The sequence below is a fragment of the Nitratidesulfovibrio vulgaris str. Hildenborough genome (assembly GCF_000195755.1).
GTDB lineage: Bacteria > Desulfobacterota > Desulfovibrionia > Desulfovibrionales > Desulfovibrionaceae > Nitratidesulfovibrio > Nitratidesulfovibrio vulgaris.
Genome location: NC_002937.3, coordinates 3,088,118 through 3,145,788 on the forward strand (window position 1 = coordinate 3,088,118; position 57,671 = coordinate 3,145,788).

The 57,671-nt window shown below is 65.6% G+C and carries 44 protein-coding genes (2 of these 44 running past the window's edge); 26 read left to right on the top strand and 18 right to left on the bottom strand.

What is annotated here, in order from left to right:
• The 5 genes in view from DVU_RS14010 to leuB are tightly spaced (at most 29 nt apart) and all read left to right on the top strand, a layout consistent with a single transcriptional unit that may run on beyond the window.
• Window positions 1-1,253, top strand: the 3' portion of a protein-coding gene (locus DVU_RS14010) for a 2-isopropylmalate synthase (protein WP_010940240.1). Its footprint begins 277 nt before the window's first position; the window shows 1,253 of its 1,530 coding nt (coding positions 278-1,530); its start codon lies off the left edge, out of view; its stop codon occupies window positions 1,251-1,253.
• 1 nt (window position 1,254) lies between these two features.
• A complete protein-coding gene (locus DVU_RS14015) occupies window positions 1,255-2,514 on the top strand; it encodes a 3-isopropylmalate dehydratase large subunit (RefSeq protein WP_010940241.1) in 1,260 nt (419 codons plus the stop codon).
• Between the two features lie 17 nt (window positions 2,515-2,531).
• Entirely contained in the window at window positions 2,532-3,035 is a 504-nt protein-coding gene (locus DVU_RS14020; RefSeq protein WP_010940242.1) for a 3-isopropylmalate dehydratase small subunit, read from the top strand.
• Between the two features lie 2 nt (window positions 3,036-3,037).
• Window positions 3,038-4,045, top strand: a complete 1,008-nt coding sequence (locus DVU_RS14025; RefSeq protein ID WP_010940243.1) for a damage-control phosphatase ARMT1 family protein — start codon at window positions 3,038-3,040, stop codon at window positions 4,043-4,045.
• 29 nt (window positions 4,046-4,074) lie between these two features.
• Window positions 4,075-5,148, top strand: coding sequence for a 3-isopropylmalate dehydrogenase (gene leuB, locus DVU_RS14030; protein WP_010940244.1), 1,074 nt, complete (start codon window positions 4,075-4,077; stop codon window positions 5,146-5,148).
• 608 nt (window positions 5,149-5,756) lie between these two features.
• Here leuB and pspC read toward each other — a convergent pair.
• The 3 genes from pspC to pspA all read right to left on the bottom strand — a co-directional run bounded on the left by pspC (window position 5,757) and on the right by pspA (window position 7,219).
• Entirely contained in the window at window positions 5,757-6,179 is a 423-nt protein-coding gene (gene pspC / locus DVU_RS14035) for an envelope stress response membrane protein PspC (protein WP_010940245.1), read from the bottom strand.
• A complete protein-coding gene (pspB, locus tag DVU_RS14040; RefSeq protein WP_010940246.1) occupies window positions 6,176-6,475 on the bottom strand; it encodes an envelope stress response membrane protein PspB in 300 nt (99 codons plus the stop codon). The genes pspC and pspB overlap by 4 nt, the downstream gene beginning before the upstream one ends.
• Before the next feature lie 78 nt (window positions 6,476-6,553).
• Complete coding sequence (pspA, locus tag DVU_RS14045; RefSeq protein WP_010940247.1) at window positions 6,554-7,219, bottom strand: phage shock protein PspA; 666 nt, start codon at window positions 7,217-7,219, stop codon at window positions 6,554-6,556.
• Window positions 7,220-7,384: 165 nt separating this feature from the next.
• Between pspA and pspF the strand changes: the two genes are divergently transcribed.
• From pspF to DVU_RS14075, 6 genes are all read left to right on the top strand, one after another.
• On the top strand, window positions 7,385-8,530 hold the full coding sequence (pspF, locus tag DVU_RS14050; protein ID WP_010940248.1) for a phage shock protein operon transcriptional activator: 1,146 nt from the start codon (window positions 7,385-7,387) through the stop codon (window positions 8,528-8,530).
• Between the two features lie 29 nt (window positions 8,531-8,559).
• The gene (locus DVU_RS14055; protein ID WP_010940249.1) at window positions 8,560-10,512 is read left to right on the top strand and encodes a molybdopterin biosynthesis protein; all 1,953 of its coding nucleotides are present in this window, start codon (window positions 8,560-8,562) and stop codon (window positions 10,510-10,512) included.
• 378 nt (window positions 10,513-10,890) lie between these two features.
• A complete protein-coding gene (locus tag DVU_RS14060) occupies window positions 10,891-11,763 on the top strand; it encodes a hypothetical protein (RefSeq protein ID WP_014524594.1) in 873 nt (290 codons plus the stop codon).
• Between the two features lie 20 nt (window positions 11,764-11,783).
• Window positions 11,784-13,400, top strand: coding sequence for a glycosyltransferase (locus DVU_RS14065; RefSeq protein WP_010940251.1), 1,617 nt, complete (start codon window positions 11,784-11,786; stop codon window positions 13,398-13,400).
• Between the two features lie 22 nt (window positions 13,401-13,422).
• Window positions 13,423-16,086 (top strand): glycosyltransferase, encoded by a 2,664-nt coding sequence (locus DVU_RS14070; RefSeq protein WP_010940252.1) that lies wholly within the window; start codon window positions 13,423-13,425, stop codon window positions 16,084-16,086.
• Window positions 16,083-17,111, top strand: coding sequence for a glycosyltransferase family 2 protein (locus tag DVU_RS14075; protein ID WP_010940253.1), 1,029 nt, complete (start codon window positions 16,083-16,085; stop codon window positions 17,109-17,111). The genes DVU_RS14070 and DVU_RS14075 overlap by 4 nt, the downstream gene beginning before the upstream one ends.
• Window positions 17,112-17,381: 270 nt before the next feature.
• On the opposite strand, the gene DVU_RS14080 is transcribed toward DVU_RS14075, so the two are convergent.
• From DVU_RS14080 to DVU_RS14120, 9 genes are all read right to left on the bottom strand, one after another.
• On the bottom strand, window positions 17,382-18,545 hold the full coding sequence (locus DVU_RS14080) for a glycosyltransferase family 4 protein (RefSeq protein WP_010940254.1): 1,164 nt from the start codon (window positions 18,543-18,545) through the stop codon (window positions 17,382-17,384).
• Between the two features lie 154 nt (window positions 18,546-18,699).
• On the bottom strand, window positions 18,700-19,623 hold the full coding sequence (locus tag DVU_RS14085; protein ID WP_010940255.1) for an NAD-dependent epimerase/dehydratase family protein: 924 nt from the start codon (window positions 19,621-19,623) through the stop codon (window positions 18,700-18,702).
• Between the two features lies 1 nt (window position 19,624).
• On the bottom strand, window positions 19,625-20,401 hold the full coding sequence (locus DVU_RS14090) for a class I SAM-dependent methyltransferase (RefSeq protein ID WP_010940256.1): 777 nt from the start codon (window positions 20,399-20,401) through the stop codon (window positions 19,625-19,627).
• A gap of 29 nt (window positions 20,402-20,430) precedes the next feature.
• Window positions 20,431-21,765: a methyltransferase domain-containing protein gene (locus tag DVU_RS14095; RefSeq protein ID WP_010940257.1), complete on the bottom strand. Its 1,335-nt coding sequence runs from the start codon at window positions 21,763-21,765 to the stop codon at window positions 20,431-20,433.
• A 25-nt stretch (window positions 21,766-21,790) separates the two neighbouring features.
• Window positions 21,791-22,618 carry a methionyl-tRNA formyltransferase gene (locus tag DVU_RS14100; protein ID WP_010940258.1) on the bottom strand — a complete coding sequence of 276 codons (828 nt, stop codon included), beginning with the start codon at window positions 22,616-22,618 and terminating at the stop codon, window positions 21,791-21,793.
• Between the two features lie 164 nt (window positions 22,619-22,782).
• The gene (locus tag DVU_RS14105) at window positions 22,783-23,973 is read right to left on the bottom strand and encodes a hypothetical protein (protein WP_010940259.1); all 1,191 of its coding nucleotides are present in this window, start codon (window positions 23,971-23,973) and stop codon (window positions 22,783-22,785) included.
• A complete protein-coding gene (locus tag DVU_RS14110; protein ID WP_010940260.1) occupies window positions 23,970-24,767 on the bottom strand; it encodes a multinuclear nonheme iron-dependent oxidase in 798 nt (265 codons plus the stop codon). The genes DVU_RS14105 and DVU_RS14110 overlap by 4 nt, the downstream gene beginning before the upstream one ends.
• Window positions 24,764-25,897, bottom strand: a complete 1,134-nt coding sequence (locus DVU_RS14115) for a class I SAM-dependent methyltransferase (RefSeq protein ID WP_014524597.1) — start codon at window positions 25,895-25,897, stop codon at window positions 24,764-24,766. The genes DVU_RS14110 and DVU_RS14115 overlap by 4 nt, the downstream gene beginning before the upstream one ends.
• Before the next feature lie 70 nt (window positions 25,898-25,967).
• Window positions 25,968-27,080, bottom strand: coding sequence for a radical SAM protein (locus DVU_RS14120; RefSeq protein WP_010940262.1), 1,113 nt, complete (start codon window positions 27,078-27,080; stop codon window positions 25,968-25,970).
• Between the two features lie 328 nt (window positions 27,081-27,408).
• Between DVU_RS14120 and DVU_RS14125 the strand changes: the two genes are divergently transcribed.
• From DVU_RS14125 to DVU_RS14180, 12 genes are read left to right on the top strand one after another with little or no spacing between them, the layout of a single operon-like run.
• Window positions 27,409-29,133 (top strand): radical SAM protein, encoded by a 1,725-nt coding sequence (locus DVU_RS14125; protein ID WP_011791573.1) that lies wholly within the window; start codon window positions 27,409-27,411, stop codon window positions 29,131-29,133.
• 10 nt (window positions 29,134-29,143) lie between these two features.
• Complete coding sequence (locus DVU_RS14130; RefSeq protein ID WP_010940264.1) at window positions 29,144-30,178, top strand: DegT/DnrJ/EryC1/StrS family aminotransferase; 1,035 nt, start codon at window positions 29,144-29,146, stop codon at window positions 30,176-30,178.
• Window positions 30,179-30,197: 19 nt separating this feature from the next.
• Complete coding sequence (locus DVU_RS14135; RefSeq protein WP_223295113.1) at window positions 30,198-31,550, top strand: cytidylyltransferase domain-containing protein; 1,353 nt, start codon at window positions 30,198-30,200, stop codon at window positions 31,548-31,550.
• Between the two features lie 2 nt (window positions 31,551-31,552).
• On the top strand, window positions 31,553-32,776 hold the full coding sequence (locus DVU_RS14140; RefSeq protein ID WP_010940266.1) for a tetratricopeptide repeat protein: 1,224 nt from the start codon (window positions 31,553-31,555) through the stop codon (window positions 32,774-32,776).
• Entirely contained in the window at window positions 32,773-33,849 is a 1,077-nt protein-coding gene (locus tag DVU_RS14145) for an N-acetylneuraminate synthase family protein (RefSeq protein WP_010940267.1), read from the top strand. The genes DVU_RS14140 and DVU_RS14145 overlap by 4 nt, the downstream gene beginning before the upstream one ends.
• Window positions 33,846-34,829, top strand: coding sequence for a radical SAM/SPASM domain-containing protein (locus DVU_RS14150; protein WP_010940268.1), 984 nt, complete (start codon window positions 33,846-33,848; stop codon window positions 34,827-34,829). The genes DVU_RS14145 and DVU_RS14150 overlap by 4 nt, the downstream gene beginning before the upstream one ends.
• A gap of 9 nt (window positions 34,830-34,838) precedes the next feature.
• Window positions 34,839-36,017 (top strand): DegT/DnrJ/EryC1/StrS family aminotransferase, encoded by a 1,179-nt coding sequence (locus DVU_RS14155; RefSeq protein ID WP_010940269.1) that lies wholly within the window; start codon window positions 34,839-34,841, stop codon window positions 36,015-36,017.
• Between the two features lie 13 nt (window positions 36,018-36,030).
• A complete protein-coding gene (locus DVU_RS14160) occupies window positions 36,031-36,816 on the top strand; it encodes a WbqC family protein (protein ID WP_223295161.1) in 786 nt (261 codons plus the stop codon).
• Between the two features lie 28 nt (window positions 36,817-36,844).
• On the top strand, window positions 36,845-38,716 hold the full coding sequence (locus tag DVU_RS14165; protein ID WP_014524598.1) for a hypothetical protein: 1,872 nt from the start codon (window positions 36,845-36,847) through the stop codon (window positions 38,714-38,716).
• Between the two features lie 52 nt (window positions 38,717-38,768).
• Window positions 38,769-40,475, top strand: a complete 1,707-nt coding sequence (locus tag DVU_RS14170; RefSeq protein ID WP_010940272.1) for a glycosyltransferase — start codon at window positions 38,769-38,771, stop codon at window positions 40,473-40,475.
• Complete coding sequence (gene asnB, locus DVU_RS14175; RefSeq protein WP_010940273.1) at window positions 40,463-42,556, top strand: asparagine synthase (glutamine-hydrolyzing); 2,094 nt, start codon at window positions 40,463-40,465, stop codon at window positions 42,554-42,556. The genes DVU_RS14170 and asnB overlap by 13 nt, the downstream gene beginning before the upstream one ends.
• Window positions 42,538-43,104 (top strand): class I SAM-dependent methyltransferase, encoded by a 567-nt coding sequence (locus DVU_RS14180; protein WP_010940274.1) that lies wholly within the window; start codon window positions 42,538-42,540, stop codon window positions 43,102-43,104. Before asnB ends, DVU_RS14180 begins: the two co-directional genes overlap by 19 nt.
• A 114-nt stretch (window positions 43,105-43,218) precedes the next feature.
• Here DVU_RS14180 and DVU_RS14185 read toward each other — a convergent pair whose 3' ends face one another.
• From DVU_RS14185 to DVU_RS14210, 6 genes are all read right to left on the bottom strand, one after another.
• Window positions 43,219-44,664 (bottom strand): B12-binding domain-containing radical SAM protein, encoded by a 1,446-nt coding sequence (locus tag DVU_RS14185; protein ID WP_010940275.1) that lies wholly within the window; start codon window positions 44,662-44,664, stop codon window positions 43,219-43,221.
• Between the two features lie 31 nt (window positions 44,665-44,695).
• The gene (locus tag DVU_RS14190; protein WP_010940276.1) at window positions 44,696-45,727 is read right to left on the bottom strand and encodes a class I SAM-dependent methyltransferase; all 1,032 of its coding nucleotides are present in this window, start codon (window positions 45,725-45,727) and stop codon (window positions 44,696-44,698) included.
• Window positions 45,724-46,857, bottom strand: coding sequence for a radical SAM/SPASM domain-containing protein (locus DVU_RS14195; RefSeq protein ID WP_010940277.1), 1,134 nt, complete (start codon window positions 46,855-46,857; stop codon window positions 45,724-45,726). The genes DVU_RS14190 and DVU_RS14195 overlap by 4 nt, the downstream gene beginning before the upstream one ends.
• 81 nt (window positions 46,858-46,938) lie before the next feature.
• Complete coding sequence (locus DVU_RS14200; protein ID WP_010940278.1) at window positions 46,939-48,396, bottom strand: B12-binding domain-containing radical SAM protein; 1,458 nt, start codon at window positions 48,394-48,396, stop codon at window positions 46,939-46,941.
• Window positions 48,397-48,431: 35 nt separating this feature from the next.
• Window positions 48,432-48,800: a hypothetical protein gene (locus DVU_RS14205; RefSeq protein WP_010940279.1), complete on the bottom strand. Its 369-nt coding sequence runs from the start codon at window positions 48,798-48,800 to the stop codon at window positions 48,432-48,434.
• A 167-nt stretch (window positions 48,801-48,967) separates the two neighbouring features.
• Window positions 48,968-49,999 (bottom strand): HDOD domain-containing protein, encoded by a 1,032-nt coding sequence (locus DVU_RS14210; RefSeq protein ID WP_014524599.1) that lies wholly within the window; start codon window positions 49,997-49,999, stop codon window positions 48,968-48,970.
• Between the two features lie 400 nt (window positions 50,000-50,399).
• Here DVU_RS14210 and DVU_RS14215 point away from each other — a divergent pair, with 400 nt between their 5' ends.
• From DVU_RS14215 to nifJ, 3 genes are all read left to right on the top strand, one after another.
• Window positions 50,400-53,819, top strand: a complete 3,420-nt coding sequence (locus tag DVU_RS14215; protein WP_010940281.1) for a hybrid sensor histidine kinase/response regulator — start codon at window positions 50,400-50,402, stop codon at window positions 53,817-53,819.
• Entirely contained in the window at window positions 53,816-55,240 is a 1,425-nt protein-coding gene (locus tag DVU_RS14220) for a sigma-54-dependent transcriptional regulator (RefSeq protein ID WP_010940282.1), read from the top strand. Before DVU_RS14215 ends, DVU_RS14220 begins: the two co-directional genes overlap by 4 nt.
• Window positions 55,241-55,649: 409 nt before the next feature.
• A protein-coding gene (nifJ, locus tag DVU_RS14225) for a pyruvate:ferredoxin (flavodoxin) oxidoreductase (RefSeq protein ID WP_010940284.1) crosses the window boundary here: on the top strand, window positions 55,650-57,671 show its 5' portion. 1,626 nt of this gene lie beyond the right edge of the window; only the first 2,022 of its 3,648 coding nucleotides appear in the window; the start codon lies at window positions 55,650-55,652; the stop codon falls past the right edge of the window.

Consider the following 57,671-nt stretch of genomic DNA (forward strand, 5'->3'; position numbering starts at 1 on the left):
CGCCGCGCCTGCACACCTTCCTCGCCACGTCGCCGGTGCACATGCAGTACAAGCTGCGCAAGACCCCCGACGAAGTGGTGCGCATGGTCGACGCCGCCGTGCGCCATGCCGCAGGGCACACCTCCAACGTGGAATTCTCCGCCGAAGACGCCTCGCGTTCGGACAGGGACTTCCTCGTGCGGGTGTTCACCACGGCCATCGAAGCAGGTGCCACCACCATCAACATCCCCGACACCGTGGGCTATGCCCAGCCCGAGGAGTTCGGCGCACTGGTTCGCTATGTCATCGAGAACACGCCCAATGCGCACAAGGCCGTGTTCAGCGTGCATTGCCACAACGACCTCGGCCTCGGGGTTGCCAACACCCTTGCGGCCCTGCGCGCAGGCGCACGGCAGGCAGAGGTGACCATATCCGGCATCGGCGAACGTGCGGGCAACGCGGCCCTCGAAGAACTGGTCATGGCCCTGCGCACCCGGCACGACTACTTCGGCCTCGACACGGGCATCGTCACCGAACAACTCTACCCGACCTGCCGCCTGCTCTCCATGATCATCGGTCAGCCCATTCCGGCCAACAAGGCCATCGTGGGCGCCAACGCCTTCGCGCACGAGTCCGGCATCCATCAGGACGGCATGCTCAAGCACCGCGAGACCTACGAGATCATGACCCCCGAATCCATCGGGCGCACCCGCACCGAACTGGTGCTCGGCAAGCACTCCGGGCGCAACGCGGTGAAGAACAAGCTCGAGGAACTGGGCTACCGCCTTGAAGAGGACCAGCTCAACACCGTGTTCGACGCCGTCAAGCAACTGGCCGACAAGAAGAAGCAGATTCACGACGAGGACGTCGAGGCACTGGTGCTTGAAGAGGTGTACCGCATCCCCGACCGCTACCGGCTGGTGAACCTCAGCGTACAATGTTCGGACACCGGCATGCCGCCCACGGCTGCCGTCGTCATGGAAGTGGACGGCGAGACCATGCGCCACGCCGGTTTCGGGGCAGGCCCCATCGACGCCGTGTTCAACGCCATCGCCCATATCGTGGGCCGTACACCGCAGCTTGAACGCTACTCGGTGACGGCGATTACCGGAGGTACCGACGCACAGGGCGAAGTGACCGTGCGGGTGCGCGAGAACGGCGGCACGGCCGTCGGACGCGGCAGCCACCCGGACATCATCATCGCCAGTGCGCGCGCCTACCTCAACGCACTCAACAGACTGGTCAAGAAGGAAGAAGAGAAGGAGGGCATCTAGGATGGCTCACACGCTTGCACAGAAGATACTGCAAAGGCACACCGACGAAGCCATCACCGATGCCGGGCAGATCGTACGCTGCCGCGTCTCGATGGTGCTGGCCAACGACATCACGGCCCCGCTGGCCATCAAATCCTTCCGGGCCATGGGTGCGAAGCGCGTCTTCGACAAGGACCGCGTGGCACTGGTCATGGACCACTTCACCCCGCAGAAGGACATCGAGGCGGCACAGCAGGTGAAGCTCACCCGCGAATTCGCCCGCGAGATGGGCGTGACCCACTACTACGAAGGCGGCGACTGCGGCGTGGAACACGCGCTCTTGCCTGAACTCGGTCTCGTGGGGCCGGGCGACGTGGTGGTGGGGGCCGACAGCCACACCTGCACCTACGGCGGCCTCGGGGCGTTCGCCACGGGTCTCGGTTCCACCGACGTGGCAGGTGCCATGGCCCTCGGCGAGACGTGGTTCAAGGTGCCGCCCACCATCCGTGCCACCTTCACGGGCACGCTGCCCGCCTATGTGGGAGCCAAGGACCTCATCCTCACGCTCATCGGTGCCATCGGCGTCGACGGTGCGCTGTACCGCGCACTGGAGTTCGACGGTGCGGCCATCGAAGCCCTCGACGTGGAAGGTCGCATGACCATGGCGAACATGGCCATCGAAGCTGGCGGCAAGGCCGGACTCTTCGCCGCCGACGCCAAGACGCTCACGTACTGCACCACCGCCGGACGCACGGGTGATACGGCGTTCAGCGCCGACGCCGGGGCGGTGTACGAGCGCGAACTCTCCTTCGACGTGACGGGCATGACCCCGGTGGTCGCCTGCCCGCACCTGCCCGACAACGTGAAGCCCGTCTCCGAGGTGAAGGACGTGACCGTGCAGCAGGTGGTCATCGGGTCGTGCACCAACGGGCGCATCGGCGACCTGCGCGAAGCGGCTGCCGTCCTGCGCGGGCGCAAGGTGTCGCGTGACGTGCGCTGCATCGTCCTGCCCGCCACCCCCGGCATCTGGCGTCAGGCACTGCGCGAGGGACTCATCGAGACCTTCATGGAAGCGGGCTGCATCGTCGGCCCCGCCACCTGCGGCCCCTGCCTTGGCGGACACATGGGCATCCTCGCCGACGGCGAGCGCGCCATCGCCACCACCAACCGCAACTTCAAGGGGCGCATGGGCAGTCTCGAGTCGGAGGTCTACCTCTCCGGGCCTGCCACGGCTGCCGCCTCCGCCGTCACCGGCGTCATCACCGACCCCTCAACCCTCTAGCCGACGAAGGAACGACCATGCGTTACGCAGGAACGGCCCACAAGGTGGGCGACCATATCGATACCGACGCCATCATCCCGGCGCGCTTCCTCGTCACCACCGATGCGCAGAAGCTCGGCGAGAACTGCATGGAGGGGCTCGAACACGGCTGGGTGGCGCGCGTGAAATCCGGCGACATCATGGTGGGCGGCCGCAACTTCGGGTGCGGTTCGTCGCGCGAACACGCCCCCATCGCCATCCTCGGTGCGGGAATGCCCGTAGTGGTGGCGCACAGCTTCGCACGCATCTTCTACCGCAACGGCTTCAACATGGGCCTGCTGCTGCTTGAGGTGGGCGACGATGTCGACAAGATAGCGGACGGTGACGACATCGAGGTCGATGCCGCATCGGGCGTCATCACCAATCGCACCACGGGTGCCACCATCACCTGCGCACCCGTGCCGCAATCCATGCGCGAATTGCTGGATACGGGCGGGCTCGTGCCTTACGTCCGCGCACGCCTCGAAAGGGAGAACGGCTAGCGATGCGTACCAGCCTCGAATGCCTTCCCTGCATGATGCGGCAGGCGCTGCGCGTGTTGCACCTTGCCGTGCCCGACACCATGCCCGCCGATGCGGAGGCACCGGACACGTCCGGGCAGCCCGCCGCGCCCCTGCGGGCCGAGGGGCCGTGTACCCCCTGCACTGAAGCGGAACGCACCGGAACAGGCGCTGCGGCAGCATCCCCCTGTACAACAAGCACGGCACGCGCCGCACACGCGCGGCGCGAGGCCATCGCCAAGCGCTTCATGGAACGGGTGTCGCGTCTCGACTTCGCCGAATCGCCCCCCGGAGTGCTGCGCCATCTCTACGGCATGGTGCGCGAGGAGACCGGCGTGGCCGACCCCTACGCCGTCGAGAAAGCTGCGGCCAATGCACGGGCACTGGAACTTCTTCCAGGGCTGCGTGAACGGGTGCGTAAGGCGGAAGACCCGCTTCTCACGGCACTGCATCTCTCGGTCATCGGCAACTACCTCGATGCCGGAACGGGTATCGAGTTCGACTGGGAAGGTGCGCTTGAACGCGAACAGTCCCGGGACCTTGCAGCGGGCGGCACATACGCCCGCTTCAGCCAGAAAGTGCGGCAGGGTGCCGGTGTCGTCGTTGTCGGCGACAACTGCGGCGAAATCGCGCTCGACACGCTGCTGGTCTCTGAACTTCTGCGGAAGGGCTGCAACGTGACCTACGCCGTACGCGACGTGCCCGTACTCAACGACGCCACGCTTGAGGATGCCGACGCGGTGGGCATGACAGCCCTGTGCCGCGTGGTCTCTTCAGGGTGCGACGCCCCCGGCACTGTCGCCGACCGCTGTTCGCCAGCCTTTCTCACGCTGCTGGCAAGGGCCGACGTGATTCTCGCCAAGGGACAGGGCAATTACGAGGGCATGAACACCACACACCCCGACGCCTTCTACGCGTTCAAGGCCAAATGCCCGGTCATCGCCCGCGAACTCTCTGTTCCGCAGGGCACGACCATGTTCCGCAACGCATGATGCGCCGCACGGCGCGTGGAGATACGACGATGCACATGAACATATGCCTTCTGCCAGGTGACGGCATCGGCCCGGAAATCGTGGCGCAGGGCACCAAGGTGCTGGACGCCGTGGCACGCCGCTTCGGTCACACGGTGAGCACCTCCTCCGCCCTCATCGGCGGCGCTGCCATCGACGCCACCGGGTCGCCGCTGCCCGACGCCACCGTGGAAGCGTGCCGCACCAGTGACGCCGTACTGCTGGGCGCCGTGGGCGGCCCGAAATGGGACGACCTGCCCAGCGAGAAACGCCCGGAGAAGGGACTGCTCGGCATACGCAAGGCCCTTGGACTGTTCGCGAACCTCCGTCCCGCCGCCCTTTTCCCCGAACTGGCAGGGGCGTGCCTGCTGCGTGCAGACATCGCCGCTGCGGGGCTCGACCTCGTGGTGGTGCGCGAACTCACGGGCGACGTCTATTTCGGGCAGCCTGCCGGAATCGAGACGCGCGACGGCCTGCGTACCGGCTTCAACACCATGATCTATGACGAGGATGAGGTGCGCCGCATCGCCCGCGTTGCGTTCGACACCGCACGGGCACGCAAGCGGCGGGTCTGCTCCGTGGACAAGGCCAACGTGCTCGCCACGTCGCGCCTGTGGCGCGAGGTCGTCGAAGAGGTGGCCCGCGACTACCCCGATGTGGAACTCTCGCACATGTACGTCGACAACGCCGCCATGCAGCTTGTGCGCTGGCCCGCACAGTTCGACGTCATCGTCACCGGCAACCTCTTCGGCGACATCCTCTCCGACGAGGCGGCCGTCATCACGGGTTCCATCGGCATGTTGCCCTCGGCCTCCATGGGGTCTGGCGGCCCTGCCCTGTTCGAGCCCATCCACGGTTCGGCACCCGACATCGCCGGACAGGACAAGGCCAACCCCATCGCCACCATCCTGTCGGTGGGCATGATGCTGCGCCTCGGCTTCGGGCTGGCCGCAGAAGCAGACGCCATCGACGCGGCGGTACGCCGTGTTCTCGCGGAAGGCTACCGCACCGGCGACATCATGGAGAACGGTCGCACCCTCGTGGGTACCGTGAGCATGGGCAACCTCATCGCCGAACGCATCTGACACACCACTTCGTCGATATGACATCATGCGTTGCCGACCACGGCGCGCGCGCTGCAAGGGCACACCCACCCGACCGGCACAATGAACGCAACCATGCGTGCATGCAAAAGGCGACGGCACCACCGTCGCCTTTGTTGTCGCCAGAGGCGACGACCCGGCGAAGGAAGCAGGCAGGGTTCACCCCTGCCGTCAGCGACCTGATGCCGTGCCTCCGCCAAGTCCATGCTCGCGGCAATGAATCGCCCTACGCTGGCGGATGAACCCCGTGAACACGACAGGGGATTGGAATCATGTAGAACGACGGCACCACCGTCGCCTTTGTTGTCGCCAGAGGCGACGACCCGGCGAAGGAAGCAGGCAGGGTTCACCCCTGCCGTCAGCGACCTGATGCCGTGCCTTCGCCAAGCCCATGCCCCGGCATGAATCGCCCTACGCCAACGGATGGCCGCCGTGAATACGACAGGGGATTGGAATCCATGCCGGACGACGGCATCACCGTCGCCTTTGTTGTCGCCAAAGGCGACGACCCGGCCTCAAACAAAAAAGGGGCGCAGACCAACGGCCCGCACCCCCTGCACGGAGACGCCTCTCCTGCAAAAAACTCCGGGCTACGTGCCCGTCCTGAAGCGCCGTTCCCAGTCGAAGTCGCGGCGCGTCACCACGTCCTCCATCCGGCGCAACCTGTTGTCGAGCCTCTCGCAACGTTCCTTGAGCCTCGCAAGGGCCGACGTGCGCGAACGGACGCAGTCATCATAGAACCTGCGATCGCTGTCCGTCTCGAAAGGCAGTACCGGGCGCGGCTTGAGTATCAGCCCCATCAGAACATAGATGCCGAGAACAGGCCAGAATCCGGAAAAGAGGGCGGCGAAGACCACCAGCACCCGCACCCAGAATACCGACAGGCAGAAATGGTCGGCAAGCCCCTGACACACGCCCATGAACTTTCCGTCGCGGGCGCGGTACAGTCGCGAAGCACCATAGGAACCGAAACCGTCGCGGCATTGACCGCGTCGTCCGTGATAGCGGCTCATGGTCTGCCTCCTCCGCGCCAGCCGTTGTCATCGCGGCGCGCATCGTCTGCGAGAAGGGTCTCCAGCGCCTCGACCCGGCGTTCAAGCCTGTCCATGGTGCTGTGCAACTCCTGCAACAGGCGCACATCGTCGGTGGCGGCACTTTCACTGCCACGCGAACGGAACATACGGGCAATGAGCACCAGCAGAAGAACCGCCACGAGCGCGGGCAACACCACAAACCAGAGCATCATGAACGATCCCATGCCGTGCACCACCGGTTCAAGACCATCGACCATCAACTGTCCGTGAAACATCCTGCGGCCTCCGTCGCGCACCCGCGCGGGCGCACGCTCTCACTACCATAGTCTGCGCGACGTGGCGTCGCAAGGCCGTCAGCCATCCCGCCCCATCCTCTGACGCAGGGCTGCGAGGTCGCGTTCGATGGCGTCGCGTGTCTCAAGGTCGGCGAACACCCCGCCAGCCCCGCCCGAACGCGGAACACGCACGGCGTCGGCCTCGGCTTCCATGTGCTCGACCCGGCGTTCCATGGTCTCGAAACGCTCCATGACGTCGAACGACGCGGCGCGGCGTGATTCTTCGCGTGCCTGACGCCGCGCACGGGCATGGACATGCCTCTGGGCGAGCAGGCGCTGCTTCTCGCGTGCCGTGACAAGCTTCTGTTCCAGCACGTCCATGTCCTCTTGCGTGCGGGCGACCAGCGCCTCGCACTCTTCCGTCTCGCGGGTGAGGGCTTCGACATGTTCCGTGGCACGACGGCGTTCGAGCAATGCCTCGCGCGCAAGGTCTTCGCGTCCGGAATCGAGCGCGAGTTCGGCACGCCTGTCCCACAGAGACACCTGACGTTCAGCCTCTTCACCCTCACGGCCCAGCCTGCGGCACTCCGCCATGGTGCGGGCGCATGCGGCCTTGAGTTCCACCAGTGTCTCCTCCATCTCGCGAATCATGAGACGGATGAGCTTCTCCGGGTCTTCGGCCCGGTCGAGCATGGCGTTGATATTGGAAGAGACGATGTCCTTGAATCGGGAAAAGATGCCCATGTCGGCCTCCTGCGGTTTACCCCGGCACAGCACGAAGCGTGCCGGGGAGCCGCAGCGAGACAACATGTGGAAATCCTTCACACCCTTGTGGCAGAGCCACACCATACGCTTTGGTTATGTCACCATTTACTGGTAAAATCCACCAAAACATGGTCTAAAGCCCACATGCGCAGCGATGCCCTCATCCCCACTCATCCCGGACTTGCCGAAGCACTCGGCCAGTCCGAGGCCTTTCTCGCCTTTCAGGAGGAGCTTTCGCGCGTGGCCAAGGTGGACAGGCCAGTGCTGCTTGTGGGCGAGCGCGGCACAGGCAAGGAACTGGCCGCCGCACGCCTGCACTTTCTCTCACGCCGCTGGCAGGGGCCTTTCGTCATTCTCGATGGCGCATCCCTCTCGCCTTCACTCGCCGAGGCCGAACTCTTCGGGCATGAGGCAGGCGCCTTCACGGGGGCAGCCATGCGCCGCCCCGGGCGGTTCGAGAGGGCCGACGGGGGCACGCTCTTCCTCGACGAGGCGGGCAACCTGCCTCTCAGCGTACAGGACAAGTTGCTACGGGTGGTGGAGTACGGGCAATACGAGCGGGTGGGGGGGACACAACGGCTGGAGGCTGACGTGCGCATCGTCGCCGCCACCAACGCCGACCTGCCGGGGCTTGTCCGGCAGGGCCGCTTCAGGGCCGACCTGCTCGACCGCCTCGCCTTCTGCGTGCTGCACCTGCCGCCGCTACGCGCACGCGGCGATGACGTGCTGCTGCTGGCCGAACATTTCGCGACACGCTTCGCCATGGAGGCGGGACTCCCTGAACCGGAGTTCTCGACCCAGGCCCGACGCGCCCTTCTGACCTATGCGTGGCCCGGCAACATCCGGGAACTTCGCAACACCATCGAACGCTGTGTCCTCAAGGCCGAAGGCGGCATCATCACGGCACTGGACACCACACCTTTCGCCTCGCCGTGGCAGCACGGGCCGGCAGTCCACGCAGATGCCACGGCGGTCTCCACGCCAGCCGGAGGTGGGGCCACCCCGGGCCCCGCCTCTGCGCCGGATATCGACCCGGCGGACACAGCCATGCAGCATGGTGATTCCGGCACCGCGACGACAACGCCCACCGCCTCATCTCCCAACCCACAGGCATGGACACAGGGAACCACGCTGCCCGACGCCGTGCGACACCTCGAGGAGGATGCCCTTCGCGGGGCCCTCGCCCGCACCCGGCACAACCGCCGCGCCGCCGCGGAATTGCTCGGACTGACCTACGATCAGTTTCGCGGGTTGTACCGCCGCCACAGGGACGCTATAGAGAAGACCTGAACCATCACGCAGCCCTCACGGAGAACGCCATGTCAGAGCCTCGCCGCAATATCTACCTGCGAACCCTGCCCATAGAGGATGCCGTCACCCGCGCCCGCACAGCCCTTGACCGCGATGCGCTCATGCACACCGAGACCGTGCCCGCGCACGAAGCGGCGGGTCGGGTGCTGGCGGCCCCTGTGTACGCCCGCTTCTCGTCGCCCACATTCCACAGCGCGGCCATGGACGGCATCGCCGTCTCCGCGGCGAAGACCTACACCGCGCGCGAAGGTTCGCCCCTCACACTTGCGCTCGACGCGGACTACCGCCCCGTGAACACGGGACATCCCATGCCCGAGGGCTGCGACGCCGTCATCATGATCGAACAGGTCGTGCCCGTGGATGACACGCATGTGCAGATAGAGAGCCCCGCCTTCCCGTGGCAGCATGTGCGCCGCCTTGGCGAAGACATCGTGGCGACGGAACTGCTCTTTCCCCGCAACCATCCCCTGAACGCCTACGACGTGGGCACGCTCCTCTCCGGGGGCATATGGGAGGTCGAGGTATGGGAGAAGGTACGGGTACGCATCATCCCCACAGGGGACGAGGTGCTCGACTTCACCCTGCGCCCCGAACCCGGTGCGGGGCAGGTGGTGGAGTCGAACTCGCAGGTGCTCGCCACCATGGCACGCGGGCTCGGATGCAGCGTCGAACGCATCGCCCCCGTGCGCGACGACCCCGAGGCACTGCACGCGGCACTGCGCGACAGCCTCGACGCGGGCACGCATCTCACCATCTTCTGTGCGGGTTCTTCGGCTGGCAGCAAGGACTTCACCCGTGCGACGATCGAGCGCGAGGGCGAGGTGCTCGTGCACGGCATCGCCGCCATGCCCGGCAAACCCTCACTGCTGGGCGTATGCCGGGGCAGGCTGGTGGCGGGTGCCCCCGGCTATCCCGTCAGTTCGGTGGTCTGCTTCGAGGAACTGCTCACTCCGCTTCTGACATGGCTCTCCCGCCGCCAGTCTCAAGCCCGCCCCGTGGTGGAGGTGGAACTGACGCGCAAGGTGCCTTCGCGTCTCGGCATCGACGAATTCCTGCGCCTTTCGGTAGGCCGCGTTGGCGACAAACTGGTAGGGACGCCGCTGGCACGCGGAGCCGGCAACATCACCACCCTTTCACGGGCACAGGCCGTGGCGCGCATTCCCGCCGCCGCCGAAGGAGCAGAGGGGCATGAACGCCTCACCGCCGAACTCACCGTGCCCCCGGCACTCCTCGACCGCATCGTCGTCTGCGTGGGCAGCCACGACAACACCCTCGACCTGCTTGCCGATGAGCTGATGGGACGCGACGATCCCTTCCGCCTCGCCTCCACCCATGTGGGCAGCATGGGGGGCATCAACGCCCTGCGTAACGGTTCGTGCCACTTCGCCGGGGCGCACCTCTTCGACCCCGAGACGGGCGACTACAACTTTCCCTTCATCGCCCGCTTCCTGGAGGGCGTACCCGTCACCGTGGTCAACCTCGCCATCCGCCATCAGGGGCTCATCGTGGCACCCGGCAACCCGATGGGCATACAGGGAGTACAAGACCTCGCCCGAAAAGGGGTGCGCTTCATCAACAGGCAACGCGGTGCTGGCACCCGCATCCTTCTCGACTGGCATGTGCGCGAAGCGGGCATCTCCCCCGCCGAGGTCGCAGGCTACGACAAAGAGGAGTACACCCACATGGCCGTTGCCGCCAACGTGCTCACGGGCGCGGCGGATTGCGGCCTCGGCATCCACGCTGCGGCAAAGGCCCTCGGGCTGGACTTCGTGCCGCTTGCCCGTGAACGCTACGACCTGCTCATTCCAAACGCCTTCCTCGAAGAACCGCGCGTGCGTGCGGTGCTCGACCTGCTGCACACCCCCGCCTTCGCCGAACGCATCGGCAACCTCGGTGGTTACGAGACCACGCTGATGGGCCGGGTGATGCACCCCGGCGACGGGCTGGGTGACATGGGCTAGCAGAAAATCGACAACACCCCTTCGGACACGGGCAGCCAGCACGGTTGCCCGTGTCCTTCTTCTGTCAGGCGGCAGGATCGCCCTGCGAGAAGCATGCGCTACCGCCACATCTCCGGCATCCATGACGGCCTCGCGCCCACGTCAGAAGGCTGACACGCCTTGCATGTACAGCCCCCTCCTGCCCCGGCCACACAAAGGCAGGCTTCTTCGGCGCGCCTGAAACCCCTGCCTCCTGTGCACGCATGGCTGCCAGAGACATGCGGCACACATCGTGCATCCAGCACCCTGCACACTCGCTATCCGGCAACGCACGCGACGGGGACCCGATGCGTTCCGACGACAGCACCTCGCCAGCCGCGAGGCATCCGGGGATTTGGCATGAAGGACATGATTCTCATCATCCTCACCTCACACAGGAAGGACTGCTTCTCCATCTGCCTGTACAATCTCGAAAAGTATACCGACCTAGACCGCTTCAGCAGGGTGTATGTGCTCGCCAACGCGGTCGACACCGAACACAAGGTCATCATCAGCTCATTCGAGAGACGGCATCGCAATGTGGAGAGCATCCATTTCGGCCCGCGCGGACTCGAACACACCGTCCGTACCGAAGGCCTCGTCCTTGCCCTGCACCGTCACTCCCTTGTCGTGAAACTGGATGAAGACGTATTCGTGACCCCGGGGTGGCTGGAAGGCATGCTACGCGCCTACAAGAACAACGCAGCAGATAACGTCGCCCTCGTGTCCGCGCTGGTGCCCAACAACCAGATAGGCAAGATATGCCTTGCAGAGGCCCTGCAGCGCCACTTTCCGCAAGGCTTTTCCACCACTGTACGTCGCGACCCCGTCCACCAGAACCCGGACTACGCCACATGGATATGGCACAGGGTCCTGCGCGGCGACCTGCGTGACACACGGTGCCCCATCATCCGTAGTGGCATCCCGCAACGCTTCGACGGTGCGCTCAACATCAACTGCATCCTCTTCGACAGCCGCATCACCGAACGCGTACTTCCCTTCACCTCGGGCGATGAACAGGCCATCAACGACGCCCTCGTCCAGAATGGACTCTTCGGCCTGATGACCACCGAAGCCGTGGCACACCACTACAGCTTCGGGCCACAACAGGCCCAGATGGACAGCATGATAGGGACGCAGCGCGTCGCCCTCGCCTTTGGCATGGACACCCGCCGCACATCGCCCTACCGTCATCCCCCGGTCGCCACGACCCACCCCGTGGGCGCAGCCTGAATCCCCCGACAGGAAACACCATGCACTACAGTTATCTCGAACCGGGCCTTCATGCCGAACTTGCAGCCATCACGCCCGACGAGGCAGTGGCACACCTGCGCAACCATCTGGGCAACCTGCTTCTAGACCCGGCTGTCACCGCGGCTTACATCAACCGGCTTGGAGTGCTCACCCCCGAAGAGACCACCCCTTCCACGCGGGCATGGCTCACCTATCTGCTTGTGCGCTACTGCGACCTGCTGCCGCTCGACCTCGCTGCACAACGTATTCTGGCACAGGTGACGGGCAATGCCGCGCCGCACCTGCGCGACCTTGAACGCTGCGCCATCCCCGACCCCATCGAACGCAAACTCGAACGCCTCGGCGCAGGTGAAGATTCCGAACGCAACCGTGCCATGCTGCTGGCGCTGCTGCATGAATACCCCTATTCGCCCGCCATCATGGAACGGCTCATGACCGTGGAACTCGCGCTGGACATCCCGGTGGGGGGCGAGTGGCTACCGTCGGTCAGACCTCCGGCGGGGCTGCTGCGCCCCCTGCACGAGCGGCTCTTCATCCATGCCATGATGCAGGGAGACACCGAACGCGCCCTGCAACACGCCGCAGCCTGCGTTCCCGACAACCCGTCACCGCATCTGCTCAACCATCTCGCCGAACTGCATGCCCGCCTCGGTGATACGCAACAGGCCCTGAACCTGTACGGGGCCTCACTCGAAGCCGACCCCCTCCAGCACCCGGTAAGGCTGCGCATGGAAGCCCTCGCCAAGCCTCCGCGCGCGCATGCCGACGCCCTGCACCACCGCATCGCCATCTGCCTGTACAGCTTCAACAAGGCTGAACTGCTCGAACGCACCCTCTCCTCGCTGGCGGCATCGCAAACGGGCGAGGCGCACATCCTCGTCCTGCTGAACGGCTGCACCGACGATTCCGCAACGCGCGTGGCTGCGGTGAACGAACGGCTGTTCAACGGGCGACTTGAAGTCATCGACATGCCCATCAACATCGGCGCACCTGCGGCCCGCAACTGGCTGCTTGCCAAGCAGACCGTACGTGAAGCCGATTTCGTGGCATTCCTCGACGACGACGTGGACGTGCCCGCCGCGTGGCTGCCCCGTCTGGTGGGCAATCTCGAAGAACATCCCGGCGCAGGGGTGGCGGGGACGCGCGTGCGCAACCCCGGTGACGTCCCCCGTCTGCAGTACCTCTACCGGAACATCTCGGTAGCGCGCCCCGGCCTCATCCGCCTCAGCCTCGACACGCCCACCCTGCACCACGATACCGGCTTCTACGACTTCACCCGCAGCACCACCAGCGTCATGGGCTGCTGCCACGTGTTCACGCGCCGCGCCCTCGACGAGGTGCCCGCCTTCGACCTGCGTTTCTCGCCGTCGCAGATGGACGACATCGCCCACGACATCGACCTTGCCCTTGCCGGGTTCGATGTGCTCTACACAGGCGACGTGGTCTGCGTACATCACCAGATGTCCGGCCTCGGCAGGGCCAATGCCACGGACTGGAAGCGTTTCGGCAACGTCGCTGGCAATGACGTGAAGTTCTACTACCGCTTCGCCGACCGGCTTGACGCACTGGGTCGTCTCAACAATCTGGGGTTCATGCCCGACATGCCCCCTGCCTAGGACACAGAAGGTGACGCACGGCATGGTTCATGACAGCAACGGGGCCTCGCCCTCCATGGCGAAGGCCCTCCTCCATGAGGCCCGCGCACGCCTCGCCGAAGGCGACACACGGGCTGCGCTTTCCGTGGCGGAACGCATCCTCTCCCTCGATGCCGCCCATGAAGAGGCCGGAGGCTTCGTGGATGCGCTCCACGCCATGCCGCGTCCCGCACTCTCGGTGGTCATCCCCACCTGCAACAGGGTGGATGTGCTGCGCCTGTGCCTCGCGCATCTCGAAGCGCAGACCCTCGCAGCCGGCGACTTCGAGGTCGTGGTGGTGGACGATGCCTCCAGCGACGACACCCCCACCTTTCTTGAAGGCTACACCGCCCCCTTCGCCTTCAGGCATCTGCGGCAGCCACGCAGAGGAGGGCCTGCGAGGGCACGCAACAGGGGTATCGCCGCCGCGCGAGGCGACATCGTGGTCTTTCTCAACGACGATGCGCTCCTCTGCCCGCAAGGACTCGAGATACATCTCACCACGCACCGCGCCGTGCCCGACGCCACCTTCTCGGTACTGGGACGATTCGACCCGCCCACCGACTTCTCCGCATCGCCCTGGGGCCATGTCATCGCCCACTCCGACCTCATCTTCAATTACGCGGGGATGCGACACGGCGGCGTCTACGACTTCCTGCACTACTACACCTGCAACGTGAGCACGCCACGTGTGGCCCTCATCGCCGCCGGGGGGTTCGACGCCTCGTTCACAGGCCCGCTGTGGGGTGCGGAGGACATCGACATCGGCCTGCGGCTGGAACGCATCGACGTGCCCGTGGTCTACCGCGAGGACTGCACGGCCATCCATCAGCACGACCTTTCGCTGGATGACATGTCGCGCATGTTCCGTGTGCGCGGGGGCGGCGCGGTGCGCATCTTCGCCCGCAACCACGACCAGCCCTGCCACTACCGCGAGATAGCCGCCGAAGACGTGGCCTACTGGCGCAACCTCCCCCGTCGCATCACCCACAGGGTCGACGCCCTGCGAGACAGGCTGCGCGCCATCGACGCCCTGCCCCTGCCTCCCGGTGACGACGTGCCGCACCGCTTCACGGGCGAACAGTTTCCGCGCCTCGTCGACCTGTACTTCGGCCTGTGGCGTATGCGCAGCAACGCGCTGCTGGGACTCATCGACCCGTTGTGCCAGGGCCTCGACCATGTGCTCGAACGATGCCGCGAGAGTGCCCAGACCCTGCAATCCGTCGCGCGCCCGTTGTACTTCGCCGCGCTGTTCCTGCGCTGGTACTATGATACTGTAGGCATCTGTGCCTCGGAGCATATCCACCGCGTACCTGACGACGACCGTTGCGCCGCAGCCGCCACCATGCCCCTTCCGGCCTTCGCCAGACCCGCGCATGACGTGGATACCGCGACACCCCATGCATCACCCGGCGCGGCACCCCATACGCCGACCGTCTCCGCACAGGGCCGCATCCTTCTGGCATGCGACTTCTTCTGGCCTTCGGTGGGCGGCACTGAACTGTTCGTGGAAGAACTGGGGCGTCAACTCATCACGCAGGGCTACACGGTGGACGTGGCCTGCCGCAGGCTTGCCGAACGTCCCGCCCTCCGCCACGACGGCATGACCATCCACGAATTCGACTGCTACAACCGCTTCCACGACGGCGACATGGGCCGCGGGCTTGCCGCCTATCGCGCCCATGTGCTGCGCGGCGGTTACCGTGCCGTCCTGTGCCTCGCCCACCCCGACACATGGGTCTGCCATGCCCTGCGCGACCTGCCCGCAGACCGCCGCCCCCGCATCGTGATGATGCCCAGCATCAACGCCGCCAACCTCGCCCTCTGGGATGAGCGCGGCGTCATGGACGAGGTGCGCTCCGTGCTGCGTGGTGCCGACCTGCACATCACCGTCTCGGAACGCGGCTGCGATGCCGCCACCCTTGCCGCGCCGCATGCGGGCATCGACGTACCGCACCTCTTCATCCCCCACGCCGTGGACGACCACGCCGCACCGGGCGACAGCCGTTTCCGCTTCGGCCTTGCCGAGGACAGGCCCCTTGTCGTCTGCGTGGGCAACTTCTGGCCCGTCAAGAACCAGCTTGAGATGCTTCGGGTGATGACCGGCGCAGAGGGACGCTGGCAACTCGTCCTTGCAGGTGCTGCCCTGCCGTGGCCCGGCGAACGCGCCTTCTTCATGGACTGCTGGCGCACCGCCGCACGCGACCCGCGTGTACGCATCATCGGGCCACTGCCCCCGGACGAGGCTTCGGCCCTCATCCGCGACGCCGACGCCCTGCTCGTTCCCTCGGTGGGAGAGAGTGCCGGGCCGCTTGTGGTGCTGCAGGCCATGGCCCACGGCACACCGTGGGTCGCCACGCCCGGATGCAACGCCGTGCACGACGAGGCGGGCGGCATCATCGCCCCTGTCGAGGCGTTCCCGGACGCCGTGCGCAGCATCATCGCCGCGCCGGAGAAGGCCCGTGCCCTCGCCGCCGCGGGCCGTGAGCACTGGCGCACCTCTTTCACATGGGCAAAGACCCTGCCCCTCTTCGTGGACGCCATCGAGGGCCGCACCGCCGCCTCCGGGCTGCACATGCCCGCAAGCCTGCGCGCCCTGAACGACGAACTCGCCCGAAACCTGTGCGGACGACACGCCCCGCACGCCACACCGGACGGCATCGCATGACCCCGCACGCCACCCCTGCGCCAAGAGTCTCAGCCATCGTCTCGCTGTACAATGCCGAACGATTCGTGCGCGGCTGCCTCGACGACCTGCTGGGGCAGACACTTGCGGATTCGCTTGAAATCATCGTCATCGACGCCTGTTCACCGCAGGGCGAAGGTGCCATCGTGCAGGACTACATGCGCGACCACCCGAACATCGTGTACGTTCGCACCGATGAACGCGAAGGCGTCTACGCCAGCTGGAATCGCGGGGTGCGCCTTGCCCGCGCCCCGTACGTGACCAACGCCAACGCCGACGACAGGCACCGCGAGGATGCGCTTGAACGCCTTGCCGCAGCCCTCGACGAGGCCCCCGAAGCGGGCTTCGCCTATGGCGACTGCCGCGTGGGACAGACAGAGAACGAACGCTACGCCGACAACGCCGGGCAGCGTGTCATGCGCTTTCCCGACTTCTTCGCGCCCGCCACGCTTCTCTACTGCCAGTTGGGACCGCAACCGCTATGGCGCAGAAGTGTGCACGACGTCGTCGGCTTCTTCGATGAAAGCTACCGCGCCTGTGCCGACTGGGATTTCGACATCCGCCTCGCTGCCGCCTTCCGGGGCATCCACGTGCCCGACGCGCTGGGGCTGTACCTCGAACATGAGGCCGCCATCACCTTTCGCGACGACACCATGACGCGTGAGAACGACAGGGTGCAACGCCAGTGGCAGCACCCCGAAGCCGTGGAAGAACGCTACCGCGCTGCGGGCGTGCCCTGCCATACGGCAGAGGAGCGTGCCCTCGTCCACTTCGACATGGCGCTGCGGGCCCTGCGCTTCTATCCGCCGTGGTGCTACGGTGCCCCGGCGCACAATCCCGGCTTCGCAAGGCGTTGCCTGCGCCACGCCCTGCGCCTTGCGCCCGCCCTCGCCCCTGCCAAGGAACTTCTCGCCCTGCCGGACGCCGTCCTCACCGCGCTTGACGACCTGCCTTCACCGCTGGGGCTGCCCTCGCAGGCGACCCTTGCCGGGGTCGCGGCGCCATGACACGACTTGCCGCCCCATCCCGCATCGCCCGCGCCTTGCAATGAAAAAGTCCCCGCAAGGGGACTTCGATGATGCACGGTGCGACCCCCGCACCATTCGCGTGTCGTTCTTCGGACGGTACCCACATGTGGACGGAAGGTGCTGGCATCAGCCCTTCGCCATGATGCGCCTCGTCCGCCTCAATCGCCTCTACCTCTCGCCTAGCTCAAACTGGCGCGACTGGTTCAAGCTCGCTCGCCTAGCTCAATCGGCTCAACTGGCGCAACTAGCTCAACCAACGCAATCGGGGCGCGCCTCCTGCGCGGCACGGGCGAGATGCACCAGCCCCATGCCGAAGCGCAGCAGACGTTCGGCGTTGTCGGCACGCGCCTCTGTCTCGCGTTCCGTACCCGCCGTGGGGGTGAAGTCGCCCTGCGCCTCTTGCAGTGCACGGGCAAGGTCTGCGGGGTCGCCCGCACGGAAGGTGTGGCCGTGCGGCGGGTCCTGTTCCAGATGCACGTCGATGTCTGACAGCACGATGGTCTTGCCAAGGGCGCGCGCGTCCTCGACCACGGTACTCCACCCCTCGAACAGCGAAGGCTGCACCACCGCATCGGCACCCCGCAAGAGCTGAATCTGGTCGCGCCGGTCGATGAGGCCGAGAATGCGCACCTGTTCCGCGATGCCCAGACGGTCGAGGGCACGCAGCAGCATGGGAAAGTGCTTCGGGTCGCGGTAGTCGTCGGTACCGCCGGTGCATACCAGCTGCGGCACGCCCCCTTCCGCACGCAAACGCGCCAGTGCCCTGAACAACGTCAGGTGGTCCTTGTGCGCCCAGAATTGGTTGCAGCACATGAGGTAGCCGGGGGCGATACCATGACGAGCCTGCACCGCCGCCACATCGCCCGCGTACCAGTCTTCCTCGCCCACGGTGCAGAACGGCAGCACGAAGGTACGTTCTCGCGGTACACCGTAGAACGCCATGACGTCACGCCGCGCCGCCTCGCTGCTGAGCACCACCACGTCGGCACTGCGGCCTATGGCGGAGAACAGGGCGTCGCGTTCGGCAAGTTCACGTTCGGGGAAGAAGCGCGGCAGATGGCGATGCTGGAAATCGGGAATCCAGAAAAGACGCGGAAGCCCGGAAGGGACGTCAGCGAAGCCGTGGGGCAGCGGATAGGCGATGTCCAGCCCCGCGAAGACCGTCTCCGGGTCATGGACATGGTAGACTCCGGCGGCGTCGCGGGTGCCGTGCATGACGCGAACCTCGTCCGCCAGCGGCACGATGCTCTCGTACAGGGGCAGGGCCGCAGCCTGTGCCGCCTCGAAGAGCAGTACGATGCGCGGCCGCAGGCGCGGCGGCAGCGATGCCGCCCCCAGTACGAGGTGGCGCAGGTAGTTGATGCCGCCCGTCCACCCCTCCACGCCCCACTGGATGCAGATGCCTATGCGCATGGACGACCTCCCGCCACAGCAGGCATGGATACGGATTCGAAGACGGTCTGACGGCCCCCACACACCCGTGGCGCGCAATCCGCACTCATGCGGTCGCCGTGACGCCCTTCGGCAGCACGACTCTCCGGTCTCATGCTGTCACCCTTACTGCGCATCATGCCCTCTCTCCGCCGGTGACGGCAAAAAACCACGTTGCGTACTCGCGCACGCCCTCCTCCAGCGACACCGCCGGGGCAAGGCCCATCTGCCGCGCACGGGAGATGTCGGCCCGCCAGTGGTGCGGGTCACCGCCGCGTACCCGCCCTGTGAACACCGGAACGACCCCGGAAAGCCCGAAAGCCTCCGGCAGCAGCGCCAGCAGGTCTGCGATGCGAGTCGCCTCGCCGCTGGCGACGTTGCACACCACGCAACCGCCATCGGGCCAGCCTTCGACGAGACGGGTCACGAACGCCGCCACATCACGCACGTGGATGAAGTCACGCGTCTCGTCGCCCGTGCCATCGAAGACGAACGCCCCCTCCAGCAACTTGTGCGCGGCGTCCCAGAGAAGCTGCTTCCGCAGCCCGGCCCCGTAACATGAAAAGATGCGCAAGACCGCGCTGCGGATACCGTAGGTGCCGTGAAACTCCTGCGCGATGTCCTCGCACATGCCCTTGTGCCAGCCATAGGGGGAGATGGGGGCGCGCGGGGCGTCTTCACCCACGGGCAGACTCTGCGGATTGCCGTAGACCGCCGCACTGGACAGCAGCACGACCTTCGACGCAAGACCCGCCTTGCGGATGGCGTCGAAAAGCTGGAACACCACGGGCGGGCCGGACTGGAAGTCCACGCCGGGGCTATGCATCGAAAGGCCCACCGAGGCCACACCGGCGCAGTGCACCACCACGTCGGGGCGCAGGGTGGCCACAAGTTCTTCAAGGTCGGGGTGCGGCAACGTCATGCGCACGTGCCGCACGGCGTCACGCGGCGACGGGTAGACCGACGAGGCGAGTCCCACCACGTCGTGCCGGGGTGCCAGCGCCTCCACCACATGGCTGCCGATGAAGCCTGTCGCACCGGTGACAAGCACCGTCGCCATGTCAGCGCATCCTCACGGCGAAGGCCACGCCATAGCCCACTTCGGTGAACGCGTAGCCACTCATGTTGGGCTGCGCCTGCACCACGCGCCGCCAGATGTCGTACAGGTAGCCGAGTTCAGGGTGGGCGATGTCGTCGAAGACCAGTGCCCCGCCCACACGCAGACGCGGCAGCACGGTCACGAGGTCGCGCATGGCCCCCTCGGGGCTGTGGTCGCCGTCCACGGTGATGAGGTCGAAGGTGGCAGCAGGATTCTGTGCAAAGTAGGCAGGCACGGTCTGCGCCGAATCGCCGCTGACGAAGGCGAGACCGCCCGTGTGCCCGAGACGCGCCATCTCGCGGGCCACGTGGTCGGGGCCGGGGTTCGCCATGCCCGCATAGTCCTGCATCCACAGGTCGAAGCCCACCGCAGAGGCGGCGGGGCTGGCATCGAGCACCATGGCGAGGCTGCGCCCGCGCCGCACGCCGATTTCAAGATAGTTCTCCACCCGCAGGAAGCGCGAAAGGGTGTGCAGCACCGTGCAGATGTCGGCATACCGCCAGTGCGCGCCATACCGGGCCATGCCCTGCCGCATGAAGCGGCGCAGGTAGACGGCATAGTCGTCATCCTCAAGGCGTTCGAGCACATCCAGCACAGCGGCGTAGGTGTTCACGTCGTACAGGGCCGCTGCCACGGAAGAGGCCCCGGCGATGGCGGGGGCATACCACTGCGTGCCCTCTTCGTGCATGAGGGTATTGGAGCGCACCCTGTCGGTGCACCAGTCGGCGATGGGCATCATGGTCACGTCTCCTTCGACATCCTGTCGCATCACGCACCGAGGTCGGGCGTGAGGGTATCGGTGATAGCGCGGGGCAGCCGCCCGGTGCACAGCACCATGACGCGCTTGGCGTGCCCGGCGGGCATGGGGTAGTCGATGACCTCGACCCTGCTGAAATAGCGGGCGAGTTCATCCGTGAACGTCTCAAGCCTGTAGTCCGCCGGCAGCGGGTCGGGGTTGGGCACGGTGCCCCCCATGCCGTTGGGCATGAACTCGGTGAGCAGTGCCCCTTCGCTGTGTTCAGCCAGTGCCCTCGCCGCGATGGGCAGACGGTAGCGATGCGTGAAATAGAGGTGATGCGTGAGTGCCAGCGCCATCACAAGTTCACCACGTTTGCCGGGGGCATCGCCCACACCCTCCACCCGCACCTTCACCCGCACGCCTCCCCCCCGTCGGGCCAGCGCGGCATGGTAACGCGAGGCGGCCTGGTCGTCGGGTTCCACAGCCAGCACCTCCGCCCCGGCGGATGCCGCGAGGTTGGAGAAGAAACCGGCGTTGGCCCCGAGGTCGACCACGGTACGGGGCCCGACGAGGCGCACAAGGCGGTTCACCATCTCGAGGCGCGACGACTGCGCGAAGGCGCGCAGCGGGTCTTCGTGGGCCTGCGGCGGCTGTGCCGCGAGGTCGTCGTCGGTATGGTATTCGCCCCACACGCCGTCGGGCCATGCGAAGCGCACCCCCTGCACGTAGTCGGCAAGCTGGCGCAGCATGTCACGCCGCGTGCCCCCCAGCGTGAGTGAGACGCCCGTCATGCGCTCAAGGACGGTGCGGGGAAAGCCCACCGACACGCCCTGCCGCATCACCGTCTCCCACTCCGGGCCCTGTACCCGCAGCAGCAGCGGATAGAGCATGGATGTGACGAACTCCTCAAGCCCCGCCACGTCACGCGCGCCCACGGGGACGAAGGAACCGATGTCGCACCACACGGGCCTGTCGGCCCCCTGCACCACGAAGTTGCCCGTATGCCCGTCGATGCAGCCCAGCCCGTATTCTGCAAGCACCTCGTTGAGGCGCAGGTAGGCGAGGCAGGCATCGCGCAACTGCAACGTGGGCCAGCACCGTGCCGGGACGTCGTAGGCTTCTGAATGCTGGCGCAGCACGAGGGCGAAGCCCTCGATACGGACTTCGGCCTCCTGCACAGGGGCGAGAAGCCCTTCCCCGGCGAGGCGGTCGTACAGCCCCGTGGCCATGAGCGCACGCACGGCCTCCTCTGCGCCCGGCAGAATGGCCTTGTACCACACGCCGTCGTGCGAACACGCCCTGCACAGAGGGTCGAGAAAACGGATTCCCGACCACTGCACGTCGTCCCTTGAAAGTCGTATCACGCCGTCCTCCGCACTGTAGGGCCGTTCACCGCACATCCTCCAGCCTGCACCGCACCTCGCCATCGGCGAAGGTGAGCGTCTCGCACCGGGCATCTGCGACACTGTCCATCTCCACTATCGCGGCCCTGCGTCCGCCGTCCACCCACAACGGAAACCTGTAGGGGGCCAGTGCCCGGTACAGGCGGCGCGCCGTCTCCACGGGATGCGTGCGCCCCACCTCCACCTCGGCCCCTTCCAGTGCGGGTGCGAGGGTCGCCTCGCCCTGCTGGTCGAAAGGTTCAAGACGTCCGGAGACGAATCCGTGCACCACGTCGGGCAGCGCCGGGGCCGCAATGCGTCCGGCCTCGCGAAGCACATCCCCCGCGTTCCATGCGGGGTCGATGCCGATGCGGTGCTGCCACAGCAACGGCCCTTCGTCGAATGCCTGCGTGAGCAGATGCAGACTCACCCCCGTCTCCGCCACACCGTCGAGGATGGCACGGCGCACCGGGTCGGCCCCCCTGTACTGCGGCAGCAACGAGGGGTGGACGTTGATGCCTGCCTGTGCCACGCCCCCGTAGAGGTCTTCCGGCAACAGCAGGGAGTACCCGGCGCTGACCACCACGTCGGGCCGCGCCGCACCGATGACCGCCAGCGCGTCGTCACCCTTGAGGCTGCGAGGCTTGAAGACGGCGATGCCGGATACCTGCGCCTCGCACCACTCCGTCACCGGTGTGGCGAAGGTGCGTTCGCCCCCGCTGCCGAGGTCGTCGTGCCGGGTGACGACCAGCACCACGTCGGTGCGTGGACTCGCGTGCAGTGCGGCAAGATAGTCGACACTCCATGCGTAGCTGCCGAAGAAGGCCACACGCACGGGGCCACCTGCAAGATCGCGAAATCCTTGACGATGTCTTGTGGCTTGGTGCCCGGACTGCCGCTGCGCAAGACGTCGTTGCCCAAGAACTCGTTGACCAGAAGGTCGGTGCCCGACGGGTCGATGGCTGACCAAGTCAGGGTGCGGATGCGACGAAGGCTTGCTCATGCAGCCCCCTTTGCGGCTGCAACGCCGCGCGGCGTCGTGGCCCCGCCACAAAGCACCTGTGCCAGCCGCGCCGCACAACCGGGGCGTATGCCCAGCGGATTGCGCGAGACGGGCAGCAGCCGCCGCACATCGTCCAGCCCCGCCTGCAGGGTCGTCATGTCACCGATGCACGCGACACCCCACGAGGCTGCGTCGAAAGGCGAGGCTTCTTTGCCCGCACCGCCGTAGGCGGCCCCGATATCGAGGCTTGCCACGGGCCTGCCAAGATACACGGCCTCCACCAGCACGGTACTCTGCATCCCCAGCACCACGTCTGCGGCAAGCAGAAGTTCGTCCTTGGTGCCGCCCCACATGGCGCGATGCAGGACGCCATCCGCCCTTGCCTCCATGCGTGAGGCGTACTTGCCGGGAGTCTCGCGCGGGTGGGGCTGCACGAAAAGCGCGGCAGGACGCGACCGGCGCGAAAGCGCGGCAGCGACGGCATCAAAGATGGAGAGTTCGTCGTAGCCGAGGCGTCCGCTATCGAGAAAATCGAGGTGGGCGTCATGGTAGACGGCGCGGTGGTCGCTGAAGGGCTGCGAGAAATAGGCCACGAGCAACGCATCGTCAGGCAACCCGGCGGCACGGCGCACTCGTTCAGCCGCAACGCGCGAGGCAGCGGCGTCAACCGCGAGCAATCGCTCGAATTCGGGATGCCCGCAGTCCGTCACAGGCATGGGGCATCCGGCCCGCACGAGGTCTTCCGCCACCTTCACACCGGGGGCCAGCACCGTACCGGGGCCGGGGTGCATCTGCACCACACGTTCGGGGATGCAGGTGGCGAAGTCGATGTAGTAATGCACAGGCAACCCCGCGCCACGTGCGACGGTAGCAAGGCGTTCGTCGATGCACAGGCCGAGGTCGGTTCCGACGAGTACGGTGTCCACCCCTTCCAGAAGACGCCCGAGGGTCGCATCGCGATGTGAGGCATCCACGTCGGGCAGGTCGACAAGCCAGCCCTCCGGCAGATGTCCCTCCGACGAGAGGCCATTCGGCCCGGCCTCCGCCCCCAACGCACGCGACAGCCACCCCCGCAAGGCCGGAGGGCAGCCAAGACGCCACTCGACGTCGGAGAACGCCCCGTCAAGGAGCATCCGCGCAAGGCACACGAGGGTGCCCGGCGCACCCGACGCCGCGAAGAGCCTCATGCAGCCACCTCCACCAGCAGAGTGTGCAGGTCGCGCACCGTGGACAGAAGGTCGGCGGGCGAGGCGTAGTACTCGATCACCACATGCCGCACGGGGGCGCGGGCGAGGATGTGCCGCAGGGCCAGCGCCTCATCCGCGCCGGGTCTCTCGTGGGTGTCTTCCCACACGCCAAGCTCAAGCCCCGGCCTGCTGTAGTGCACCTCGGTGACGCGATGCAGGGGCAGGGCGTCGAGGTACGCCGCGAAATCATAGCCGAGATGCGCCGCGCTGATGCGGGCGTGGCCGATGTCGAGCAGCAACTGGGCATCCAGCGCGTCGAGGAAGCGGTGGATGAAGGCCGGGTCGCACACGTGGTCGTACACGCCCGTGGGATAGTAGTTGAGAATCTCGAACTTGAGTGTGCCGTCGAAGTGCTCACGGATACGCGCGACGCCCTCCTGCGCCACCTCGATGAGCGCATCCTGCCCGAGGACCTCGCTGGCAGGGTACGAGCGCACGAAGCGGCCTGCGGTGGGACGATTCTCGTAACGGCGGCAGGCGGGGCCGAGGTCGCACGCGAACGAGCGTATGCCCCGCGCCGCCATGAAGTCGAACACCCGCTGGCGTTCCAGCCATACCCACAGGTCGTCGCTGATGATGCCGTGGGGCGACTCCATCAGCACGTCGACGCCATCGGGCACGGGGCACGGCGGTGTGCCGCCCTTGAACTCCACCCCGCCGAGATACGGGTCGATGTCATGACGCGCCCCGGCGTAGCAGTCCGTCACGGGCACGCACAGCCGCACGCCGCTCATGGCCGTTTACGGAGCACGGCCACATAGTCGCGACCGAACCCGCCCCCTATGAGGCTCGCATAGAACCGCGAGAGCGTACCCATGTCGTCGGCGAAGCTGTCTTCGAAGGCGCAGCGCATGAGGTGCGCCTGCCGCCCGAGCTCAGGCTGCTTGCGGTAGTCCATGCCCATGAGCAGGAACATCTCGATGGGGAACTGCGCCTCCTCGTGTACCACGTCGAAGCCCTGCGCATCGACGAAGCGCCTTGCCTGCGGCACGTCCCAGTAGTTGAGGTGGTCGGGCGGGGCCACGAACCATGCGTCGGAACCGGAACGCTCCAGATACTTCATCTGGATGGCGTTGAAGTCGTTGGGAATCTGGAAGAAGAGCCACCCCCCCGGTTTCAGCCGCGCACGGATGCGCTCCATGAAGGGCACGGGGTCGGGCACATGTTCGAAGATGTTGCCCGCGATGACCACGTCGTATTGCCTGCCTTCGGGCAGCATGGCGGGCGTGAACGGTGCGTTGATGAGTTCCAGCCCCGACTTGGCCGCCTCGCGGCACTCCGATTCGGAAGGTTCGAAGCCGGTGACATGGGCCCCCTTGCCGCGCAGCACAGAGAGGAAGCTGCCGTTGCCCGACGCCACGTCAAGCACGTCCAGCCCGTCCAGCGTCTCGCGCCCGATGGCGCGGCACAGCACGAAGGCGTGGTATTCGAAATTGAAGTTGCGCAATGAGGGCGAACTCTCGAAGGCGCGGTAGTGTTCCGCCAGCTTCTCGCGCGTAGGCCGCGGGAAGATGATGCGGTAGTCGTTGGCCGTATCGAAGAAGAGCAGATAGCCCTTGCCCTTCCAGCAGGGTGCGCCCTCGAGACGGTGCCGCAGGGCACCCTTCTGCGTTGCGGACACCGTGGTGCCGAGTCCGGCGTCGTCACCCACGGGGCGCGCCTCGCCGACGCACAGCGCCGCGCCCTCTCGCCAGCCCGTCTCGGGCAGCAGGTACAGGCCCGGTGCCGCCTCCACCGCACCGAACATGTCGGGATTGTGCACACACCCCGCAAGGGCGAAGCGTCCATGCACGCCGTCGGCGGTCATCTCGCCCAGGGTCGCGGGGTCGCACAGCAGAAGTCTGATGTCGTCGTTGGTGCTCATGTCGCGTATCTCCACCGCGCAGCCCCGCAGCCCCCGCGCTGTGCGCAAGGGTACGGCACGGGCCGTGCGCCTACAGGTTCCAGTCTTCGCAATGACGGCAAAGCTCTATCTGCGAATAGTCGCCGCGCTCGTGGCTGTCGATAATCTGACGATACCGCGCGCCCCGCGCCATCTCCGCAAGCGTCGTCTCATTGAGGTTGCCCAGGCTGAGTTCACCGTTGAAGTCGGTGTCGCACACGGTGACCTCGCCGTTGGAGAGGATGTAGAGGTCGCCACGCTCAAGCCGTTTGCAGGCGCGCGGGCCTATGGATTCGCGCGGCTTGATGGCGCTCGTCACCTTGGCGTCGATGCGGTTGCTGAAGGTCTCGAGACGGTTGACGGAAAGCAGGTCGACCCTGTCGGCCCATGTGTCGAGAAAGGCGTCTATCTCGTGCAGGGCTTCGTCCATCTCGATCATCTGCGCCCGCAGGTAGGGTCGCTGTACGCCGAGGTCGCGCTTGAGGTCCGCCAGTCGTTCGAGGTTGCCGCGCACCGTGGCGTAGTCGCCGTTGGGGACGATGCGGGCATAGGTGGCGGGCGTCATGGCGAGCAGCGAATAGTTGAAATAGTCCACCTTCGAGGTGAGCACACGGCGCATGATGTCTGGGGTGAGTTCCTGCCCCTTCGAGCTTATCCACTTGCGGCCCAGCGTGGGGTAGTCTTCGAGCATGTCGAGTATCTCGAAGATACGCGGATGCAACAGCGGTTCGCCGATGTGGAAGAGCTGCAACTGGTAGTTGTAGTGCTGTGCTATCTCATCCAGTGCGCGTCGCACGAGGTCGAGGTCCATGTGCTTGGGCTTGCGGGTGAAATGCCCGCCGTGCCGGGGGCACATGACGCAGTCGTTGTTGCAGCAGTTGGTGAGTTCGAGTTGCAACCGCTGGGGGAAGTCGGTGCGTGCGCGTTCCACCTGCCGACGGATGCAGGGCACCACGGGCAGGCCCAGCCCCTTCGCCAGCGAGACCGACGCCGCGCCTTCCTGCATCACGAGGTCGAAGTCGATGATCACAGGCGCGATGCGCCGTGCCACGGCGAACGTGCCCTTGCAGCCTTCGGGCAATGCCGCGCGAAAACGCGCTGCGGCCTCTGCATCGGCGGGGCATCCGGCCGCGCCACCCAGTCGATTGAGCGAGATGTATTCCATAGCGTATGCAACTCCACTGCACGTTCCGTTACTGCCGGCATCCTGCCCGCATCACCACGGTTCCACAAGGCCCGCCCGCCTGCGCCGGAGAGTCGACACCCCCGCCCTTGCGGCGGCACGGTGCCGAACGCCCCGCAGACGAAGCGGTTCAACGCTTCGACGGGGCCGTAGCCAGCGTGTGCGGGCAAACTCCTTGAGCAGAAGCACTATCCGTGCCAACATGCCCACCCGTCGCGTATGGGGACGACCCCGCTGGCCCGCTTATTGCTTGAGGCAGGGCGGCAGTCATACTTCATCAGTCGAACCCCGCAAACCCGCGAGTCGTGCCATGAACGCATCACGCAGTCTTCCACCCGTCATCATACAGGCGACCAACATCGCGCCGTTGCGCGGCAAACACCTGTTGCCACTGGTGGAAGGCCGCACGGTCATCGAGGTGCTCATCGGCAGGCTGCGCGGCATCTGGCACGACGACATCTGCGTGGCGACCTCCGACCTGCCCGATGACGACGCCCTGTGCGCGCATGTGGCCGCACTGGGGGCGCAGGTGGTGCGCGGGCCGCACCGCGACCTCGTGAAGCGGCTCATCCTCGCGGCAGAGGCCATGCACTGCGACCATTTCGTGCGCGTCATGGGTGCCGCCCCCTTCGTGTGCATCCCCCGTCTTGCCGACCTCGCAGCGGAACACGCCGAACGCGGCGTGGAGTTCAGCTACAACGAACACCGCATGGGCGTCCCGCGAGGCCTCGGCGGGCAGGTGGTTTCTGTCGACATGCTGAAGCGACTCGACGCCGCCGACATCTCCGCCGAAGTGCGTCAGGAATTCGCCTATTCCGTTCTCCAGAACGCGGAACATTTTGCCGTGCACCGGCAGGACAGCGACCTGCCCCGCCTCGCCCTCGACTTCCACCTTGAGACGACCAAGGACCTCTCCCTGCTGCGCGAAATCGCCGTCAACGTGCCCGATGTGACCATCGAGGCCATCATCGACTATGCGGCGCAGCACCCCGCCCTGCACACCCTCTCGCGGGCCTTTCCGCCCAAGGAGGTGGGGCTTGAGAAGCTGTTCCTCCACCCCGAGAAGATACTGGCCCTCACCAGCCAGAACGGACTGCCCGACGCCTCGTTCCCCGTCAGCGTGGAACTGTCGCTCACCAACCGCTGCAACCTCGCCTGCGTGTGGTGCTCCGACAAGGACCTGCGCGGACGGCAGGGCGTGAAGGCAACCCTGTCGCTCGACACCGTGCGCCGTCTCACCCATGAACTGCGCGAGGGCGGCACCAAGGGCATCGTCATCGAGGGTGGCGGCGAACCGACGCTGCACCCCGACTTCGCCGCCATCGTCGCGTGCATCACCGATGCGGGCATGGGTGCGGGACTCATCACCAACGGCGTGGTGACCCTCCCTCCCGACGTGCTGCGACGCCTCGACTGGGTGCGCGTGAGTCTCGACAGTTCGACCCGCGCCGAGTTCCAGAACGCCAAGGGGCGCGACGCCTTCGAGACCGTCATGGGCAACATCGCCCACTTCGCCCGGCACTGCCCCACCGTGGGCATCGGCTACGTGGTGACGCGGCACAACACCGAACACCTTGAGAGTCTCGTGCTGCGGGCGCGACAGGCCAAGGCGAGCTACATCCAGTTTCGCCCCGTCATCGACGCCCCCGACATCGCCCCCGAAGACTTCAACCTCGACTACCTCAAGCTCTTCGAGACCGACGGCTTCTGCGTCAACACCGACGCCATGCGCGACAATCAGGTACGGGGCAACAGCAACCTGCCCTGCCGCGCGCATCCGCTCACCTCGGTCATCGGGGCCGACGGGTCGGTGCACCTGTGCGGCAGGCTGAACATCTTCGACTGGTTCGAACCCATCGGCAACATCAACGAGCAGTCGTTCGGCGACATCTGGCGTGGCGCGAAGCGCAAGAGTGCCGCAAAGGCCCTTGCCGACCCCGGCTTCTGCGGGCAGTGGTGCCCCGAATGCCGCATCACCAAATTCAACCAGCTTCTGTGGCGTCTCTCGCAATCACGAACCCGCAACTTCATATAGGACGACAGCGATGCGCGTCATCATCGAAGAAGCCTATCGCCAACGGCTTCACGAACGCCTTGAGGAGGTGTTCGACTCCGGCTTCCTCTCCGACGGCCCCATGACCCGCCGCTTCGAGGAGGCCTTCGGCACGTTCACCGGGCTGGGGGCGAAGGCCGTCTCCAACGGCGGCGCAGGACTCTGGGCGTTGCTCGAATACGCCGGGGTACGCGGTGGCGAGGTCATCGTGCCCGCCAACACCTTCTGGGCCACGGCCCTCGCCGCCAGACGCGCGGGCGCCACCCCCGTCTACGCCGACTGCTGCCGCGACGACCTGTGCCTCGACCTCGAAGACGTGCGCCGCAAGGTGACTCCTGCCACACGCGCCGTCGTCCTCGTCCACATCGGCGGGCACATCGCCTTCCGCGCCGAGGAGATTGCCTCCTTCTGCCGCGAACGCGGCATCGCCCTCATCGAAGACTGCGCCCATGTCCACGGCGGCACATGGAACGGCAAGACCGGCGGGCATTACGGCATCGGCGGCAGCTATTCCTTCTACGCCACCAAGACCATGCCCCTAGGCGAAGGCGGCATGGTTGTCAGTGCCGACCCCGCCGTACTGGAATTCGTCGAACGCTTCCGCAACTACGGCAAGCAGGTCGTGGACGGCGTGGTCACCTACCCCATGAAGGACGCCTTCAACTTCCGCATGAGCGAGATGCAGGCGGCACTGGGCATGGTGCAACTGGAACGGATGCCCCGCATTCTTGCATGGAAGCGTGAACTCGCGGCCCGCTACGACGCCATCTTCGAGAATCGCGTGCGTTTCCCCGAAGGCATGGAATCGGGCTACTACAAGTACATCGTCTTCGACGCCCCCGCACTGCGCGAGGCCACGGGCAAGGTCTTCGCCCGCACCGACCTCGGCCCCGTCATCGAAGACAAGGACTGGAACCTGCCCGGTACGGCATGGGTGGTCGAACACCACCAGTGCCCGCCCATCTGGTACGGTTGGGACGGCTTCGACCTCGACGTGCCGGGGCTGCGTGCCCGGCTTCTGGGGTAGGGGGCAGGCGATGCGCGTCATGGCCTTCGTTCAGGCGCGGATGGGTTCGACGCGCCTTCCCGGCAAATCGCTCATGCCCGTATGGAACGGCATGGGCGTGCTGGAGATGACGTTGCGCCGCGCCCTGCGCGCCCGCACCCTTTCGGGGGTCGTGCTGTGCACCAGCACCGACCCCGCCTGCGACGCGCTGGAGACGCTGGCTAGCGGCCTTGGCGTTCAGGCCTTCAGAGGGCCGGAAGACGACGTGCTGACACGCTATGCACTGGCGACGGAACGATTCGAACCCGATGCCGTGGTACGCATCTGCGCCGACAGCCCCCTCGTGTGCCCCGAAGGCATCGACGCGCTGGTCGCCTTCTTCCGTGATGAAGGACTCGACTACGCCGCCCACGCCATGGACGGCACGGGGCTGCCCGACGGCCTCGGGTGCGAGGTGTTCACCGCCGCCGCCCTTGCGCAGGCGCACGCCGAAGCCACCGCCCCCGAAGACCGCGAACACGTTTCGCTCTTCATCCGCCATCGACCGGAACGTTTCAGACAGGCGACACTTGCCGCAGACGCAGCCCTGCGCGCCCCCGGCGTATCCCTCGACGTGGATACGCAAGACGACCTCGACGCGCTGCGCCGTTTCATCATGGCCCTGCCGCCCTCCGAAGGCCCCTTCTGGAGTGCGGACGCCATCGCCCCCCTCGCACGGGGGCTGCATACGCCGCCACAAGGAACCTCCATGGACATCGCCTCCGACGACTACCACGACTTCTTCATCAGGGACGGGAAACTCATCGGCGAGTTCGAACAGATGTACCGCAAGTCGCGCCATGCCCCGTGGCATCAGGACGAGGCCTGCGACAAGTGGTTCAACAAGGTCTCTGCCGCACTGGTGGGACACGCGCTTGACGACCCGTCCGTACGCACGGTGTTCGAGGTCGGCAGCGGCCTCGGCTACTTCCTTTCCCAATTCGCGGGCGAAGGCCGCACCCTGACGGGCACCGACGTCTCCGCCACCGCCGTGGAGAAGGCACGCGCCCTGTTTCCCGGCATCTCGTTCGAGGTGGACGACATCCGCTTCGAGGGGCGACGCGGCCCCTACGACCTTTGCCTCATGCAGGCGGTGTGCTGGTGCATCTTCCCGCACATGGACGACGTGGTCCGCAACGTCACCGCCACGGTACGACCGGGCGGATACCTCTTTCTCGGCGAGTGCTTCCAGCCTCTGGACGGCCCCTTCGCGGGCAAGGACGTCATCCCCACGCCCGATGCGCTCATCGGGCATTTCAGCCATGCCTTCGACACCGTGGCCGACGTGCGCGTCACCCGCGGCGAGATGGGCGGCGGCCCCATCATCTACTGGCTGGGGCGCCGGAGGGGTTGACCATGGGCCTGTTCGACGCCGGACATGACGAACTGCTGCGCAGCGCGGGCAGCGACGACACGCCGCTGCGCACGCACGAGGAGCACGCCTCCAACGATTTCTACGGCAACGCCTCCGTCCTGAAACGGTACGCGGGGCTGCCCCGCACCGCCAGTCTTGCCGCCACGGTGGAACACGGGGTCTTCTACGGCGACTATGTGTGGGAAGTGGACATGGACGCCCCCCTGCCCGCCGTCATCGCGCCATCGCCCGCACGCCTCGACACGCTGGCGCGGCACACGCCCAAGGCCACGTTCGCCATCGGGCCCATGGTGCACTACGCGCCGCCCTCCCTCGGTCCCGAAGAACTCGCGGCGGAGAAGGCGCGTCTCGGCAGTGTGCTGCTGGCCTTTCCCAAGCATTCGTGCCACTGGACGCAGGCCATCTACGACATCGACGCCTTCTGCCACACGTTGCGCCGCACAGGGCGCGACTTCGACACCGTGCTGGTGTGCCTCTACTGGAAGGACGTATTGCAGGGCACGGCCCGCGCCTTCATGGAACGCGGCTTCCGCTGCGTGACGGCAGGGCACATGTACAGCCCCTATTTCCTCAACAGGCTGCGGGCCATCATCGAGGTCGCCGACGCGGGCATCGCCAACTTCTTCTCCTCGGCCCTCGGGTACTGCGTCCACCTTGGCAGGCCGTTCCGCATCGCCATGCAGGACATGGAGTTCGTCACCCCCGACGCCGCCATGCAGACGCATCGCGAGCACATCTTCAGCACTTCGTCCGGGTCGTGGGAGGCAGACATCGCGGAGGCCTTCAAGGGTGCCCCCATCACCATCACCCCGCACCAGCGGCAACTGGTCGATACCATGTGGGGCAGCGCGCATGTCCGTGATGCGGCGACCCTGCGGCGCATCCTCGACCTGTGCGCGGCCATGCGCACCTCGGGGGCATCCGTCGCCGCCAGCGACTGCATCGCCGCCGACATGGCCGCCCTGTGCATGGTCGAAGAACGCCCCGACGACGCGCTGCTGTTGCTCGAGGGCGTACTGCACCGTGAGACGCCGCCGGCACGCGCCCTCGCCACACTGGCAGAGGCCCACCTCGCCCTCGGGGCCACGGAACGCGCCCTCGACGCGGCCCGACGCCTCGCCCGTAGCGCACCGGACGATGCCCGCCTCGCGGGGCTTCTGCAACGCATAGCCACCCGCACGGGTGCCTCGACGGTAGCACCATGACCGCGACACCAGATTGCATGTCCGATACGCCTTCGCCGCTTGCCCCCGCAGGAGGGCGTGCCGCCATCATCGCCGAAGTGGGACTCAACCACGGTGGCGACGCCGACCTCGCATGGGAGATGATCGAAAGCGCGTGGGAACACGGGGCCGACCTCGTCAAACTCCAGTCGTTCGCCCCCGGCGGGCTGCTGCACCCCTCGCTGCCCTACGCCGCAAGCATGGAGGGCATGATGCTCTCGCTGCGGCAGCACGAGGCCCTCTTCGAACGGGCGCGGCGTCAGGGCATCGCCCTCATCACCACCCCCTTCGACGCGCCCACGCTCGACCTTTGCACCCGCTTCCGCATCGCCGCCGTCAAGGTGGCTTCCATGGACCTCGACAACACGGCGCACCTGCGTGCCGTGGCGCGCACGGGCCTGCCGGTCATCCTCTCGTGCGGCATGGGCGACCACGCCGATATCGGCAAGGCCCTCGCCACATTGCGCGAGTCCGGCGCGACCGACGTCACGCTGCTGCACTGCATCTCCGACTATCCCGCAAGGCTCGAGGACATGCAGCTTGCCGAGATGCCGCGACTGGCGGCCCGCTTCGGCGTGCCCGTGGGCCTGTCCGACCACAGCCTCGGCCTCGAAGCCTCGCGCATGGCGCTGGCACTGGGGGCGAGGGTCATCGAACGCCACTTCACCACCGACCCGGCACTGATGGAACGCATCCCCGATGCCGACCACGACATTTCGATCACCCCGGCACAGTTGCGTGAACTGCGCCTCGCCGCGGAACGCACCGCCCTCGCCCTCGGCGGGGCCGAACGCGTGCTCGCCCCGCAAGAGAGCGCAGGACGCACGGCATCGCGCCGGGGTCTCTACGCCCGCACCCGCCTCGCCGCAGGGCATATCCTGCGTGCCGAGGACGTGACGGCCCTGCGCCCCGTGGCGGCATTGCCCGCATCGGCGCTGGACGCCGTGCTGGGCAGGCCCTGCCCCTGCGACCTTGCCCCGCTGGCACCCATTCCCGCGTCCATGCTGCCCAGCCACGAAGAAGCCGTAACAGACGACAAGGAAGGTGCCGCATGACGCCGCAACCTCTTCCCCGCGTGGTCAACCTCGAACTGACCAACCGTTGCGACATGGGCTGCGTCTTCTGCGACCATGCCGCCATGCGCGGCACCATGCGCATGGGCGACATGCCGCCGGAGAGACTCGACGCCATCGTCGACCAGCTTCTCGACGCCCTCGCGGGCCGCAGATTGCCCGAGATAGGCATGGTGGGCCTCGGCGAACCCATGCTGAACCGCCACCTCGAGACGCACCTTGCAAGCCTCGCCCGCATCGCCCCGCACTGCGACAGGGTGACCTTCAACTCCAACCTCGTGCATCTCGACGACGCCAAGGCCCGCCTCATGCTGGGTTCCGTCGCCACGGCATGCACCTTCTCGGTGAACGCCCCCGACCGCGAACACTACCGGCGCATCATGGGACGCGACCTCTTCGAACGGGTGCTCGCCAACCTCACGGGCTTTCTCGAAGTGCGCCGGCGGCTGCGCCCCGACTTCCCGGTGGGTGTGCAAATCATGGAACAGCAGGGCGGCGAGGTGCAGAAACTCACAGCGCGCATCCCCGCCGACCTGTGCGAGGGCGTCTCGTTCTTCGTGCGCAGACTCTACAGCAAGCCCGCGCTGGTCGACCATGTGGCGCACAGCGACACCCCCGACGTGCGCCCCTTCGACGTGACCGAAGCCCGCTATCCCTGTTACGAGTTGTACAGCAAGGTCTACATCGACATCGACGGCAACCTGTATCCCTGCACCATCGGCAACGACTGCCACAGGGCGGGCAGCGGGCTGCACATCGGCAATGTGGACGAGACCCCGGTCGGCGCGCTCTTCAACGGCGCAGCACTCGCCGCGGCACGCGCAAGGGCCGAGGCCGACGCGCTGCCCTTTCCCGAATGTGCGGCCTGCAACATATGGGCACTCACCCCCAACAACTTCGAACGCACGCACGAAGGCCGCTGGACCCTGCGCCCCGACCACAGGCGGGCCTTCGGCCTCTGAGGTGGCACCATGAGCTTCACTCCCGCATCCGCATTCATCCCCTTCTCTCCGCCGCAGATAGGCCCGGAAGAGGAGCACGAACTTCTCGAGGCCCTGCGCAGCGGCTGGATAACCACCGGCCCCCGCGTGCGCGCCTTCGAAGCCGCCACAGCAGCCGTGGCGGGCGCGACCCACGGCGTGGCCACGTTCTCGTGCACCGACGCCATGCTTGTGGCTTTGGCCGCCTTCGGGGTCGGCCCCGGCGACGAGGTGATAACCACCCCGTACACCTTCATCTCCACGGCGCAGGTCATCCTGCATCGCGGGGCGCGCCCCGTGTTCGTGGATGTGGACCCGCGCACCTTCAACATCGACCCCGCCCGCATCGAGGCCGCCATCACCCCGCGCACGAGGGGCATCATGCCCGTGCACTTCGCGGGGCAGGTGTGCGACATGGACGCCATCCTCGCCATCGCCCGCAGGCACGGTCTCTTCGTCATCGAGGATGCCGCCCACGCCTTCGGCGCCACCCACAACGGGCACCCCGTGGGCACACTGGGCGACGTGGCGTGCTTCAGCTTCTACGCCACCAAGAACATCACCACGGCCGAAGGCGGCATGGCCGTCACCAGCGATGCCGACCTCGCACAGCGTATGCGGGTGCTCTCCATGTACGGCATCAGCGACGCACGCGAGATATGGCAGAAGCGCTACACCCGCGCGGGCAACATCCACTATGACGTGCAGGAGCTCGGCTACAAGTGCAACATGACCGACCTGTGTGCCGCGCTGGGGCTGGTGCAGCTGCGCCGCATGGACGCCATCGCCGCCGCCCGCCGCAGCTACGCCGCCATCTACGACGAGGCGTTCGCCGACCTGCCCGTGACGACGCCCCATGTCGCCCCCTACGCGGGGCACGCATGGCACCTCTACCCGCTGCGGCTCGACCTTGACCGCATCAGCCTCTCACGCGACGAGGTCATCCTGCGCCTCAAGGAATGCAACGTGGGAACGAGCGTCATGTTCACGCCGTTGCACCTCTTCTCGTACTTCCAGCGCGAGATGGGGTTCAACGAAGGCGACTTCCCCGTGGCCGAAGACCTCTTCTCGCGCGTGGTATGTCTGCCCATGTCGCCCGCCCTCGGTGAAGAGCGCATCCGCAAGGTGGCCGAGACCGTGGCGCACGTCGTCACCGAAGGCGCGAGGTAGCACCGTGCGCGCCATGTTGCTTCAGCCCTTCTACTTTCCGTGGGCGGGCATGTTCGACATGATGTCGCGCTGCGACCTCTTCGTGTTCTACGATGACGCGCAATTCGTCCGGGGCAGCTGGCAGAGTCGCAACCGCATCCTCTCGCCGCAGGGGGTGAAGTGGCTTTCCGTGGCCATCGACAGGTCGGGACATGTGGGCACCGCCATCCGCGACATGCGCGTCAACGACCGTGAAGGCTGGCGGACGAAGCACCTCAACCAGCTGCGCGAGGCATACCGCAAGACCCCCCACTTCGACCTCGTGTACCCGGAGGTGGAGACGCTGCTGGCGCAGGACTCGGACAGGCTTGTGGACTTCTCCACCGGCAGCGTGCTGCTGTGTGCGCGGCTGCTTGGCATCGCAACGCCCGTAGCCTGCGCTTCGACCTTCGATGTCGGGCCGTGCCGGGGCGAAGAGAAGGTCATCGCCCTCATGCGCGCGGCAGGGGCAGACTGCTATTACGACGGTGCCAGCGGCGTGGAACTCTACGCACCCGAACGGTTCGCCGCCGCGGGGCTGGCATTGCGCTTCCATGCCTATGAGCACCCCGTCTACGAACAGGGTGACAGCCTGCGTGAGCATGCGGCCCTTGCGAAGGCTGGAAGCGCTGCCGCGCCGGACGTACAGGGCACGCCGGACACGACGGGCACAGGCGGCGCACGTCCCTTCACGCCCTACCTTTCCGTACTCGACCTGCTCTTCCGCACCGGGCCGCAAGCGCTGGACATCCTGCGTTCCGGCAACCGCGAGGTCGCCTGACCACACAGCATCGACAGGAAGTCGAACCATGCCCTATCTCGTCGCCGTCCTCGTCTCCGCCCTCTACTATCTCGCCAAACGCAGCGCGTGGGGCGAGAGCATGTACCCGCATGAGGGGTACCACGCCTATTTCCGTTTCCCCTTCGGTCGGCACCCTCTCCGCTACTATGCGCTTGATGGCGGCAGTGCGCCCAACGCCCTTGCCAACCTCTTCTTCTCCACCGCCTACGCACACGGGAGGGACAGGGGCAACCGCGCCTACGACATCACGCTAGTGTTGACAGGCGTCTGCCTCTTCGGCATCACGCTGGCCCTCACGGGCGACGCCCGCATCGCCGCGGCGACCCTCACCGTCTACCACCTGCTGAACCTCGCGCCCCTCGCCACCCTGTCGTTCTGCAACGCCGAGACCGTCGTCAACTTCATGACAGCGCTGGGCACGCTGGTGACACTGTGCGGGATGCAGGCAGACATGCCGGCCATTTCCCTCGTCGGGGCGTTCATCGCCACGCTGGGCTTTCAGGCCAAGGCATGCACCTTCGACCACCTGTGGCCCCTCGCCTGCGCACTCGTCCTGCCCGTGCCCGCGCAACACGCATGGATGGCACTGGCGGGCACGGCGGCAGGACATGCCCTGTACGGCATCCTCGTCATCGTGGCATCGGGCCGGGGGGTCTTCCACCGCCTGCGCGCCCTGCTGGGGCTGCATCGCCGCAACGCGGCCCAGCGCAACGACGGGTTCGCCTATCGCACCATGCTACGCGACTTCGCCTTCTACCTGTTCGAGCATCTGCGGGTGGTGCTTCCCTTCACCCCCTTCCTGCCGCTGTACTTCATGGCGCACGGGCCGGACGCACGCCTGCCGTGGCTGATGCTCGCCCTTTTCACCCTGTCGGCACTCCACATGCTGGTGCGGGGCGTCTTCGCCATCCAGTACGGCGTACTCACGCACTTTCCGCTGGCCTTCGCCACCGCCGCCTGCCTTGTCCCGCATGGCGGCGACATGCTGTCCCACCCCTTCGCCACCGCCGCCATCCTCCTCACCGGGCTATGGTTTTCCGTCCATGGATACCGCGACAACGCCCAGAATCACCTCGGCGAATGGCGTACTGCCACGTTCTTCGTGCGACGCTTCATCATCGACTACCTGAAACCGCGCCTCGAACCGGGCGACCACATCTTCCAGGACGGGCATTTCACCGCCCTGTATGTGGAGACGGGGGCGCCCGGCCCCATCCCTGAACTCGTGTGGGCCGTCCATGCCCGCAACAACGCCCTGTGGGATGAAGGCCACCGCAGGGCCTTCAACGCCTTCTTCCGCGAGACACGCCCCCGCTGGCTGGTGCTCTTCGCCGACCAGCTGAACCTCGACGCGCTGGAGAGGGCCTACGGCCTGCGCTACCGCCTCGAGTCCGCACGATTCACCCGCATCTACAGGCTTGCCGAGACCGTGCCCCCCGAGGCGGCCGAGGACTTCGACCCGCGCACCCTCTACTCCGGCCCCGGCGCACGTCATGCGTCGGACATCGACGCCCTGGAGAAGAGGGCCGCGTTCCTGACCGCACGGGCGCAGCAACGCCTCGCGGAAGGCCGGACGGAGGTCGCCGCGGAGATGCTGCGCGACGTATGGGAGAGTGCGGGGCACCTGCCGGGGACGGGGGTTGCCTACGCCCTCGCACTGGAAGCGGCAGGCGATGCCGGTGGCGCGGTGCAGGTGCTGCGCGACGACCTGCTGCTGCACCCCGAAGGAGGGGCGGCCCCCCACCTTGAAAGGCTGGTTCCCGCAGTCGTGCCGCAAGGGTCGATAGCCCGCCTGCACCGGGCACTGCTTCCCAGTATCCTCGCGGCGGACTGCTATTTGCATAAAAAAGGGAAGGCCGCCGTCAACGCCACCCGCTGACGGTACGGGAAGGCACGTCAGGAACGACACCAAGCACGCAAGGAAGCACCGTATGCCGCCCACCGACGAACACCATACCCCCCTCTCGCTGGCAGAGGACATCGCACGAGAACAGCAGAACCCCACCCTGCGGGCTGCCGTCCTGCATCTGCGCCTCGGTGAGACGGAACAGGCGCGCAGGCTGCTTGAAGAGGCCACAGCCAAATCGCCGCGCAACGGGGCCATACCGCTGGTCATGGCCCTGCACCTTGCCGCCTCGGGCGACGGCGAAGGTGCCGACACATGGTTCCGCAAGGCCCTCGCCGCCGAACCAGACCAGCCCGAGGCCCTGCGCGCCTACGGTCTCTTCCTGCTGGGGCAGGACGCCACGGTACGTGGCCTGCGCCTGCTGCGCATGGCGGCTGAACTTGCGCCGCAATCGCTGGCCATCGGCCTCGAATGCGCCGGTGCGGCCATCATGTGCGGCGAGTACCACACCGCCCGCGACATGAGTCGCCGCATTCTCTCGGCATCTCCCGGCCACCCGCTGGCGTTGCGCAACCTCGGTGTCGCCCTCGCCGGACTCGGCGAGAAGGCAGAGGCCACGGATATACGCCGGCGTCTGCACGAAGCGGGGCACGAGGCCGAGGCCCAAGACCTCGACACCGTGCTGGCGCGCATGGAACAGGACATCCCGCCCGGTTCGCCACTGCCGGGCGACGAGGCCCTGCACCTTGCCTTCGCCTCGCGCAGCTTCGACATCTCGCCCTTCAGGATGCTGCCGTGCGAGCATGGACGCGACGACGGCCCGGTGGCCCTTTCCGTCATCGTCCCCATCAAGAACGAGGTGGAGAACCTGCCCATCCTGCACCGCGAGGTAGCGCAGGCACTGCACGACCTCAAGCAGCCGTGGGAACTCATCCTCGTGGATGACGGCAGCACCGACGGCAGCATCGAAGTGATGGAGGGCATCGCCGCCGCCGACCCGCGCGTGACCATCATCGTCTTCCGCCGCAACTACGGACAGACGGCGGCCCTCAGCGCGGGCTTCAAGCTGGCGCGTGGCGAAGTGGTGGTGACGCTGGACGGCGACCTGCAGAACGACCCCGCCGACATCCCCATGCTGCTGGAGGTCATGGCCGAGGGCAACGACATGGTGTGCGGCTGGCGCCGCGACCGCAAGGACAAGATGGTCACCCGGCGCATCCCCTCCATGGCCGCCAACTGGATCATCAACAAGCTCATCGCGGGCACGGGTGTGCAGTTGCACGACTTCGGCTGTTCGCTCAAGGCGTACAAGCTCAACATCGTCAAGAACATCAACCTGTACGGAGAGATGCACCGCTTCATCCCGGTGTTCGCGGCATGGCTTGGCGTCCGCATCGCCGAGGTGGAGGTCAACCACCGCCCCCGCACCCACGGCGTCACCAAGTACAATCTCTCGCGGGTATGGCGCGTCATCTTCGACCTGCTGCCGCTGCGCTTCTTCTCGGACTACATGACGCGGCCCATCCATTTCTTCGGCAAGATAGCCAACTACATGGTGGCCCTCGGGCTGGGCGGCATCGCCCTGACCACCCTGCTGGCGAAACTCTTCGGCATGCCGGGTGAGACGCTCACCTTCTGCCTCATGGTGGAGGTGCTGCTCATCGGCGGTCTGCTCATCCTGTGTCAGGGACTCATCGGCGAGGTGCTCATCCGCACCTACTTCGAGGCGCAGGGCAAGCGGCAGTTCGTCATCGAACGCATCATACGGAACGGCGACACATGTGCGGAATAGCAGGCATCGTCTCTCCCGGCGCACCCGTGGCCTCCGCCACGCTCGCCGCCATGACGGAGAGTCTCGCCCATCGCGGGCCCGACGCCTGCGGCCTCTTCATCCGGCCTTCCGGGGCGGGTAGCCCCCATGTGGGACTCGGGCACCGCCGCCTGTCCATCCTCGACCTCTCCGACGCGGGCGCACAGCCCATGCAGAGTGAGGACGGGGCGTTCACGCTGGTCTTCAACGGCGAGATATACAACTACCCCGACCTGCGACGCGACCTTGAAGCCGCCGGGCACATCTTCCGTTCGACGTCCGACACCGAAGCCATCCTGCGCGGCTACATGGCGTGGGGCGAAGGTGTCGTCGCACGTCTCAAGGGCATGTTCGCCTTCGCCCTGTGGGACGAACGAAAGCGCAGCCTGCTGCTGGCCCGCGACCGCTTCGGCAAGAAGCCCCTGCACTACGCCGTCACCCGGCAGGGCACGCTGCTCTTCGCCTCCGAACCCAAGGCACTTCTCGCGCACCCCGAATTCCGGCCCGAACCCGACGCCGCATCGCTTCTCCATTTCCTGCGCTACGACTATGTGCCCGCACCGCGTTCCATCTACGCCGGGGCCGCCAAGTTGCCGCCTTCGCATCTCATGGTGTGGCGCGACGGACGTCTTGAAGTGCGGCGTTACGCCAGCCTCGCCTTCTCCGGCGCGACCGGGGACCGCGGGGTTCCGCTGCGCGAGGCCGAAGCCGCCGTGGACGCGCTTCTCGACGCTGCCGTACAAAGACGCCTCGCCAGCGACGTGCCCCTCGGCGTCTTCCTCTCCGGCGGTCTCGACTCGTCAACGGTGCTTGCCTACATGACGCGGCACATCCCCGCCCACGACATCCGCACCTTCGCCATCGGCTTCGACGAAGCAAGCTACGACGAATCGGCCCATGCCGAGGCCATGGCGCGCCATGCCGGGTCGCACCACACCATGATGCGCCTGCCCGCCGCGCGGATGCTCGACCTGCTGGACATGGTGTGGACCACGCAGGACGAACCCATGGCCGACGCCTCCATCATCCCCACCCTGCTGCTGTGCCGTTTCGCGCGCGAACACATCACCGTGGCGCTGGGGGGCGACGGCGGCGACGAACTCTTCGCGGGCTACGACCCCGTGCTTGCCGACCTGCCCGCCCGCTGCCTCGACTGGCTGCCCCCGGCGGCCCTGCGGCTGCTACAGGGCATCGCGCTGCGGCTGCCCACGGGGGACGCCAACATGAGCCTCGGCTTCAAGGTTCAGCGTTTCCTCTCCGGTCTCGGGGCACGCGAGGTGGCTGCACGCCACCAGACATGGCTGGGGGCGTTCGACGACGAGGGGGCACGTGCCATGCTGCACCCCGACCTGCGCGCCGCCACACGCGACGTCTCGCCCCTCGACGCGCTGGACATGCTGCGCGAGGAGTGCCGCGACGCCTCACGGTTCGACGCCATGCTCCACTTCTACCAGCGCTTCTACATGTGCGGTTCCATTCTCACCAAGGTGGACAGCGCGAGCATGGCGGTCTCGCTGGAGGTGCGCTCGCCCTTCCTCGACCAGGACCTTGCGGACTACGTCAACAGGCTTCCGCGTGAGCACAAGTTGCGCGGTCTCACCCGCAAGGTGCTGCTGCGCAGGCTCATGCGTTCGCGCATGCCCGATGCGCTACTCAAACGTCCGAAGAAGGGCTTCGGCCTGCCGCTGGCCCGGTGGTTCCGCCATGAACTGCGGCCCCTCGTGACCGCCATGCTCGACCCCGGTCGCGTGGCGCAGGGCGGCCTCCTCGACCCCGTGACCGTGGAACGCATGGTACGCGACCACCTTTCGGGACGCCGCGACCACCGCAAGGAGATCTGGTCGGCCCTGTGCGTCGAGGCATGGCGCGAACGCTACCTGCATCACAGCCGCGCCACGGCATCCGACACGATAGAATTCGGCACGACGCCCCACGGAGACGGGCACCTCATCACAGCGCAAGCCGTCCCTGCACGGTCTTCGGCTGCCATCAACGACTCCACGAACGACAGCCCGTCATGGGCCGCGTCCCCTTCGAGGCACAGATGCAACGACTCAATCTAGGCTGCGGCCAGTACCCCAAAGCGGGGTTCCTCAACGTGGACGTGGACCCGCTTGCCAAGGCGGACGTGTTCCACGACCTGTCGTCCTTCCCCTATCCGTTCGAGGATGCGCGGTTCGACCTCGTGGAGATGGACCATGTGCTCGAACACCTGCCCTCGCCGCGCGACGCCATGCGCGAGATATGGCGCATCCTGAAACCGGGCGGCACGCTACGGTTACGGGTACCCCACTTCTCGCGCGGGTTCAGCCACTACGACCACAAATGCGGCTTCGACGTGACCTTTCCTCTCTATTTCGACCCCACGTTCCCCGGCGGCTACACGGGCATCCCCTTCGAGCATGTGCAGACGCGCCTTGTGTGGTTCGCGCAGCCTTGGCTCAAGCGGCAGGTGCTCGGCAACTTCGCCTTCAATGTGGGCAAGATGCTGGGGATGGTCTTCGACGCGCTGGGCAACATCGCGCCGCTGGCGACGAGCAGGCTTTTCTGCTTCTGGGTGGGCGGCTACGAGGAGATAACCTTCGAGTTGCGCAGGCCGACGAACACCTGACCCTTGAACGGCTCACGTACCCGGCAACCGGCTCACGCCTCGACCAGAATACGACACGCCATGACGGTTTCTCGTCCGTCATGGCGTGTCGTATTTGCGTGCCAGGTCTCTATTTCATCCTACCTGAGTTCGCGCGGCCTTGACCTGTGCAATGGCGATACGCAACATGAGCAAAGGAGACATGCGAACAGGCACAATTCGCTTGAACAGCAGATTCTTGGTCACGGTATAGATGCATTTAAAAAGAATGTTATTACTGGGCAGCTTCGCCAGACAACGCAGGAACACTCCACGCAAGACCGGAAAGCGGATGACCAGAGGCCCCAGCAGAACGATGTTCTTCTGGATGTTCTTCTCTTCATCCGTGTAGGTCGTCAGCTTCGAAAGTTCGCCGGTCGACGTGGGTATGTCGCCATCGCCGCCACATCTTTCGGGCAGGATGCCGTCCTTTTCACACATGTCGTGAATCCGTGTTCCGGGGAAGGGTGCCATGATTGTGAAGTGACCCAATGTAGGCCGGCACCTGATATTCAAGTCCAGTGTGGCGATGTCGTCAGCGAGCGTGGCACGGGGCATGGCGAGCATGCTATTGGTGTAGATGGCGATGCCAGCCTCGTTGAACAGGTCGAACGATTCGATGATCTTCTCGTTTGAAACCCTACGGTTGAGTACATCACGGCGCACTGTCTCGGCCCCTGCCTCTATGGACATGCACACCGAACGACAGCCAGCTTCGCGCAACAGGCGGACCATGTCACGCGTGACCACGTCAGCCCGCAGCAGGCAATAGAACGGCAGCCCGATCAACCTCGGATACTTTTCAGCAAATTCTTCAAGCCACGAATCAACGCGATACGTAAACGAATCATCAGAAATCTTGATGTATGATGTCGGATAACGTGCGATGACGTCACGCATCTCGGCAATGAGGTGGTCAACTGAGCGTCTTCTTACGACATGCCCAAGACCTGCATACATGGCATTGTAGGCATGGTTGAAACAATAGGTGCACTTGAAATGGCAACCTCGTGACGCGGCGAAGGTCTTCAGTGGAAAATCTCTTACGATATGGTTCTTAGCGTAGACTATATCGCGATCTATAAAAGGCAGGTCGTCAAGGTCTGAGACAAGCGGCCTCAGGGTGACAGGCGTTGTGACCGTTCCGACATTGCGTATCCCCTCGACATGCCCCTCCCTTCCATACTGTTCAAGAGCTTCTACAAGTGCCTCATCGCCTTCGCCAACGCATATAGCGTTTACAGGGAGCACCATAAGACACGAAGGATCGAATGTTGGATGCGGTCCACCTACGATGATGAAAAGGTCAGGGAAGACCATTCGAACCTTATTCAGGACTTGATGCATCATCACTGCATCCGAACTCATGAGGCTTACGCCAAGCATATCGGGCTGAAAAGACCTGATGGCTTCAATATAGTCTTCAGTCAGAAGTGTCAGGCCAACGATATGCCCTCTCTGCTTCAAGCTTGCGGAAAGCTGCATAAGCCCGAGAGGATCACCCTCAAGGCTTAATCGCGGATGCAGGAACATGAAGCGCATTGCCGTCTCCCTGGATTGACCTGAGTCTAGCCTAACTCGTCCGCCGGTAGACCGACACGAACGACCCCGACTTGCGAAGCCATGCCTGCACGATGTTGAGGGGCAGAAACGCCAGCAGCAGCCACTTGTAGTACCATGCCCGACCGCGGGTGAGCGGTCGCCGCGTCGACGGTGTTGCCTGAAGGCGGTTCTGTACCGAGAGTGCCCAGTGGTCGGTGTTGGGCTGGAAGCTACGCGAGGCGAGGCGCAGCCCGCACAGCGCAGCAAGCCTGTCCAGCGACACCGGCCCGAAGAGGTAGGTATGCCGCGGCACATGCAGCCCGCCCCACCAGCGCCCGGCGACGGCATAGTCCCACGAGTCGGTGTTGGGGGTCTCCACCACGATGTGCCCGCCGGGACGCAGCAGCCGCACGGCCTGTTCCAGTTCGGCTACGGGGTCGGTGACATGCTCGATGAGGTTGTTCATGATGATGACGTCGTAGGGTTCGGCGTCCTTCATGTCGGCAAGCGTTCCGGTCACGACGCGGAAGCCCCGGTCGCGGGCACGTTGCGCGATGTCGTCGATGAACTCCACCCCTTCCGGCACCACATCGGGCCGCGCCTTCACCAGTGCGTCGAAATAGGCGGCATCCGCACACCCCACGTCGAGGAGTCTTCCCCCTCGCGGCAACAGACGCCCGTAGGCCCGTACCCGCAGACCGTACACCAGCCTGTAGAGAAGACCCACCAGCCCCTTCGCCCCGGTATGGAAGCCGTGATAGTGCGGCGGATAGGCGGCTTTGAGCTGTTCGATACCGGGTTGCGGCGTCAGCACCAAAAGGCCGCACTCGGCGCAATGTCCGAAGCCGAAATCGCCCTCCGCGCCGTATTCGTAGTCGGGCACATGCGCGAATGCCGGTGCAAGCCGCACCGCGCACAGCGGACAATGCCCGTGCTGCACGCCGCCTGCGTTCTCTTCAACCCTTTCCGTGGGCCTTTCCGTGGGCCTTTCCGCAGGCCCTTCCGTAGGCCTTCCGGCGGCATCTGCACTCCCGTGCATGCGGTCGTTCGTCGCGTCTTTCATCTATCCCCCGAGAGGCGTTCGCGGATGAAGGTCTCGCTCATGGCGGGCAGGCAGCCGTGGCTGCCGTCGAGACCATAGTACGGGTCGGCGAGGATGTCCTGCTGGATGGCTGCCAGACCCTTCTCGCGCACATTGCCGTACCGTATCTGGATGAGCGGACACGAGACCACGTCGCCGTAGGGTTGCAGGCCCAGCTTCTCACGCCCGGCGGGGCACTTGATGCGCGTGAGGCTCGAATAGAGGTCGGAACGGTTGTTGGTCGACTGCGCGAGGAACCAGTAGAAATAGAACCGCGCCTTCTCGGTGAGCATCATGTCCATGCGCCCCCGCAACGCCCCGGTGAGGCAGCAAGGGGTCACCTGCAACATGCAGCCGTGCTTCTTCGCAAGGTCCATGGTGAAGAGCATGTCGTCAGAGCGCACCTTCTGGTTGGTGAGAATGGTGTTGAGCACCACACCCACGCCACGTTTACGGAACGCCTCGATGTTGTGGAACACCTTGCGGTAGCCGCCGCGCACGCGGTTGGCGTCGTGCACGTCCTCGAAGGCGGAGTCGAAGCCCATCTCCACGGAATCGAGATGGTGTTCCGCAAGGCGGGCGACCTTGTCGTCGTCGAGCAGCGTACCGTTGGTGCACAGGTGCACGTAGCCCTTATGCCGCGTCTTGATGTAGTCGAGAAGCGCGAAGACCTTCTCCTCCTCCAGCATCGGTTCTCCACCGTTGATGCAGAACTGGAAGGCTCCCATGTCGACAGCCTCGTCGATGACACGCTGCAATTCGGGCAGGGTGAGCAGTTCGGTCTTCTCACGCACGGGGTCATGGTCACGTCTGCACGAGCACTGCTCGCAGCGGGCATTGCAGCGATAGGTGACGGCGATCTCGAGCGAACGCAGCAAACGCTTGCGCCCCCTCGCCGCGTTGACGAACCCCGACGCGACCTTGCCCCAGATATCGGGATGCGAGAGCACGATGCGCGCGCTCTGCACCACACGGTTGGCGTGCATCTGCGCGTAGGTGAGGGTACGCCCCCACGCAGAGGCCCACTTGCGGTCGAAGTCCTCATGGTACGCGGCAAGGCTTCTGCCGTTGGAAAGGGTGCTGGCACGCACCGTGGTCTTCGTCTCTTGCATGTTGCCTCCCGTCGGCGGTGTCCCGCCGGGCCGACATCGTGCGTCGGCACTGCCTTGCGTGACGCCGCGCGCGTGCGCGGTCTAGAAGAACGTCTTGAAGAACGTACGGGCCGTGTCCAGCAGGTCGGCGGGGCGCAGCCTGCGCAACTGGATGAGGAACGGACGCGGGCGCAGGTAGAACCGCCGCAGGGCGCGCTTCTGCGCCGCAAGCAGTCCTTCGACCGAATGTTCGGGCGTCACCCATATGGGCTTGTTGTCCGAAAAAGAGGCGTACGACGAATACCGACGCCAGACTTCGGGGTCGAGAGTGTCGCCGGGGCGCACACCGTCGTCGATGATGCCCTCGGCCCGGAGTTGCTCGAAGATGGGCGACCCCGGATATGGCGTCAGGATGGAGAATTGTGCCATGTCCAGCGGCAGGCTGCATGCGAAGTCGATGGTGGCGTCACTGTCCTCCGGGCGTTCACCCGGCAACCCGAGGATGAAGAGACCGATGGCGTTGATGCGACTCACCCGCTTCACCATGCGGATGGCGTCGGCTATCTGGGCCGTGGTCTGCCGTTTGTTGACCGCCGTAAGCAGCCTGTCCACGCCGGATTCGATGCCGAAGTTCATGTCCACGCAGCCGCCCGCAGCCATGGCACGGACGCTGTCCTCGTCGATGGTGTTGACGTGCGCCTCGCACCCCCAGCGCAGACCGGGAAAATGATGCCGCAGGGCGTCCGAGAGTTCGATGATGCGCTTCTTGCGGCTGGTGAACAGCGAGTCGCAGAAGAAGATGTAGCCGGCGTCGTACTCGCGCAGCAGCAGGTCGACCTCGCCGATGACGGAATCGATGGGCCGCACGCGGATGCCGATGTTCTTGTGCGCCACGCAGAAAGTGCAGCGGTTGACGCACCCCCGGGACGAGAAGAGATGCTTCTCCGTCTTGCCCTCCGGGGTACGGTACAGACTGAAGTTGGGCGTTCTGGCGAAGCTGTAGAGTTCCTTGCGCGTGAGGTCGCGGGCTGGCAACGGCAGGGTGGAGAGGTCGCGCACGAAGGCGTGCCCGCCCGTCTCGGCGACCACGCCGTCACGCACATAGGCGATGGAGGGCACGGTGGCGAGGTCTCCGCCTTCCTCGAGTACGCGCAACAACGCAGGCATGACCTCTTCGCCCTCACCCCGCACCACCACGTCGCAGCAACCGCTGGCGAGGTACTGCCGTGCATAGATGGTGGCGTGGACGTTGCCGAGAAGGACGTGCACCCCCGGCATCTCCTGCCGCAGTCTGCGCCCGAAGGTGTACAGGAAACCGCCGTTGGACGTGAACGAGGTGAAGGACACCACCTGCGGGGCCGCATCGCGGATGCGCCGCATGAGCGTCTCCTCATCGAGGTTCTCGGCATAGGCGTCGATGAACGCCACCTCGTGCCCCGCCTCGCGGCACGCCGCCGCCACGTACAGCAGTCCCAAGGGCTCCATCGTGGAGACGAACGATGCGCCGTCGCCCAGCAGCGCCGCAAGGTCGTCAGGCGGATTGATGCACAGAACCTTCATGCCCCGAGTCCTTTTTCGGCAGGATGTACGCCACCCTACACTTCGAGGGCAAGCCTGTCGCGTTCCTTGTCGTCACGCTCGAACTGCACCGCCGTGCCGTAGCACGAGAAGTACTTGCTGCCGTCGGGGTGGAAGGCCACGTTCTCGCTGTAGCCGATGATGGCCTGTGCGCCCTTGTTCACCGCGCGCGCCGCCATGCCGAAGAAGGTCTCGTCCGAATCGTAGCCGCGGCAGCACACCAGCCCGAGTACGCGCGAAATGGCACGCCCTTCGACCCGGTCGGTGGTCACCACGGGAAAACGACCGTTGAGAAAGAGTTCGCGAACCCTCTCCATGTTCTCGGTGCGCGGGGTGTTCTCGGCCTTGGCCTTCTTCTTGTCGTTACCGCCCAGCAGAAACAGCATGTGTGCATCCTCCTGACTTCAGTGTCTGGAGGTTCGGAAGCAAGGCACATGCCATGCGCGACGAATCCATGTACGGCGGGAGAAAAGGCAGGCTTCGCAGAGGCCACGGGCACATACCTGACACCCTGCGGGATGCGGCTGCATCCCCGTGCGACGGGAAGCCGACACTACACGGTGGTGCACATGACGGCGGTGCCGAGGTCGTCCACCATGGCGGTCATGGCGTTGGCTACGGCCTCCAGATGCTGCGGGGTGAGCCCCGACGCCTCCCACGCGGAGGCGGACAGCGGAGGCACCGCACTCTCTGCGTCGGGCCCGTACCCCATGGCGCGGGCCACGATATCGGCAAGATGGATGACCGAAGGTTCGGGCATGGAGGGCACGGATTCCGGCTCATGATGACGCAGCACGGACATGACGAGCGGCACGGGCATGTTCCACTTGTGCAGCAACATGCCCCCCAGCTTGGCGTGGTCGAAACCGAGAAGTTCACGCTCGGCGAGATGCCCCGGCAGATGCGAGGCACGCAACCGGGGCACAAGCTGGGCAGCCTTCTGTGGTGCCATCATCACGAAGGCAAGATACCCCACGTCGTGCAGCACCCCCGCCACGAAGAGCCTTTCAGGGTCGGGCCGCCCCATGAGCCGCCATATCTCGCGTGCCGCCCCGCCCACGGCGAGGCTGTGCCGCCATAGCCGTTCCATGTCCACCAGCCCTCGCGGCACGGACCGCATGAGTGACTGCAACATGCCGCTCGCCACCATGGTCTCCAACTGGCGCATGCCCACCACCGCCACAGCCTGCGTCACCGTGTCCACCCGGCCCGAAAGTCCGTACGAGGCGCTGTTGACCACGCGCAGCAGCCACGCCGTCAACCCCGCGTCGCGGGTGATGACCTCCGCCGCCTCGCGCACCGAGCAATCGGGGTCTGCAAGACGTTGACGCAACTCGACGTACACCGTGGGCAGGGATGGCAATGCACCGTCATGCTGCAACAACTCCACCGGGTCGATGGGGGACAGCGGCGGACTGCCTACCTCGTGCGGGTCGTCCGCGACCATGCGCCTTCCTGCGTCGGTCCCTTGGTTCACGGCCAGTTCACGCAAGGCTGCCAGCGCTGGATGCGCGCCGTCGTTGTGCCTGAACCGCCGCTCAAGCAGTGCGTCGGCCATCAGGCCCGCTACCGTGTCCCTGTCCATGCTGCACCTCCATGCCCGTACGAGGAGCATACCATACACCCGCGGGGCAGGGGCAAGACCGTGAGAGCGACTTCTGCGACACGGCAGCGCCGCCCCCGCAGGCGGGGAAAACGGAAGGTCCCACACATGCGACGCGCCCATCGGACAGTCGCGCCCCCGGGAACCATCTCGCAGAGGCGGAAGGCCCGACACACGAGGCAGCACCGGCGACCCCGCAGGACATGCCGCTTCATGCGCGGACACGGTAGCGGGCACCACAGCGGGCACATCCGTGAAGATGACGACGCCGGGAAGCGGGCACCATCCCTTGACCGGGACGAAGAACCCCGGCAATACCATTCCCTGACGGGACGCACCGCACCCGAATGTGCGCGCAGTCAGTCCATGTCACGGAGCCGCCATGCACACACAGCCCGCCATCAAAGCCCTTCTCCAACGCGCACTGTGCGCCATCGTCCTGTGCCTGTGCTGCGTCCTGTGCGCCCCGCCCGCCCCGGCACATGCCGATGCGAGCCGCAAGGCCGTGCTCTATCTCAACTCGTACCACAACGGCTATTCGTGGTCCGACGACATCCTCGCCGGCATCCGCAAGGTACTGGAGGCTTCGGGGCGCGCCCTCGTCTTTCAGGTCGAATACATGGACTCCAAGAAGTTCCTGTACAAGGAGACCGAACAGACCCTCTACCGCCTCTACCGCGACAAGTTCCGCGACACGCGCTTCGACCTCATCATCGCCTCCGACAATGCGGCGATGGACTTTCTGACACGCTTCCGCGACGAGCTTTTCCCCGGTGTGCCCGTGGTCTTCTGCGGCCTCAACGACGTGAAGCCCGAGAGCCTTCGCGGTCGCAACATGACGGGGGTCATCGAGGACTACGATGTCGCCGCCAACATCGAACTCGCCCTGCGTTTCAACCCCCAGCTACGGCGCATGGTCATCATCGGTGACGACTCGGTGACGGGTGCCGCCATCCGCAACCAGGTCATGGCGCAGGTGGCACCGTTGCGCGACCGCATCGAGGTCGAGGAGTGGACGGACTACCGCCTAGACCAGATGCTCGCATGGGTGCGCGAACAGCCCGCCGACACCTTCTTCTACTTCGTGCCCATCTACCGGGACATCGGCGGCCTCTTCTATACCGCCGAGGAACTGCTGCAGAAGGTGCGCGCCAACTCGCGCGCCCCGCTGTACAGCAACTGGGAGTTCCTGCTCGACCACGGCATCGTGGGCGGCAAGCTCATCTCCGGCGTGCGACATGGCGAGATGGCGGCGGAACTGGCGTTGCGCGTGCTCGACGGCGAAAAGGCCGACGCCATCCCCATCATCGAACGTGCCGACGAAGAGTACATGTTCGACAACAAGGAACTGACACGCCTGTTCATCAGCCGTTCCATGCTGCCCCCCGGCAGCGTGGTCATCAACGAACCGAGCAGGTTCTACGAGCTCAACAAGCAGGTCTTCTGGACCATCATCATCAGTCTCGTCATCCTCTCGCTGACACTGGTGCTGCTGGTCATGAACATCCTCGACAAACGCCGGGTCGAGGGCAAGATCAAGGACCAGCTTTCGTACCTGCGGCAGCTCACCGACACCATTCCACTGCCGGTCTACAGCAAGGACGCCGACGGACGCATCCGCGAGTGCAACCTCGCCTTCCTGCAGTTCTTCTCCGTGGAACGCGAGTCCGTGCTGGGCCGATACGAATGGCAGGCGGGTGAACGTCTGGCGCTGCTGCGCAATGCCGTGGACACCGACCTCATGCGTGAACCGGGGCAGGCCGCCTATGACGACACCCTGCCGGGGCCCGATGGGGAGGCGCGCAACGTCATCGTGCACAAGGCGACCTACAGCAACGCGCGCGGGGCCATCGCGGGGCTTGTGGGGGTCGTCGTCGACTACACCGACCGCAAAAGGGCCGAAGACAGCCTGCGTGCCGCCGAAGAGAAGTACCGCTCCATCTTCGAAAGCTCGCCCCTCGGCATCTTCCGTCTCTCCCCGGAGGGCAGCCTCTCCGACGCCAACCCCGCGTTCGCACGCATGGCGGGCTACGACTCGTCACCCGCCATCATGAAACAGGGCCGCCCCGCCATGGACGCCCTGCTTTCCGGCCTCGACCTCGCACGGGTGGGGCATGAGGGCATCCTCACGTGGGTCGCCGATGTGCAGCGCCCCGACGGCAACCGCTGCACCATGCACCTCACGCTGCTCATCCGGCGCGACGCGCTGGGCGCACTCCGCCTCGTGGAGGGCTATGCCGAGGACATCACCAAACGCAAGGAGACCGAACGCGCCCTCTCCGCCTCGCAACGCATGTTGCGGCTGGTTCTCGACAACATCCCCCAGTTCGTCTACTGGACCGACCGCGACCTGCGCTTCATCGGGGCCAACCGCTCGTTCCTCACCTTCTTCGGCTTCGCCGAATCGCATGATATCAGCGGCCTGACCATGAACGACATCCTCACGACGGCAGTGCACTGGATCGTGCAGGAGGCCAACCATGCCGTCATCGAGACGGGCAACCCCCGCTACCAGTCCAAGCTGACCATCACCTCGCCCGCAGGGGAGAAGGTGTGGCTCGAGACGAGTCGCGTGCCCCTCATGGGCGAACGGGGCGATGTGGTGGGTTTGCTCACCACCGCCGAAGACGTGACCCAGCGCATCCACCTCGAACGACAGCTCCTCCAGTCGCAGAAGATGGAGGCCATCGGCACGCTGGCCGGCGGCATCTCGCACGATTTCAACAACATCCTCACCTCCATCATCAACTCCATCGAACTTGCCATCAACGACGTGGCGGCCGACTCGCTGACCTTCACCGACCTCATGCGCGCCCTCAAGGCGGCGCAACGCGGCAGCCGTCTGGTCAAGCAGATTCTCACCTTCAGCCGTCCTTCGGTGGAGGGCTTCACCACCGTCGACCTCAACGAGGTGGTCACCGAGGCACTGGTGCTCATCAAGGCATCGATGCCGCGCAACATTCAGGTGCGCACCGCCGTGCCGCCCGACCCCTCGATCACGCGGGCAGACCCCACCCAGTTGCATCAGGTCATCATGAACCTGTGCACCAACTCGTTCCATGCCCTGCGCGAATCGGGCGGGGTGCTCGACATCAACCTCGAACAGGAACCCATCGGCCCCGAAGAGGCCCATGCCTTCGGCGTCGAACCGGGGTGCTGGCTGCGTCTCACTGTGTCGGACAACGGGCCGGGCATCCCGCAGGAGATACTGGACAAGATATTCGACCCCTTCTTCACCACCAAGGGCAAGACCGAAGGTACGGGGCTCGGCCTTGCGGTGGTGCACGGCATCATCAAGGGCCACAGGGGTGCCATACGGGTGTCCAGCCTCGCCCACAGGCGAACCGCCTTCGAGATCCTGCTTCCCATGCAGGAACAGACCGAATGCCCCCTGTCACCCGCAGACGCCCCTGCACCGCACGAAGGGCACGGGCGCATCCTCTTCGTGGAGGACGATGACGACCAGTTGCACACCATCCCGCGTGTGCTCGAAAGCCTCGGCTACAGCGTGCGCGCCTTCAAGAACCCCCTTCGCGCTCTCGAAGCCCTGCGCGAACATCCCGCCATGTTCGACCTCGTGCTCACCGACTTCGACATGCCCGAGGCCAATGGACTTGAGCTTGCGGCCAAAATAGGCGATATTGCCCCGCAAGTTCCCGTGATTCTTGTTTCAGGGCGCGAAGTGGCCGCCGAAGGCGCGGCCCGTGCGGGCAACATCCGCACCATGATCCACAAGCCCTACAACCGGAACATCATTGCGGACGCGCTTGCACGTGTCCTCAGCCGTAGCGGGAGCGCATGACAGTGCCCACCATCCTCGTCATAGACGACGACGTTCAGGTCTGCGAAACCATCGCCAGCCTTCTGGCGCGGCTTCGCTACGCGTGTGAAACGGCCCACAGCCTTGAGCAGGGGCTTGCCATCCTCGAGACCGCACCCGTCGACGTGGTCTTTCTCGACGTGCGCCTCCCGGACGGCAATGGCATAGACGCCCTGCCACGCATCAGGCAGGCCCCGTCGCACCCCGAGGTCATCATCCTCACCGGCGAAGGCGACCCCGACGATGCCGAGTTGGCCATTCAGGGCGGGGTGTGGGACTACCTCGTCAAGCCGACGCCCATCAAACAGACCACGCTGACCCTCGCACGGGCCCTCCAGTACCGGGCCGAGAAGCTCTCCAAGGGCGGCGGGGGCACGGTGGCACTGGACCTTGACGGCGTGGTGGGCATCAGTCCCTCCATGCGCCAGTGTTTCGACCTCGTGGCCAATGCCGCCACCACGGAAGCCAACGTCCTCGTCACCGGCGAAACGGGCACGGGCAAGGAACTGCTGGCCCGCACCATCCACCGCAACAGCCCTCGCAGGAACGGCCCCTTCGTGGTGGTGGACTGTGCGGCACTGACCGAATCGCTCGTGGAAAGCACCCTCTTCGGGCACAAGCGCGGGGCCTTCACCGGCGCACAGCAGGACCGCGACGGTCTTGTGAAACTCGCCGACGGCGGTACGCTGTTCCTCGACGAAGTGGGCGAGATGCCTCTCGCCATCCAGCGCGCCTTCCTGCGCATCCTGCAGGAACGGTCGTTCAGGCCCGTAGGCGGCACGCAGGAGATTCGCAGCGACTTCCGCCTCATCTCCGCCACCAACCGCGACCTCGATGCCATGGTCGAGAGGGGAGAATTCCGCAAGGACCTGCTCTTTCGCCTCAACACCGTGCACGTGGAGTTGCCGCCGCTGCGAACGCGCCCTGAAGACCTGAAGCCGCTCGCCATCTTCCACATGAACAGGCTGGCCGAACAATACGGCGTGCCCGCCAAGGGCTTCGCCACCGACTTCTTCCAGCAACTCGCCCAGTACGACTGGCCGGGCAACGTGCGCGAGTTCTTCAACGTGCTTGAGCGCTCGTTCGTCATCTCCGGCCTTGAAGGGGTGCTCTACGCCATGCACCTGCCGCAGGACGTGCGCATCAAGATCACACGCGCAAGCCTTGCACGGTCGCCCCAGACAGCAGACCACGAAGAGGCGTCGGTGAAGCTTCATGACGTCACGGAAGGCACCAGTGTGTCGCTTCCGCCCCTCAAGAGCTTCAAACGCCTGATGGAAAAGCGCTATCTGGAACTGCTCATCGCCCAGACCGAAGGCAGCCTGCAGGAGATGCTCGATATTTCCGGGCTTTCACGTTCCCACTTTTATGCGCTGCTAAAAAAGAATAATATGACACTCTGAACCGTGGTCGCACACACCCCATCCGCTTTTTCAGACACGACCCGACACCGCGCCCCTACGTCCACTTTTTCAGACAGCCACCCGGTAGGCCGTTTACCCGCACAATCATGGCATCATCGCCATCTTCGGCGCATTGTCAGTAGGGTAACGCCACACGAAGTCCGCTTTTCAAGACACGCTACCACGCAACCCCATCCACGAGAAACGACAGCCGGAGGAAAAACCAAGGTTACAGCATAGTTACAGATAACACACCATTGGCACATTTCTTGTTAAACTTGCGGAGTTCGCGCTCTCCGCGCAACGGTCTCGGGCTCGCCCGCAAGCACCGTGAACTCCAGCCTCCGGCCCCCGGCGGCATGCCATTTTCACCACGCGCCCACCACAGGGCAGAAAAAGGAGATCGTAAATGGCCAAGAAAATGAAGACGATGGATGGCAACACCGCCACCGCGTACGTTGCGTACGCGCTGAGCGACACCGCCGCCATCTACCCCATCACCCCGTCCTCGAACATGGGTGAGGCGGCCGACGAGTGGGCCGCTCAGGGCAAGAAGAACATCTTCGGTCAGACCGTGGCAGTGCGTCAGCTCCAGTCCGAAGCCGGTGCCGCAGGTGCCGTGCACGGCTGCCTCGCCGCAGGCGCCCTCACCTCGACGTACACCGCGTCGCAGGGCCTGCTGCTGATGATCCCCAACATGTACAAGATCTCCGGCGAGCTGCTGCCCGGCGTATTCCACGTCTCCGCGCGCGCCATCGCCGCCCACGCCCTCTCGATCTTCGGCGACCATCAGGACGTGATGGCCGCACGCCAGACCGGTTTCGCCATGCTCGCCTCCACCTCGGTGCAGGAGTGCATGGACCTTGCGCTGGTGTCGCACCTCTCCGCCATCGAATCGAGCGTGCCCTTCTGCCACTTCTTCGACGGCTTCCGCACCTCGCACGAACTGCAGAAGATCGAAGTCATCGACTACGACGACATGAAGAAGCTGGTGAACTGGGAGAAGGTCGAGAACTTCCGCCAGAACGCCATGAACCCTGAGCATCCGCACATCCGCGGCACCGCCCAGAACCCCGACATCTACTATCAGGCTCGTGAAGCGGCCAACCCCTTCTACGCCGCCGTGCCCGGCATCGTCGCCTCGTACATGAAGAAGGTGGGCGAGATCACCGGTCGCAAGTACAAGCCCTTCGACTACGTGGGTCACCCCGAAGCCGACCGCGTCATCATCGCCATGGGTTCCGGCTGTGAGACCATCGAAGAGGTGGTCAACTACCTGAACGCCGCCGGTCAGCGCGTGGGCCTCGTGAAGGTTCGCCTGTACCGTCCGTTCTCCGTCGAACACCTGATGGCCGTGCTGCCCGCCAGCGCCGACACCATCACCGTCCTCGACCGCACCAAGGAACCGGGCGCCCTCGGCGAACCCCTGTACCTTGACGTGTGTACCGCCTTCATGGAGCGCGGCGAAATGCCGAAGCTCATCGCCGGTCGCTACGGCCTCGGCTCGAAGGAGTTCACGCCCGCCATGGTCAAGGCCGTGTACGACAACATGAAGGTCAACGGCCCCAAGAACCACTTCAACGTGGGCATCATCGACGACGTGACCGACACCTCGCTCGAAGTCGAAGCCGACCTCGACACCGTGCCCACCGGCACCGTGCAGTGCAAGTTCTTCGGCCTTGGCGCCGACGGCACCGTGGGTGCGAACAAGCAGGCCATCAAGATCATCGGTGACAACACCGACATGTACGCCCAGGGCTACTTTGCCTACGACTCCAAGAAGTCGGGCGGCTTCACCGTGTCGCACCTGCGCTTCGGCAAGAGCCCCATCCAGTCGACCTACCTTGTCAACCGCGCCGACTACGTGGCCTGCCACAAGTCGGCCTACGTGAACCAGTACGACGTGCTGGAAGGCATCAAGGAAGGCGGCACCTTCGTGCTGAACTCCCACTGGACCAGCGTGGAGGACATGGAACGCGAACTGCCCGCATCCATGCGTCGCACCATCGCCCGCAAGCAGCTGAAGTTCTACAACGTGGACGCCGTGAAGGTGGCCACCGAAGTGGGTCTCGGCGGCCGCATCAACATGATCATGCAGACGGCCTTCTTCAAGCTGGCCAGCGTGATTCCCTTCGAACAGGCCGTCGAACTGCTGAAGGACTCCATCAAGAAGGCCTACGGCAAGAAGGGCGACAAGATCGTCAACATGAACATCGCCGCGGTCGACAAGGCCATCGACGCCCTGCAGGAAGTGAAGTACCCCGCTTCGTGGGCCGATGCCGTCGACGTGCCGGTGGCCTGTGCCGAAGAACCCGGCTTCATCACCGACGTGGTGCGTCCCATCCTCGCCCAGCAGGGCGACAAGCTGCCCGTCTCCTCGTTCGAGCCTGACGGCCTCTTCCCCGTTGGCACCGCCGCCTTCGAGAAGCGC

Bases quoted from the DNA above. Each gene is read 5' to 3' on its own strand.
- DVU_RS14145 (WP_010940267.1), top strand. From the start codon at position 32,773: ATGACCGCGACACCAGATTGCATGTCCGATACGCCTTCGCCGCTTGCC.
- pspC (WP_010940245.1), bottom strand. From the start codon at position 6,179: ATGAGCCGCTATCACGGACGACGCGGTCAATGCCGCGACGGTTTCGGT.
- DVU_RS14165 (WP_014524598.1), top strand. From the start codon at position 36,845: ATGCCCTATCTCGTCGCCGTCCTCGTCTCCGCCCTCTACTATCTCGCC.
- DVU_RS14105 (WP_010940259.1), bottom strand. From the start codon at position 23,973: ATGAGGCTCTTCGCGGCGTCGGGTGCGCCGGGCACCCTCGTGTGCCTT.
- asnB (WP_010940273.1), top strand. From the start codon at position 40,463: ATGTGCGGAATAGCAGGCATCGTCTCTCCCGGCGCACCCGTGGCCTCC.
- DVU_RS14190 (WP_010940276.1), bottom strand. From the start codon at position 45,727: ATGAAAGACGCGACGAACGACCGCATGCACGGGAGTGCAGATGCCGCC.
- DVU_RS14160 (WP_223295161.1), top strand. From the start codon at position 36,031: ATGTTGCTTCAGCCCTTCTACTTTCCGTGGGCGGGCATGTTCGACATG.
- DVU_RS14015 (WP_010940241.1), top strand. From the start codon at position 1,255: ATGGCTCACACGCTTGCACAGAAGATACTGCAAAGGCACACCGACGAA.
- DVU_RS14135 (WP_223295113.1), top strand. From the start codon at position 30,198: ATGGCCTTCGTTCAGGCGCGGATGGGTTCGACGCGCCTTCCCGGCAAA.
- DVU_RS14020 (WP_010940242.1), top strand. From the start codon at position 2,532: ATGCGTTACGCAGGAACGGCCCACAAGGTGGGCGACCATATCGATACC.
- DVU_RS14125 (WP_011791573.1), top strand. From the start codon at position 27,409: ATGAACGCATCACGCAGTCTTCCACCCGTCATCATACAGGCGACCAAC.
- DVU_RS14120 (WP_010940262.1), bottom strand. From the start codon at position 27,080: ATGGAATACATCTCGCTCAATCGACTGGGTGGCGCGGCCGGATGCCCC.
- DVU_RS14075 (WP_010940253.1), top strand. From the start codon at position 16,083: ATGACCCCGCACGCCACCCCTGCGCCAAGAGTCTCAGCCATCGTCTCG.
- DVU_RS14025 (WP_010940243.1), top strand. From the start codon at position 3,038: ATGCGTACCAGCCTCGAATGCCTTCCCTGCATGATGCGGCAGGCGCTG.
- DVU_RS14055 (WP_010940249.1), top strand. From the start codon at position 8,560: ATGTCAGAGCCTCGCCGCAATATCTACCTGCGAACCCTGCCCATAGAG.
- DVU_RS14150 (WP_010940268.1), top strand. From the start codon at position 33,846: ATGACGCCGCAACCTCTTCCCCGCGTGGTCAACCTCGAACTGACCAAC.
- DVU_RS14180 (WP_010940274.1), top strand. From the start codon at position 42,538: ATGCAACGACTCAATCTAGGCTGCGGCCAGTACCCCAAAGCGGGGTTC.
- DVU_RS14080 (WP_010940254.1), bottom strand. From the start codon at position 18,545: ATGCGCATAGGCATCTGCATCCAGTGGGGCGTGGAGGGGTGGACGGGC.
- DVU_RS14215 (WP_010940281.1), top strand. From the start codon at position 50,400: ATGCACACACAGCCCGCCATCAAAGCCCTTCTCCAACGCGCACTGTGC.
- DVU_RS14185 (WP_010940275.1), bottom strand. From the start codon at position 44,664: ATGCGCTTCATGTTCCTGCATCCGCGATTAAGCCTTGAGGGTGATCCT.
- DVU_RS14200 (WP_010940278.1), bottom strand. From the start codon at position 48,396: ATGAAGGTTCTGTGCATCAATCCGCCTGACGACCTTGCGGCGCTGCTG.
- DVU_RS14205 (WP_010940279.1), bottom strand. From the start codon at position 48,800: ATGCTGTTTCTGCTGGGCGGTAACGACAAGAAGAAGGCCAAGGCCGAG.
- DVU_RS14090 (WP_010940256.1), bottom strand. From the start codon at position 20,401: ATGATGCCCATCGCCGACTGGTGCACCGACAGGGTGCGCTCCAATACC.
- DVU_RS14130 (WP_010940264.1), top strand. From the start codon at position 29,144: ATGCGCGTCATCATCGAAGAAGCCTATCGCCAACGGCTTCACGAACGC.
- DVU_RS14170 (WP_010940272.1), top strand. From the start codon at position 38,769: ATGCCGCCCACCGACGAACACCATACCCCCCTCTCGCTGGCAGAGGAC.
- DVU_RS14065 (WP_010940251.1), top strand. From the start codon at position 11,784: ATGCACTACAGTTATCTCGAACCGGGCCTTCATGCCGAACTTGCAGCC.
- pspA (WP_010940247.1), bottom strand. From the start codon at position 7,219: ATGGGCATCTTTTCCCGATTCAAGGACATCGTCTCTTCCAATATCAAC.
- leuB (WP_010940244.1), top strand. From the start codon at position 4,075: ATGCACATGAACATATGCCTTCTGCCAGGTGACGGCATCGGCCCGGAA.
- DVU_RS14070 (WP_010940252.1), top strand. From the start codon at position 13,423: ATGGTTCATGACAGCAACGGGGCCTCGCCCTCCATGGCGAAGGCCCTC.
- DVU_RS14195 (WP_010940277.1), bottom strand. From the start codon at position 46,857: ATGCAAGAGACGAAGACCACGGTGCGTGCCAGCACCCTTTCCAACGGC.
- DVU_RS14060 (WP_014524594.1), top strand. From the start codon at position 10,891: ATGAAGGACATGATTCTCATCATCCTCACCTCACACAGGAAGGACTGC.
- pspB (WP_010940246.1), bottom strand. From the start codon at position 6,475: ATGTTTCACGGACAGTTGATGGTCGATGGTCTTGAACCGGTGGTGCAC.
- DVU_RS14085 (WP_010940255.1), bottom strand. From the start codon at position 19,623: ATGGCGACGGTGCTTGTCACCGGTGCGACAGGCTTCATCGGCAGCCAT.
- DVU_RS14110 (WP_010940260.1), bottom strand. From the start codon at position 24,767: ATGAGCGGCGTGCGGCTGTGCGTGCCCGTGACGGACTGCTACGCCGGG.
- DVU_RS14115 (WP_014524597.1), bottom strand. From the start codon at position 25,897: ATGAGCACCAACGACGACATCAGACTTCTGCTGTGCGACCCCGCGACC.
- DVU_RS14220 (WP_010940282.1), top strand. From the start codon at position 53,816: ATGACAGTGCCCACCATCCTCGTCATAGACGACGACGTTCAGGTCTGC.
- pspF (WP_010940248.1), top strand. From the start codon at position 7,385: ATGCGCAGCGATGCCCTCATCCCCACTCATCCCGGACTTGCCGAAGCA.
- DVU_RS14210 (WP_014524599.1), bottom strand. From the start codon at position 49,999: ATGGACAGGGACACGGTAGCGGGCCTGATGGCCGACGCACTGCTTGAG.
- DVU_RS14140 (WP_010940266.1), top strand. From the start codon at position 31,553: ATGGGCCTGTTCGACGCCGGACATGACGAACTGCTGCGCAGCGCGGGC.
- DVU_RS14155 (WP_010940269.1), top strand. From the start codon at position 34,839: ATGAGCTTCACTCCCGCATCCGCATTCATCCCCTTCTCTCCGCCGCAG.